This is a genomic window from Pseudomonas sp. PSPC2-3 (assembly GCF_049898265.1).
Taxonomy (GTDB): Bacteria; Pseudomonadota; Gammaproteobacteria; order Pseudomonadales; family Pseudomonadaceae; genus Aquipseudomonas; species Aquipseudomonas veronii.
The window spans coordinates 172,612-230,282 of the sequence record NZ_JAFCXJ010000002.1; the positions used below are offsets into that span (position 1 = coordinate 172,612).

General features: G+C 63.6%; 49 protein-coding genes and 1 pseudogene (2 of these 50 only partly in view). 25 read left to right on the forward strand and 25 right to left on the reverse strand.

All coding sequences use genetic code 11. The annotated features are described in order from the left end of the window. The 4 genes from moaB to ACP7E3_RS04715 all read right to left on the reverse strand — a co-directional run. A protein-coding gene (gene moaB, locus ACP7E3_RS04700) for a molybdenum cofactor biosynthesis protein B (RefSeq protein WP_046383123.1) crosses the window boundary here: on the reverse strand, positions 1-78 show its 5' end (the start). Its footprint begins 477 nt before the window's first position; 78 of the gene's 555 nt are visible here — the first part of the coding sequence; it begins with the start codon at positions 76-78; its stop codon lies beyond the left edge, outside the window. Between the two features lie 84 nt (positions 79-162). Further along, entirely contained in the window at positions 163-810 is a 648-nt protein-coding gene (gene pdxH / locus ACP7E3_RS04705; protein ID WP_017846633.1) for a pyridoxamine 5'-phosphate oxidase, read from the reverse strand. 100 nt (positions 811-910) lie between these two features. Then, a complete protein-coding gene (locus ACP7E3_RS04710; protein WP_057005429.1) occupies positions 911-1,330 on the reverse strand; it encodes a hypothetical protein in 420 nt (139 codons plus the stop codon). Between the two features lie 9 nt (positions 1,331-1,339). Next, positions 1,340-2,530, reverse strand: a complete 1,191-nt coding sequence (locus ACP7E3_RS04715) for an NnrS family protein (protein ID WP_079444090.1) — start codon at positions 2,528-2,530, stop codon at positions 1,340-1,342. Positions 2,531-2,691: 161 nt separating this feature from the next. On the opposite strand from ACP7E3_RS04715, the gene ACP7E3_RS04720 reads away from it, so the two are divergent. The 11 genes from ACP7E3_RS04720 (at position 2,692) to ACP7E3_RS04770 (ending at position 17,015) form a co-directional block, all read left to right on the forward strand. After that, positions 2,692-2,973, forward strand: coding sequence for a peptidylprolyl isomerase (locus ACP7E3_RS04720; protein WP_003208024.1), 282 nt, complete (start codon positions 2,692-2,694; stop codon positions 2,971-2,973). A gap of 130 nt (positions 2,974-3,103) precedes the next feature. Continuing rightward, positions 3,104-4,963 (forward strand): extracellular solute-binding protein, encoded by a 1,860-nt coding sequence (locus ACP7E3_RS04725; protein WP_017846636.1) that lies wholly within the window; start codon positions 3,104-3,106, stop codon positions 4,961-4,963. Further along, on the forward strand, positions 4,963-6,024 hold the full coding sequence (locus tag ACP7E3_RS04730; protein ID WP_057005432.1) for a microcin C ABC transporter permease YejB: 1,062 nt from the start codon (positions 4,963-4,965) through the stop codon (positions 6,022-6,024). The genes ACP7E3_RS04725 and ACP7E3_RS04730 overlap by 1 nt, the downstream gene beginning before the upstream one ends. Then, a complete protein-coding gene (locus tag ACP7E3_RS04735) occupies positions 6,024-7,046 on the forward strand; it encodes an ABC transporter permease (RefSeq protein WP_057005433.1) in 1,023 nt (340 codons plus the stop codon). The genes ACP7E3_RS04730 and ACP7E3_RS04735 overlap by 1 nt, the downstream gene beginning before the upstream one ends. Positions 7,047-7,056: 10 nt before the next feature. Continuing rightward, the gene (locus ACP7E3_RS04740; RefSeq protein WP_046383118.1) at positions 7,057-8,634 is read left to right on the forward strand and encodes an ABC transporter ATP-binding protein; all 1,578 of its coding nucleotides are present in this window, start codon (positions 7,057-7,059) and stop codon (positions 8,632-8,634) included. A gap of 107 nt (positions 8,635-8,741) precedes the next feature. Beyond that, complete coding sequence (locus ACP7E3_RS04745; RefSeq protein ID WP_126588294.1) at positions 8,742-10,157, forward strand: sigma-54 interaction domain-containing protein; 1,416 nt, start codon at positions 8,742-8,744, stop codon at positions 10,155-10,157. A 285-nt stretch (positions 10,158-10,442) separates the two neighbouring features. Beyond that, entirely contained in the window at positions 10,443-11,834 is a 1,392-nt protein-coding gene (locus ACP7E3_RS04750; protein WP_046383116.1) for a GntP family permease, read from the forward strand. Positions 11,835-11,841: 7 nt separating this feature from the next. Next, positions 11,842-12,615, forward strand: coding sequence for a 3-hydroxybutyrate dehydrogenase (locus tag ACP7E3_RS04755; RefSeq protein ID WP_108526408.1), 774 nt, complete (start codon positions 11,842-11,844; stop codon positions 12,613-12,615). Between the two features lie 188 nt (positions 12,616-12,803). Further along, positions 12,804-14,759 carry an acetoacetate--CoA ligase gene (locus ACP7E3_RS04760; protein ID WP_169882109.1) on the forward strand — a complete coding sequence of 652 codons (1,956 nt, stop codon included), beginning with the start codon at positions 12,804-12,806 and terminating at the stop codon, positions 14,757-14,759. A 139-nt stretch (positions 14,760-14,898) separates the two neighbouring features. Beyond that, positions 14,899-16,707 carry an ATP-binding protein gene (locus ACP7E3_RS04765; RefSeq protein ID WP_057005437.1) on the forward strand — a complete coding sequence of 603 codons (1,809 nt, stop codon included), beginning with the start codon at positions 14,899-14,901 and terminating at the stop codon, positions 16,705-16,707. 32 nt (positions 16,708-16,739) lie between these two features. Next, positions 16,740-17,015, forward strand: coding sequence for a peptidylprolyl isomerase (locus tag ACP7E3_RS04770; RefSeq protein ID WP_046383114.1), 276 nt, complete (start codon positions 16,740-16,742; stop codon positions 17,013-17,015). A gap of 105 nt (positions 17,016-17,120) precedes the next feature. Here the strand turns inward: ACP7E3_RS04770 and ACP7E3_RS04775 are convergent, their stop codons facing one another. From ACP7E3_RS04775 to ACP7E3_RS04810, 8 genes are all read right to left on the reverse strand, one after another. Continuing rightward, a complete protein-coding gene (locus tag ACP7E3_RS04775) occupies positions 17,121-18,029 on the reverse strand; it encodes a sugar kinase (RefSeq protein WP_426122422.1) in 909 nt (302 codons plus the stop codon). Positions 18,030-18,146: 117 nt separating this feature from the next. Then, positions 18,147-19,355 (reverse strand): amino acid deaminase, encoded by a 1,209-nt coding sequence (locus tag ACP7E3_RS04780; protein WP_017846647.1) that lies wholly within the window; start codon positions 19,353-19,355, stop codon positions 18,147-18,149. 9 nt (positions 19,356-19,364) lie between these two features. Then, positions 19,365-20,129, reverse strand: coding sequence for an IclR family transcriptional regulator (locus tag ACP7E3_RS04785; RefSeq protein WP_169865655.1), 765 nt, complete (start codon positions 20,127-20,129; stop codon positions 19,365-19,367). Positions 20,130-20,295: 166 nt separating this feature from the next. Then, positions 20,296-20,685 (reverse strand): RidA family protein, encoded by a 390-nt coding sequence (locus ACP7E3_RS04790; protein WP_017846649.1) that lies wholly within the window; start codon positions 20,683-20,685, stop codon positions 20,296-20,298. A gap of 23 nt (positions 20,686-20,708) precedes the next feature. Further along, complete coding sequence (locus ACP7E3_RS04795; RefSeq protein ID WP_017846650.1) at positions 20,709-21,491, reverse strand: amino acid ABC transporter ATP-binding protein; 783 nt, start codon at positions 21,489-21,491, stop codon at positions 20,709-20,711. After that, positions 21,488-22,150 carry an amino acid ABC transporter permease gene (locus tag ACP7E3_RS04800; protein ID WP_426122426.1) on the reverse strand — a complete coding sequence of 221 codons (663 nt, stop codon included), beginning with the start codon at positions 22,148-22,150 and terminating at the stop codon, positions 21,488-21,490. The genes ACP7E3_RS04795 and ACP7E3_RS04800 overlap by 4 nt, the downstream gene beginning before the upstream one ends. Before the next feature lie 11 nt (positions 22,151-22,161). Next, on the reverse strand, positions 22,162-22,824 hold the full coding sequence (locus tag ACP7E3_RS04805) for an amino acid ABC transporter permease (protein ID WP_046383111.1): 663 nt from the start codon (positions 22,822-22,824) through the stop codon (positions 22,162-22,164). 52 nt (positions 22,825-22,876) lie between these two features. Continuing rightward, positions 22,877-23,725 carry a transporter substrate-binding domain-containing protein gene (locus ACP7E3_RS04810; protein ID WP_017846653.1) on the reverse strand — a complete coding sequence of 283 codons (849 nt, stop codon included), beginning with the start codon at positions 23,723-23,725 and terminating at the stop codon, positions 22,877-22,879. A 372-nt stretch (positions 23,726-24,097) separates the two neighbouring features. On the opposite strand from ACP7E3_RS04810, the gene ACP7E3_RS04815 reads away from it, so the two are divergent. Then, positions 24,098-24,460 (forward strand): thioredoxin family protein, encoded by a 363-nt coding sequence (locus ACP7E3_RS04815; protein WP_057005440.1) that lies wholly within the window; start codon positions 24,098-24,100, stop codon positions 24,458-24,460. A 2-nt stretch (positions 24,461-24,462) separates the two neighbouring features. Here the strand turns inward: ACP7E3_RS04815 and ACP7E3_RS04820 are convergent. From ACP7E3_RS04820 to rpiB, 3 genes and pseudogenes are all read right to left on the reverse strand, one after another. Continuing rightward, positions 24,463-25,758: pseudogene (locus ACP7E3_RS04820) on the reverse strand (TerC family protein); the annotation flags it as partial. Positions 25,759-26,141: 383 nt separating this feature from the next. Beyond that, positions 26,142-27,122, reverse strand: coding sequence for a sugar-binding transcriptional regulator (locus tag ACP7E3_RS04825; protein ID WP_017846656.1), 981 nt, complete (start codon positions 27,120-27,122; stop codon positions 26,142-26,144). A 63-nt stretch (positions 27,123-27,185) separates the two neighbouring features. Continuing rightward, complete coding sequence (gene rpiB / locus ACP7E3_RS04830; protein WP_017846657.1) at positions 27,186-27,647, reverse strand: ribose 5-phosphate isomerase B; 462 nt, start codon at positions 27,645-27,647, stop codon at positions 27,186-27,188. Positions 27,648-27,929: 282 nt separating this feature from the next. On the opposite strand from rpiB, the gene ACP7E3_RS04835 reads away from it, so the two are divergent. From ACP7E3_RS04835 to dhaL, 7 genes are all read left to right on the forward strand, one after another. Then, on the forward strand, positions 27,930-29,417 hold the full coding sequence (locus ACP7E3_RS04835) for a sugar ABC transporter ATP-binding protein (protein ID WP_426122430.1): 1,488 nt from the start codon (positions 27,930-27,932) through the stop codon (positions 29,415-29,417). After that, a complete protein-coding gene (locus tag ACP7E3_RS04840; RefSeq protein WP_426122432.1) occupies positions 29,414-30,400 on the forward strand; it encodes an ABC transporter permease in 987 nt (328 codons plus the stop codon). The genes ACP7E3_RS04835 and ACP7E3_RS04840 overlap by 4 nt, the downstream gene beginning before the upstream one ends. Positions 30,401-30,437: 37 nt before the next feature. Then, positions 30,438-31,445, forward strand: a complete 1,008-nt coding sequence (locus ACP7E3_RS04845) for a substrate-binding domain-containing protein (protein ID WP_017846660.1) — start codon at positions 30,438-30,440, stop codon at positions 31,443-31,445. A gap of 160 nt (positions 31,446-31,605) precedes the next feature. Beyond that, complete coding sequence (locus ACP7E3_RS04850) at positions 31,606-32,361, forward strand: SDR family oxidoreductase (RefSeq protein WP_426122434.1); 756 nt, start codon at positions 31,606-31,608, stop codon at positions 32,359-32,361. Positions 32,362-32,388: 27 nt separating this feature from the next. Next, positions 32,389-33,504, forward strand: a complete 1,116-nt coding sequence (locus tag ACP7E3_RS04855; protein ID WP_046383106.1) for an MDR/zinc-dependent alcohol dehydrogenase-like family protein — start codon at positions 32,389-32,391, stop codon at positions 33,502-33,504. A 56-nt stretch (positions 33,505-33,560) separates the two neighbouring features. Continuing rightward, complete coding sequence (locus ACP7E3_RS04860) at positions 33,561-34,562, forward strand: dihydroxyacetone kinase subunit DhaK (protein WP_046383105.1); 1,002 nt, start codon at positions 33,561-33,563, stop codon at positions 34,560-34,562. Positions 34,563-34,565: 3 nt separating this feature from the next. Continuing rightward, positions 34,566-35,210 (forward strand): dihydroxyacetone kinase subunit DhaL, encoded by a 645-nt coding sequence (gene dhaL, locus ACP7E3_RS04865; RefSeq protein ID WP_017846664.1) that lies wholly within the window; start codon positions 34,566-34,568, stop codon positions 35,208-35,210. Between the two features lie 4 nt (positions 35,211-35,214). Here the strand turns inward: dhaL and ACP7E3_RS04870 are convergent, their stop codons facing one another. After that, positions 35,215-36,087, reverse strand: a complete 873-nt coding sequence (locus ACP7E3_RS04870) for a LysR family transcriptional regulator (RefSeq protein WP_046383104.1) — start codon at positions 36,085-36,087, stop codon at positions 35,215-35,217. A 150-nt stretch (positions 36,088-36,237) separates the two neighbouring features. On the opposite strand from ACP7E3_RS04870, the gene ACP7E3_RS04875 reads away from it, so the two are divergent. After that, a complete protein-coding gene (locus tag ACP7E3_RS04875) occupies positions 36,238-37,746 on the forward strand; it encodes an MFS transporter (RefSeq protein ID WP_017846666.1) in 1,509 nt (502 codons plus the stop codon). 53 nt (positions 37,747-37,799) lie between these two features. Here the strand turns inward: ACP7E3_RS04875 and sohB are convergent, their stop codons facing one another. Next, on the reverse strand, positions 37,800-38,825 hold the full coding sequence (gene sohB / locus ACP7E3_RS04880) for a protease SohB (RefSeq protein ID WP_057005447.1): 1,026 nt from the start codon (positions 38,823-38,825) through the stop codon (positions 37,800-37,802). Between the two features lie 195 nt (positions 38,826-39,020). Between sohB and ACP7E3_RS04885 the strand changes: the two genes are divergently transcribed. Continuing rightward, complete coding sequence (locus ACP7E3_RS04885; RefSeq protein WP_046383101.1) at positions 39,021-39,731, forward strand: histidine phosphatase family protein; 711 nt, start codon at positions 39,021-39,023, stop codon at positions 39,729-39,731. Between the two features lie 56 nt (positions 39,732-39,787). Beyond that, positions 39,788-40,102: an SCP2 sterol-binding domain-containing protein gene (locus ACP7E3_RS04890; protein WP_046383100.1), complete on the forward strand. Its 315-nt coding sequence runs from the start codon at positions 39,788-39,790 to the stop codon at positions 40,100-40,102. Between the two features lie 186 nt (positions 40,103-40,288). Here ACP7E3_RS04890 and ACP7E3_RS04895 read toward each other — a convergent pair whose 3' ends face one another. Continuing rightward, the gene (locus tag ACP7E3_RS04895) at positions 40,289-42,919 is read right to left on the reverse strand and encodes an MGH1-like glycoside hydrolase domain-containing protein (protein WP_426122439.1); all 2,631 of its coding nucleotides are present in this window, start codon (positions 42,917-42,919) and stop codon (positions 40,289-40,291) included. A 195-nt stretch (positions 42,920-43,114) separates the two neighbouring features. Between ACP7E3_RS04895 and hglS the strand changes: the two genes are divergently transcribed. Then, the gene (hglS, locus tag ACP7E3_RS04900) at positions 43,115-44,491 is read left to right on the forward strand and encodes a 2-oxoadipate dioxygenase/decarboxylase HglS (protein ID WP_426122441.1); all 1,377 of its coding nucleotides are present in this window, start codon (positions 43,115-43,117) and stop codon (positions 44,489-44,491) included. A 174-nt stretch (positions 44,492-44,665) separates the two neighbouring features. On the opposite strand, the gene ACP7E3_RS04905 is transcribed toward hglS, so the two are convergent. Next, a complete protein-coding gene (locus tag ACP7E3_RS04905) occupies positions 44,666-44,890 on the reverse strand; it encodes a DUF465 domain-containing protein (RefSeq protein WP_046383097.1) in 225 nt (74 codons plus the stop codon). Between the two features lie 174 nt (positions 44,891-45,064). Here ACP7E3_RS04905 and tkt point away from each other — a divergent pair, with 174 nt between their 5' ends. After that, a complete protein-coding gene (gene tkt / locus ACP7E3_RS04910) occupies positions 45,065-47,119 on the forward strand; it encodes a transketolase (protein WP_426122443.1) in 2,055 nt (684 codons plus the stop codon). A 213-nt stretch (positions 47,120-47,332) separates the two neighbouring features. On the opposite strand, the gene uvrA is transcribed toward tkt, so the two are convergent. From uvrA to ACP7E3_RS04940, 6 genes are all read right to left on the reverse strand, one after another. After that, positions 47,333-49,852: an excinuclease ABC subunit UvrA gene (gene uvrA / locus ACP7E3_RS04915; RefSeq protein WP_426122445.1), complete on the reverse strand. Its 2,520-nt coding sequence runs from the start codon at positions 49,850-49,852 to the stop codon at positions 47,333-47,335. A gap of 155 nt (positions 49,853-50,007) precedes the next feature. Beyond that, positions 50,008-53,100 carry an error-prone DNA polymerase gene (locus ACP7E3_RS04920; RefSeq protein ID WP_426122447.1) on the reverse strand — a complete coding sequence of 1,031 codons (3,093 nt, stop codon included), beginning with the start codon at positions 53,098-53,100 and terminating at the stop codon, positions 50,008-50,010. Beyond that, entirely contained in the window at positions 53,076-54,491 is a 1,416-nt protein-coding gene (locus tag ACP7E3_RS04925) for a Y-family DNA polymerase (protein ID WP_057006075.1), read from the reverse strand. Before ACP7E3_RS04925 ends, ACP7E3_RS04920 begins: the two co-directional genes overlap by 25 nt. 7 nt (positions 54,492-54,498) lie before the next feature. Further along, the gene (gene imuA, locus ACP7E3_RS04930) at positions 54,499-55,113 is read right to left on the reverse strand and encodes a translesion DNA synthesis-associated protein ImuA (RefSeq protein WP_057006076.1); all 615 of its coding nucleotides are present in this window, start codon (positions 55,111-55,113) and stop codon (positions 54,499-54,501) included. Beyond that, complete coding sequence (gene lexA / locus ACP7E3_RS04935) at positions 55,113-55,730, reverse strand: transcriptional repressor LexA (RefSeq protein WP_426122450.1); 618 nt, start codon at positions 55,728-55,730, stop codon at positions 55,113-55,115. The genes imuA and lexA overlap by 1 nt, the downstream gene beginning before the upstream one ends. Before the next feature lie 638 nt (positions 55,731-56,368). Continuing rightward, entirely contained in the window at positions 56,369-56,956 is a 588-nt protein-coding gene (locus ACP7E3_RS04940) for an NUDIX domain-containing protein (protein WP_017849304.1), read from the reverse strand. 114 nt (positions 56,957-57,070) lie between these two features. Between ACP7E3_RS04940 and ACP7E3_RS04945 the strand changes: the two genes are divergently transcribed. Beyond that, on the forward strand, positions 57,071-57,671 hold the 5' portion of the coding sequence (locus ACP7E3_RS04945; protein WP_057006078.1) for a GGDEF domain-containing protein. The gene runs 551 nt beyond the window's last position; 601 of the gene's 1,152 nt are visible here — the first part of the coding sequence; its start codon is at positions 57,071-57,073; the stop codon falls past the right edge of the window.

Below are 57,671 nucleotides of genomic sequence, written 5' to 3' on the forward strand. Positions count from 1 at the left end.
GTCAAAGGTGCGGGTGTCGCTGATGGTCAGTACGGCAATGTTCAGGGAGACAAAACTGCGTTGGGTCAAATGGGCCATGATCAAGGCTCCAGGCAGGTAAAAAGATGCGCTCAGCCTGCGCCGCAACGGGCGCAGGGCCTATTCCTCGAAGGAGGTACCTCGTCAGGGCGCCAGCCGTGTGCGCTGCCAAGCGCCGTCTCGCAGGCGGTAGTCGAGGCGGTCATGCAGGCGGTCGGGGCGGCCTTGCCAGAACTCGATGCGGCGCGGTTGCAGGCAGTACCCGCCCCAGTGCTCGGGCCGTGGCGGTTGCTGGCCGGCGAACCGCTCGGTGACCTCACGCAGCAAACCTTCCAGCTCGCTGCGGTGGGTCAGCGGCTGACTCTGCGGTGAGGCCCAGGCACCGAGTTGGCTGGCGGCCGGGCGGTCGAGGAAATAGGCGTCCGACAGCGCCGGATCGAGGCGCTCGACCGCGCCTTCAATACGCACCTGGCGCTCCAGGCCGGGCCAGAAAAACGTCATCGCTGCATGGGGGTTGCTCGCCAGTTCCTCGCCCTTGGCGCTCTGGTAATTGCCAAAAAACACAAAACCTTCGGCGCTGAAGCCCTTGAGCAGCAGGATGCGGCAATGGGCGTATCCTTCGCTGTCGACCGTGGCCAGGGCCATGCTGTTGGCCTCGGCGGGAGGCGCTTCGGTCTTGCGCGCCTGGCTCAGCCACTGGCCGAACAACACCAGCGGATCGTCTTGCTCGCCGTCGTCCCGCAGGCCGTAGAGGGTGTAGTTGCGGCGCAGTTGCGCGAGGGACAGGGGCATGGGACGAACCTCCAGAGAATTCGCCACAGTGTGGGAACTGCGCAGGTTTTAGCCCTTGACCGCGATCAACAATCCGCCGCGTCATGGCGCCGCAGGCGGCTCACCACAATGACTTCGCCAGCACCACAATCACCACCATGTGCGCGAGAATGCTGCGTCGTATCCACAGCGCACGCTTGGGGCTCAGGCGCTCGCGGGTCAGCCAGTAGGCCAGCAGCAGGTAGTGCCCGATGATGCTCAGGGCGAGGAAGATTTTCAGGCTCAGGAACAGTCCGAAATGGCTGTTCCATGGCAGACCGCGGTAATGCCAGGCCAGGCCGATACCCGCGCCATACAGCAGCACCACCACGCCATGCAGCACCCGCCGCGAACGCCGGGCGATCGCATGTTCCGCGGTGAAACGCGCCGACCAGGCCAGCTCCTCGCGGGCGCTGTGCCAGATCACCACTTCAAAGAACAGCGTGCCGATAAAGGCGATCGCCGCCAGCAGATGCACGATCAACAACCACGAATACAGCATGCAATGCTCCTAACCGGGGTGCCCGTCGACCCGCGCCCGCCACAACATCGGGCCATACCGCCACAGGTACAAGCCCAGGCCGACCGACCAGCACAGCCCCGCCAGCCACAAGGCCGCCACGGGCCAGATCAACACCAGTGCCACCCGGCACACAGCCGCCAGGTTCAACAGGGCGAACGCCAGGGTCATCCCGCCCGGCGGCTGCAACGGCCGACCGGTATGGCCCAGGCTGACCCGCGCCACCATCGCCAGGATCAGCCCGGCCATGGCGCCGATCGTCAGCGCATGCACGGCCAGGCTCGGGTTGAGCGGCGCGCCGAAATGCCACAGCGCCATGCCCAGGCAGGCCACGGCCAACCATGCGTAGGCCAGGTGCAGCGACCACAGCAGCGGCACGCGCCACAGGCCACGGTCATGCCAGCGCGCCAGGCGCAGCAAGTGGCCCAGGCCGAGCACAGCGAACAGTACGCCGCTCCACCGGCTGGGGAACACCGCCAGCCCGCTGGCGTAAAGCAACGCCACCAGGATCGAACCGCCCAGCAACACACGGTCCAGCCACGGCCACGGCTTGACCGCATCGACCCGGCCCAGGCCACGTTGGGTGAAGAATGGAATCACCCGACCGCCGATCAGCCCCATCATCGCCGCCACCAGCCACAACCCCGTGAGCACCGCCTGGCGCTCCACGCCCTCGTCATGGCGCAGCAACCCATACAACGCCAACGCGTCTGCCACGGCGAGCAAGCCCAGCACCAGCACAATCGGGTAGTTACGGGTTTGCCTGACCTTCCACAGCGTCCAGCCCATCACCCCGGCCACGGCCAGCGGAAAACTCAGTTCCAGCACCGCCAGCAGCGGCCACGGCAGGTTCAGCAACCAACCCAGGCGCGCCGCCAGCCATAACCCGGCGAGCAACGCCAGGGGCGCGCCGCTGAGGCCGGGGCGGCCGGTCCAGGTCTGCACCGCGGTCAGCAAAAAGCCGGCGATGATCGCCACGCCAAAACCGAACAGCAGCTCATGCCGGTGCCAGGCCAGCCAGCCGCCGGCCGGTTGCCAAGTACCGGTGGCGCCGCCCAGGGCGAACAACCACAGAGGAATGACCAGCACCGCCAACAGGCAGGCACCGAGGAAAAACGGGCGGAATGCCAGGCGAAACAATGGGGGAATAGCCATGGCCTTGCGTCGATCGAGCACTTGCATAGCACGGCTCCTAAACAGATGAATGCGACAATCTTGCGCTGCAGCCTGCGCTTTGCCCTTGTCGTAGATCAAGCACGCCCGCCACGGACAGGGGAACTTTGCCAGGAAATAACCGCCCGAATCCGGTACGCTCAGCGTTTTTACTCAAGGAGTTAATTCCCATGGCCAAAGCCACCGCCCGTCACATCCTCGTTGCCACCGAAGACAAGTGCAACGAACTCAAGGCCCAGATCGAAGGCGGCGCCGATTTCGCAGAAGTCGCCAAAGCCAATTCCAGCTGCCCATCCAGCCGTCAAGGCGGCGACCTGGGCTCGTTCGGTCCAGGCCAGATGGTTAAAGAATTCGACACCGTCGTGTTCAGCGCCCCGGTCAACACCGTGCAAGGCCCGGTGAAAACCCAGTTCGGTTATCACCTGCTGGAAGTCACCAGCCGTCAGGACTGATTCAGTCCACGCTGATGCTTGAAACAACGGCCCGCCTTTTGGTGGGCCGTTGTGCATGGGATGACTGGCGATGCTCAGGCCGTTAGCGTACAAATCCCTATTCTCCTTCACCCGGCGCTCAAGGCAGATAATGCGACTGGCTTTTTCGACTCTATTCAGCTCCACCCTGGCCCTGCTGCTGGCCAGCACCGCTGTGATCGCGGCCCCGCAAACCTACCTGACCGTGTATGGCGAACCGGCCAAATATGGCGCCGGCTTCAGCCATTTCGACTATGCCAACCCCAACGCGCCCAAGGGCGGCAGCCTGCGGCGTTCGGCCATCGAGATCGGGCGCTTCGACCATGTGCTGCCCTATATCGACAAAGGCATCGGCGTGTCCCAGATCGACGGCTGGCTCTACTCGCCCCTGGCCCTGCGCTCCCTGGACGAGCCGTACACGGTCTACGGCCTGGTCGCCGAGAAGATGGAACGCGCGGACGACGGCCTGTCGCTGCGCTTCTACCTCAACCCCAAGGCCCGTTTTGCCGATGGCACACCGATCACCGCCGAAGACGTGCGCTACAGCTTCGATTTGCTGATGACCCAGGGCAGCCTGCGCTTTCGCACGCTGTTCGCCGACGTCAAACACGTCGAAGTCGAAGGCGAACGCCAGGTGCGCTTCGATTTTTCCAGCGATGAAAACCGCACCCTGGCGCTGGATATCGCCACCCTGCCGGTGTTCCCCGAGCACTGGTGGAAAACCCGCGACTTCGCCAACGGCGGCGGCTACGAAGCGCCGCTGGGCAGCGGCCCGTACAAAATCAGCAAGATCGACGCGGGCAGCACCATCACCTTTACCCGCAACCCTGATTGGTGGGGCAAGGACTTGCCGGTCAGCCGCGGTCTGTACAACTTCAATCACCTGAGCCTGGAATATTTCGGCGACACCGAAGTGGCGCGCCAGGTGCTGCGTGGCGGCGCGTATGACTTCAACCGCGAGTTCTCCGCCACCGGTTACTCCATCGGCTACAACGGCCCGGCACTGGACGACGGGCGCCTGCAACGCGCGCACCTGGCCAAAGAGATGCCGCAACCGGCCCAAGGCTATGTGTTCAACGTGCAGAAACCGATGTTCCAGGACCGCCGCGTGCGCCAGGCCCTGGCGATGCTGTGGGATTTCGAATGGGCCAACCGGCAGATGATGCGCAACCTGTACATCCGCCAGCAAAGCTACTTCTCCAATAGCCCGCTGGCCGCGAGCGAATTGCCGACCCCGGAAGAGCTGGCGATCCTCGAACCTCTGCGCGGCCAGGTGCCCGACGAGGTGTTCAGCCAGGTCTTCAAAGCCCCGGTCACCGACGGCAGCGGCATGATCCGCGACAAGCAACTGCAAGCCTTGGCCCTGCTGGAAGAAGCCGGCTGGAACCCCGACGGCGACAAGCTGGTCAACGCCGAGGGCGAGCCGCTGGAATTCACCTTCCTCTATGCCCAACCCGGCCTCGAGCGTCTGTTGCTGCCGTACAAGCGCAACCTGGCGCAGATCGGCATCACCCTGATCATCCGCCGCATCGACTCCTCGCAGTACGTCAACCGGCTGATGACGCGGGACTACGACATGATCGTCACCGGCTTCCCGGTCACCACCTCGCCGGGGATGGAGCTGTACAACTACTTCGGCTCCAGCGCCGCGTTCGACCCGGGCGCCAACAACTACATGGTGCTCAAGGACCCGGCCGTCGACAGCCTGATCAAGGGCCTGGTGAAAGCCAACACCCAGGCGCAGATGCTCACCTACGCCCACGCCCTGGACCGGGTGCTGCAATGGAACTACCTGTGGATCCCCAATTACTACCCGCCCGGCACGTCCGCCGCGTGGTGGAACCGCTTCGGCCGCCCGGCGATCGAGGCGAAGAATGACGAAGCCCTGGAAACCTGGTGGGAAATCAGCCCCACGCCACTGACGAACGCACAAATGAGCGCGGAGCTTAAAAAACGCGGAGGGATGCGCTGATGTTTGCCTATATCGTGCGACGCCTGCTGTTGATCATCCCGACGCTGGTGATCATCCTGCTGGTCAATTTCGTGATCGTGCAGGCCGCGCCCGGCGGGCCGGTGGAACAGGCGATCGCCCACCTGCAAGGGATCGGCGGCGGCGGCATCGGCGGTTCCGCCGGCGAAGGCCTCGGCAGCGGCTCGCGGGCCAGCCGTGGCCTGGACCCGAAACTGATCAAGGACATCGAAAAACAATACGGCTTCGACAAGCCGGCGCCGGAGCGCCTGTGGCTGATGCTCAAGAGCTACGCCCGGCTGGACTTCGGCAACAGCTTCTTTCGCGGCGCGACCGTCACCGACCTGATCCTGGAAAAGATGCCGGTGACCATCTCCCTCGGCCTGTGGGCCACGCTGATCACCTACCTGGTGTCGATTCCCCTGGGGATCCGCAAGGCGGTGCGCCATGGCAGCAACTTCGATGTGTGGAGCAGCACCGCCATCGTGATCGGCTATGCGATGCCGGCGTTCCTGTTTGCGATGTTCCTGATCGTGGTGTTCGCTGGCGGCACCTCGCTGAACTGGTTCCCGGTGCGCGGCCTGGTCTCGGAAAACTTCGACGAACTGAGCACGGTGGGCAAGGTCGCCGACTATTTCTGGCACCTGGTCTTGCCGGTCACGGCGCTGGTGATCGGCGGGTTCGCCACCCTGACCATCCTGACGAAAAACTCGTTCCTCAATGAGATCACGCGCCAATACGTGGTTACCGCCCGCGCCAAAGGCTTGAGCGAACGGCAGGTGCTGTACGGGCATGTGTTCCGCAATGCGATGCTGCTGGTGATCTCGGGGATTCCCCAGGCGTTTATCAGCGTGTTCTTTGCCGGCTCGTTGCTGATCGAGGTGATCTTTTCCCTCGACGGCCTCGGGCGCATGAGCTACGAAGCCGCGGTGTCCCGCGACTACCCGGTGGTGTTCGGTTCGCTGTTTATCTTCACCCTGTTCGGCCTCTTGATAAAACTGATCGGCGACCTCTGCTACACCCTGGTGGACCCGCGTATCGACTTCGCCGCGAGGAACGCCTGATGTTCAATCTATCTCCCGTGGCCCGTCGGCGTTTCGAGCGGTTCAAGAAGAACCGCCGCGGCTGGTGGTCACTGTGGCTGTTTATCGGCCTGTTCATCCTGACCCTGGGTGGCGAGTTGATCGCCAATGACAAGCCCTTGGTGTTGAGCTTCAAGAACGAGCTGTATTTTCCGGTGTTCAAGCGCTACACCGAGCAGCAGTTTGGCGGGCAATTACCGTTCCAGGCCGACTATCGCAGCGACTACGTACAGAAGCTGATCAAGCAGGACGGCGGCTGGATGCTGTTCCCGCCAGTGCCGTTCAACGACGACACGCCCAACTACGAACTGACCCGCCCTGCCCCCAGCCCGCCCTCGGCGGTGAACTGGCTGGGCACCGACGACCAGTCGCGCGACGTGGTGGCGCGGGTGATCTTCGGCGCGCGGGTGTCGATCCTGTTTGCCCTGGCGCTCACCGCGATCAGTGCGAGCATCGGCATCGCCGCGGGCGCGTTGCAGGGTTACTACGGCGGCTGGGTCGACCTGATCGGTCAGCGGGTGCTGGAAGTGTGGTCCGGGTTGCCGGTGCTGTACCTGCTGATCATCCTGTCCGGCTTTGTCGAACCGAACTTCTGGTGGCTGCTGGGGATCATGGCGCTGTTTTCCTGGCTGGCCCTGGTGGACGTGGTGCGCGCCGAGTTCCTGCGCGGGCGCAACCTGGAGTACGTCAAGGCGGCGCGGGCCCTGGGTTTGAGCGACGCCAAGATCATGCGCCGACACATCCTGCCCAATGCCATGACGGCCACCCTGAGCTACCTGCCGTTTATTTTGACCGGGGCGATTTCCACCTTGAGCGCCCTGGATTTCCTCGGCTTCGGCATGCCGGCGGGCAGCGCGTCGCTGGGTGAGTTGATCGCCCAGGGCAAGCAAAACCTGCAAGCGCCATGGCTGGGCCTGACGGCGTTTTTCACCTTGGCGCTGATTCTGTCGCTGCTGGTATTTATCGGCGAGGCGTTGCGCGATGCCTTCGACCCCCGTGCATGAGTGAGTCTGTATGAGCGACAACCTGATCGAGATCCGCGACCTCTGCGTCGCCTTCAGCGGCCAGACCGTGGTGCGCAACCTTAGCCTGGATGTGCGCCCCGGCGAGTGCCTGGCGCTGGTCGGCGAGTCGGGCTCGGGCAAGTCGGTGACGGCCCTTTCGATTCTGCAACTGCTGCCCGAAGCCGGCACGCAAACCAGCGGCTCCGTGCGCTATCGCGGCCAAGAGTTGATCGGCGCATCGGCGGCCACCCTGCAAAAGCTGCGTGGCGACCGCATCGCCATGATCTTCCAGGAGCCGATGACCTCCCTCAACCCGCTGCACAGCATCGAAAAGCAGATCGGCGAAACCCTGCTGTTGCACAAAGGTATGGGCGGCAAAGCAGCACAGGCGCGCATCATTGAACTGCTCGAACTGGTCGGCCTCCAGAACCCCCAGGAACGGCTCAAGGCCTATCCGCACCAACTCTCCGGCGGCCAGCGCCAACGCGTGATGATCGCCATGGCCCTGGCCTGCGAGCCGGAACTGCTGATCGCCGACGAGCCCACCACCGCGTTGGATGTGACCGTGCAGCGCAAGATCCTGTTGCTGCTCAAATCCTTGCAGCAACGCCTGGGCATGTCGCTGCTGCTGATCAGCCACGACCTCAACCTGGTACGCAGCATGGCGCAGCGCGTGTGCGTGATGCATACCGGCGAGATCGTCGAACAGGCCGACTGCGAAACCTTGTTCAACGCGCCACAACACCCCTACAGCCGCTTGCTGCTCGACGCTGAACCGGCGGGCGAGGTGCTGTGCGGCGAAACGCGTGAAACGGTGTTGCAGGTCGACGACCTGAGCGTGCAATTCCCCCTCGGCGGCGGCCTGTTTCAGCGCAAGACCTACCTGCGCGCGGTGGACGGCATCAGCCTCAGCGTGCAACGCGGCAAGACGCTGGGCATCGTCGGCGAGTCGGGCTCGGGTAAATCCACCCTGGGCCAGGCGATCCTGCGCCTGCTGGACTCCACCGGCAGCATCCGCTTCCAGGGCGTCGCCCTCGACGCGCTCAACCACAAACAGATGCGCCCGTGGCGCAAGCAGATGCAGGTGGTGTTCCAGGACCCTTACGGCAGCCTCAGCCCGCGCATGTCGGTGCAGCAGATCATCAGCGAAGGCCTGGAAGTCCACGCACCGTGCAGCCTCGCCGAGTGTGACGCGCAGGTGATCCAGGTGCTCAAGGACGTCGGCCTCGACCCGGCCAGCCGGTATCGTTACCCCCACGAGTTTTCCGGTGGCCAGCGCCAGCGCATCGCCATCGCCCGCGCACTGGTGCTCAAGCCGGCGCTGATGCTGCTCGACGAACCCACCTCGGCCCTCGACCGCACGGTGCAGAAGCAAGTGGTAGCGTTGCTGCGTGAGCTGCAGGACAAATACGGCCTGACCTACCTGTTCATCAGCCATGACCTGGCCGTGGTGCGCGCCATGGCCCACGACATGATCGTGATCAAGGACGGCAAGGTGGTGGAGCGCGGCGCCAGCCATGATGTGTTTGAATCGCCGCAACACCCGTACACCCAGGAACTGCTGGCCGCCGCACACATCCCCTTGTAGGAGCGAGCTTGCTCGCGAAAAGCGCAAGGACACCGCGTTCAACCAGCAGGCCGCGTCATCGTTAACGTTTTTCGCGAGCAAGCTCGCTCCTACAGGATTCTGCACGCATGAGTACCAGCCTCAAGGACTACCAACAGGTTCGCGGCCTGGCCATCCAGTCGCTGTTCGAGATCATCGAGCAGTCCAGCGAAGGCACGGTGATTGTCGACCGCGACGCGAACATCGTGTGGATGAACGAGCGCTACGCCAAGCGCTTCGGCCTCAAGAGCGCCGACGAAGCCATCGGCCAACCCTGCGAACAGGTCATCGCCAACAGCCTGTTGCGCCAGGTGGTGCGCAACGACCAGCCGATCCTGCTGGATATCCAGGACACGCCCAAAGGCCCGCTGGTGGTGATGCGCCTGCCGATCCATAACGACGCCGGCGCGGTGATCGGCGCCATCGGCTTTGCGCTGTTCGATGAGCTGCGCAACCTGTCGCCGCTGATCGAGCGTTACCTGAGCATGCAGCAAGAACTGGCGTCCACCCGCTCGCTGCTGCGTTCACGCCAGAGCAAGTACACCTTTGCGCACTTTATCGGCACCAGCGCCACCAGCCTCGAAGTCAAACGCCGCGCACGGCGCAGTGCGAGTGCCGAGTCGCCGGTGTTGCTGCTCGGCGAGACCGGCACCGGCAAGGAGTTGCTGGCCCAGGCGATCCACGGCGCCTCGACGCGGGCGCACAAGGCATTTGTCAGCATCAACAGCGCGGCCATTCCCCATGACCTGCTCGAAGCCGAGTTCTTCGGCACCGCGCCCGGCGCGTTTACCGGCGCCGACCGCAAAGGCCGCCCCGGCAAGTTGCAGATCGCCCAGGGCGGCACGCTGTTTCTCGATGAAATCGGCGACATGCCCCTGCCGCTGCAAAGCAAGCTGTTGCGGGTGTTGCAGGAGAAGGAATACGAACCGGTCGGCTCCAACGAGATGCGGCACAGCGACGTGCGGGTGATCGCCGCCACGTCCATGGACCTGGAAGCGGCGATCAAACGCGGCGAGTTTCGCGCCGACCTGTATTACCGGCTGAATGTGCTGCCGATCCAGGTGCCACCGTTGCGCGAACGCCTGGAAGATATTCCGGCGCTGAGCGAAGCGATCCTCGAAGACCTGCGCAGCCACCACGAACTGGACCGCGAGGCCCTGGCGTTGTTGGCGCGGCATGCATGGCCGGGGAATATCCGCGAACTGCGCAACGTGCTGGAACGCGCGGCGTTGTTGAGCGATGACCGGGTGTTGGGCGCGGCTGAGATTCGCGCCGCGATCGGCACGTTCAGCCCGGTGGCGCGGGAGGCGATGGAAACGTTCGAAGGCGAGACGTTCGAAGGCGAGACATTCGCGGCGGCGCGGGAGCGCTTCGATCGGCAGCTGATCACCGCGGCGCTCAAGGTCTGCGGCGGGAATGTGGTGGCCGCGGCCCAGCGCTTGGGGCTGGGCCGGTCGACCTTGTACAAGAAAATGGTCGCGCTGGGCCTGGCCACATCTCAATAAAGAGACAAAATTCTCAAAACAAAGACAATCCTTGTGGGAGGGGGCTTGCCCCCGATGGCAGTGCCTCAGTCAGCCTATTCTTTACAGACCCACCGCTATCGGGGGCAAGCCCCCTCCCACCTTTGATGTGTTTTTGTCTCTGAATTGAGACCAGATCTGAAAAGCTTGTTCATGGATACAATAATATCTATGTATTTCAATAGGTTATGAACATGGCACGCATCTCGCTATAGCCCTCCTCCAACGCATCACCCCACAAAAATAACAATCTGATGGAGACACACCATGAGTGTGATCATTGCCTTGGCAGCCCTCGCGCTGCTGATGCTGGCTGCCTACCGTGGCTACAGCGTCATCTTGTTTGCCCCCATCGCCGCCCTCGGCGCTGTCCTGCTCACCGACCCGTCCGCGGTCGCCCCGGCGTTTACCGGGGTGTTCATGGAGAAAATGGTCGGTTTCATCAAACTGTATTTTCCGGTGTTCCTGCTCGGTGCCGTGTTCGGCAAGCTGATCGAGCTGTCGGGTTTCTCGCGCTCGATCGTGGCGGCCGCAATCCGCTTGCTCGGCACGCGCCAGGCGATGCTGGTGATCGTGCTGGTCTGCGCCCTGCTCACCTACGGCGGCGTGTCGCTGTTCGTGGTGGTGTTTGCGGTGTACCCGTTCGCGGCGGAGATGTTCCGCCAGAGCGACATCCCCAAGCGCCTGATCCCGGCGACCATCGCCCTCGGCGCGTTCTCGTTCACCATGGACGCGCTGCCCGGCACGCCGCAGATCCAGAACATCATCCCCAGCACGTTCTTCAACACCACCGCCTGGGCTGCGCCGTGGCTGGGGCTGATCGGCACGATCTTCGTGTTCTGCAGCGGCATGCTCTACCTGGCGCGCCAGCGCAACAAGGCGCAACGGGCCGGTGAAGGCTACGGCACCGAACTGCGCAACGAGCCGGAAACCGCCGAGAACCTGAGCCTGCCCAACCCCTGGATCGCGCTGTCGCCGCTGCTCCTGGTGGGCGTGATGAACCTGCTGTTCACCCACTGGATCCCGCAGTGGTACGGCAAGACCCACAGCCTCAGCCTGCCGGGCATGAGCGCGCCGGTGACCACCGAAATCGCCAAACTCACCGCGATCTGGGCGGTGCAGGCGGCGTTGCTGGTGGGCATCGTCATGGTGCTGGTGTTCGGCTGGTCGGCGATCAAAAGCAAGCTCGCCGAAGGCAGTAAGAGCGCGGTCAGCGGTGCGCTGCTGGCGGCGATGAACACCGCCTCGGAATACGGCTTCGGTGCGGTGATCGCCTCGCTGCCGGGCTTTCTGGTGCTGGCGGACTGGCTCAAGGGCATCCCCAACCCGCTGGTCAACGAAGCGATTACCGTGACGCTGCTGGCCGGTATCACCGGCTCGGCGTCCGGCGGCATGAGCATCGCCCTGGCGGCGATGTCCGAGAGTTTCATTGCGGCGGCCCATGCGGCGAATATTCCCCTTGAAGTGCTGCACCGGGTCGCGGCCATGGCCAGCGGCGGCATGGACACCCTGCCCCACAACGGCGCGGTGATCACCTTGCTGGCGGTCACCGGGCTGACCCACCGCGAAGCCTACAAGGACATCTTCGGCATCACGATCATCAAGACCCTCGCGGTGTTCGTGGTGATCGGTACTTTCTACGCCACCGGCATTGTGTGAGGTTTTCATGACGAATTTGAACGGCAAGACAGCCCTGGTCACCGGCTCCACCAGCGGTATCGGCCTGGGCATAGCGCTGAGCCTGGCCGAGGCCGGCGCCAACCTGATCCTCAACGGCTTCGGCGACGCCAGCGCGGTGATCGCCCAGGTACAGGCGTTCGGCGGCAAGGTCGGGCATCACCCGGCGGACGTCAGCGACCCGGCGCAGATCGCCGACATGTTCGCCTACGCCGAGCGCGAATTCGGCGGCGTGGATATTCTGGTCAACAATGCCGGCATCCAGCATGTGGCAGCGGTGGACGAGTTTCCGGTGGAGCGCTGGGATGCGATCATCGCGATCAACCTGTCGTCGGTGTTCCACAGCACGCGCCTGAGCCTGCCGGGCATGAAGGCCAAAGGCTGGGGGCGCATCGTCAATATCGCCTCGGTGCATGGCCTGGTGGGTTCGGTGGGCAAGGCCGCCTACGTCGCGGCCAAGCATGGCGTGATCGGCCTGACCAAAGTGGTTGGCCTGGAAACCGCCACCAGCAACGTGACCTGCAACGCGATCTGCCCCGGCTGGGTGCTGACGCCGCTGGTGCAGAAGCAGATCGATGATCGCGCGGCCAACGGCGTCGACCCGCAGCAGGCGCAACATGATTTACTGGCAGAGAAGCAGCCGTCGCTGGAGTTCGTCACCCCGCCGCAACTGGGTGAGCTGGTATTGTTTTTGTGCAGCGAGGCCGGTGCCCAAGTGCGCGGCGCGGCATGGAACATCGATGGTGGTTGGCTGGCTCAATAGACCAAACACAGAAAATCCAATGTGGGAGGGGCGGTGCGACGATTCGACTTGCCCCCGATGGCAGTGGGTCAGTACCGCATGTGCTAGCTGATACTCCGCCATCGGGGGCAAGTCGAATCGTCGCACCGCCCCTCCCACATTCGAACTCCACTGTTTGGAAGACCTGTACAAGAATAAGAGACGTGCTTATGTCCGAGATCCTCTGGCAACCCTCCGCCGAACGCATCCGCCACACCCGGATGGACCAGTTCCGGCGCTTTATCAATCAGCGCTACAGCGTGCAGCTCGACGACTACCCGGCGTTGCACCAGTGGAGCATCGACCAGCGCGCCGACTTCTGGCAGGCGATTGTGGCGTTTTTCGACGTGCAGTTTCGCAGCCCGCCCAGCGCGGTATTGATCGAAGGCGCCGCGATGCCCAGCGCCGAGTGGTTCCCCGACGCAACCCTGAACTTTGCCGAGCACCTGCTGCGCCGTCGCGACGCTCACCCCGCCGTGGTCGCCATCAGCGAAGACGGCCAGCGCGAGCAACTGAGCTACGCCGAACTGGCCGCCCACGTCGCCGGCCTGCAACGCAGCCTGCGGGCGGCCGGGGTCGGGCTGGGCGATCGGGTTGCCGCGTGCATGCCCAACACCTGGCAAACCCTGGTCGGCATGCTGGCCACCACCAGCCTGGGCGCGATCTGGTCGTGCTCATCGCCGGACTTCGGCACCCAAGGCGTGATCGACCGTTTCGGCCAGATCGAGCCCAAGGTGCTGATCGCCTGCGCCGGTTACCGCTACGCCGGCAAAACCATCGACCAGAGCGCCAAGCTCAACGAGATCCTCGAACGCCTGCCGTCCCTGCAGCACCTGATCGTCGTGCCGTATGCCCGGCCCCAGGCGCGGGTCGAGGACTATCGGAGCGACGCCAATGTCGCGCTGTGGAGTGACTTCTACCAACCGGGCGGCGCGCCTGAGTTCGTCGCGGTGCCGTTCGACCATCCGCTGTATATCCTCTATTCCAGCGGCACCACCGGCGTGCCCAAATGCATCATCCACGGCACCGGCGGCGTGCTGCTCACCCACCTCAAGGAGCACGGCCTGCATGCGGACCTGTCCCGCGAGGATTGCCTGTTCTACTACACCACCTGCGGCTGGATGATGTGGAACTGGCTGGTTTCGGTACTCGCGCTCGGCGCCACCGCCGTGCTGTACGACGGCTCGCCGTTTCACCCTGGCCCCGAGCGCTTGATCGACCTGATCGACGCGGAACGGATCAGCGTGTTCGGCACCAGCCCCAAGTTCCTCGCCACCCTGGAAAAAGCCGGCCTGCAGCCGCGCCTGAGCCATGACCTGAGCAGCCTCAAGGGCCTGATTTCGACTGGCTCGCCGCTGTCGCCGCAGAGCTACGACTACGTGTACCGCGAGATCAAGGCCGAGGTGTGCCTGTCATCGATGTCTGGCGGCACCGATATCGTCTCCTGCTTCGTCATCGGCAACCCGGTGCTGCCGGTACGCCGCGGCGAAATGCAGTGCAAGAGCCTGGCGATGGCCATCGAGGTGTGGGACGACCAGGGGCGGCCGTTGCTCGGTGAAAAAGGCGAACTGGTGTGTACCCGGCACTTCCCCGCCATGCCCATCGGCCTGTGGAACGACCCGCAGCAGAAAAAACTGCGCGCCTCCTATTTCAGCCAATTCCCCGGCGTGTGGGCCCAGGGCGACTACGCCGAACAGCGGCCCAACGGCAGCCTGCTGATTCACGGGCGCTCCGACGCGGTGCTCAACCCTGGCGGCGTGCGGATCGGCACCGCCGAGATCTATCGGCAGGTGGAAAAAGTCCCGCAAGTGCTGGAAAGCCTGGCCATTGGCCAACGCTGGCAAGACGATGTGCGAGTCGTGCTGTTCGTGCGACTCGACGACGGCGTCGAACTGGATGACGCCCTCGAACAGCAGATCCGCCAGGTGATCCGCGCCAATACCACACCACGCCATGTACCGGCGAAGATCCTCGCTGTCAGCGATATCCCGCGCACCATCAGCGGTAAGATCGTCGAACTGGCGGTGCGCAATGTGGTACACGGCGAACCGGTGAAAAACACCGACGCGCTGGCCAACCCGGAGGCCCTGGCACAGTTTCGCGACCGACCTGAGCTGGCGCTTTAAGATGAAAGGTTTCAGCGAAAACGCACTCATTTGCAGAAAAAAGCCCAATGCATGCTATTTTTCGGGGGTAGTCACCCACCGTTATCCCACCGGATAATCGCTGTTGTCATTTTTCAAAGCGTTACGCTCAGGGCTTTTTATGAAGGAAACATCCACCGGTAGCGAAGCCGCCGCATTGATTGCGCGGCTGGACTGGGCCAAAAACCCCCTCGGTGAGGCCAATGATTGGCCGCAAAGCCTGCGTACCGCCGTGGATATCGTCGTCCACTCGCCGATGCCGATGCAGCTGTTGTGGGGCCGCGAACTCATCCAACTCTACAACGACGCCTTCGCCCTGCTGGCGGGCAACAAGCACCCCGACGCGATGGGCCAGCCGGCGCACCAGACCTGGCCGGAATTGCACAGTTTCACCGCGCCGATCTATGACGCGGTCTTCAGCGGCCAGGTGCGCGCCTTCAGCGAGCAGCGCTTTGTGCTGCAACGCAACCAGCGCGACACCGAGATCTGGCTCGACCTGACCTACAGCCCGATCCGCGATGAACGCGGCAGCGTCGCCGGCATCCTCGTCACCGCCATCGAAACCAACGAGCGCCGCCAGTTCACCCAGGAACTGCAACAGCGCTCCGAAGCCAGCCTCAAAGCCCAGCAAAGCACCGAGCAACGCCTGCGCCACCTCAACGAAAACCTCGAAGAGCGTGTGGCCCAGCGCACCCTGGCACTGGCCGAGGCCAACCAGCGCCTGCAAAACGAGATGGTCGAACGCGAACGCGCCGAAGACGCCCTGCGCCACGCGCAGAAGATGGAAGCGGTGGGCCAACTCACCGGCGGCATCGCCCATGACTTCAACAATATGCTCACCGGCATCATCGGCAGCCTGGACCTGATGCAACGCTACATCGCCGCCGGGCGCAGCGACGACATCGGCCGCTTTGCCGACGCCGCCGTGGCCTCCGCCCATCGCGCCGCCGCCCTCACCCACCGCCTGCTGGCGTTCTCGCGGCGCCAGTCACTGGACCGCCGCCCGCTCGACCCGAACCAGTTGGTGGCCTCGCTGGAAGACTTGTTCCAGCGCACCAAGGGCGCGCACATCACGCTCAAGGTGCAACTGGGCCACGATATCTGGCCGGTGAACAGCGACGCCAGCCAGTTGGAGAACGCCCTGCTCAACCTGGTGATCAACGCGCGGGATGCGATGCCCGATGGCGGCGAACTGCTGATCGAAACCGCCAACAGCTACCTCGACGGCACCGACATCACCACCCCGGAACCGGTCAAGGCCGGTGATTACGTGATGCTCGGCGTGCGCGACAACGGCACCGGCATGGCGCCGAAAATCCTGGCCAAAGCCTTCGATCCGTTTTTCACCACCAAGCCCATCGGCCAGGGCACCGGCCTGGGGCTGTCGATGATCTATGGCTTCGCCCAGCAATCCGGCGGCCATGTGACCCTCCACAGCGAACCGGGCCAGGGCACCTGCGTGCGCTTGTATCTGCCGCGCCTGCACGGCACTTCCCTGGCAAGCAGCTTGCCGGCCAGCCTCAGTGAGGCCGCGCCCGTGGCCCTGGCCGGAGAGGCTGTGGTGGTGGTCGAGGACGACCCGGCGGTACGCATGCTGGTGGTCAATGTCCTCGATGAACTGGGCTACACCGCGCACCAGGCCGCGGATGCACGCACGGCCTTGCCGCTGCTGGAATCGGACTTGCGCGTGGATTTGCTGGTGACCGACGTCGGTCTGCCGGGCATGAACGGCCGGCAACTGGCGGAAATCGCCCGTCAGCACCGCCCGGGCCTGCGCATCCTGTTCATGACCGGTTATGCGGAGAAAGCCGCCGAACGCCAGGGCTTTCTGGAAGACGGCATGGACATGGTGGCCAAGCCGTTTTCCATCGACGTGCTCGCCACCAAAATCCGCAGCATGATCAGCGTCGACGATCCAGTTCAGGCATAATCGCGCGCCGTCGCACACCCCGGTAGAGAACCATGAAAGCCCAAGCCCGCCATATCCTGGTGAAAACCAGTGAAGAAGCCGAACAGCTCAAGCAGCGCATCGCCAAGGGTGAAGCGTTCGATGTGCTGGCCAAGAAGTACTCCACCTGCCCGTCCGGCAAGCGCGGCGGCGATCTGGGCGAGATCCGGCCGGGGCAGATGGTCGGCGCGATTGATGCGGTGATCTTCAAGAAGCCGCTGCGGGTGGTGCATGGGCCGGTCAAGAGCAAGTTTGGGTATCACTTGGTGCAGGTGTTTTATCGGGATTGAGGGGTTGGCTTTAGGGCGCTATCGGGGGCAAGCCCCCTCCCACATTCGACCGCATTGCGCTCACTGTGGGAGGGGGCTTGCCCCCGATCCGCCGCAGGCGGCCATTCACCCCCTAGGAATCAACGCCCCCGGCACCTGGATCACCCGGCTCGCCAACCGATGCCCGGCCAAGGCCGCCTCTTGCGGCGAGCCGCCCTTGAGCCGACTGGCCAGGTACGCCGCGCTGAACGAGTCCCCCGCCGCCGTGGTGTCCACCACCGTCTCGACCGGCAACGCCGGCACCGCAAAACGCTGGCCTGCGCAACGAATCAAACAGTCCTCGGCGCCGCGCTTGAGCACGACTTCCGCGACTGCCGGATACGCTGCGAACACCTGCTCGCTGTCGGCATGACCAAACAACGCGCGCTCGTCATCCTCGGTCAGCAAGGCCATATCCACCTCGGCCAACACTTTGTGATAGGCCGCACGCGCCGCCTCGACACTCGCCCACAAACGCGGCCGGTAGTTGTTGTCGAACACCACCCGGCCGCCGCGCCGACGGGTTTCGATCAAGGCCTGCAACAAGCGCTCGCGCCCGACTTCACCGAGCACCGCCAGGGTGATGCCGCTGAAATACACCACGTCATAGCCCGGCAACGCTGCCAGGATCGGTGCGGCGGCGGGCGTGGTGAAGCAGTCGCGCACGGCCGCTTCGTTGCGCCAGTAGAGGAATTTGCGCTCGCCGTTGGCGTCGGTCTGGATGCAGTACAACCCCGGCAACCGCCCGGGCAGGCGCTGGACCATGCTCAGGCCCAGGCCTTCGTCGGTCCACTGTTGGCACATGGCGTCGCTGAAGCTGTCATCGCCCAGGGCGGTGACGTAGTCGACGTGGCCGAGCGCCCCCAACTCGCGGCGCAGGTACACCGCGGCGTTCAGGGTGTCGCCGCCGAAGCTCTGGTGCAGGCTGCCGTCGGCGCGGTGTTGCAGTTCGATCATGCATTCGCCGATGAGGGCGATGCGGGGTGTGGTGTTCATGCCTGTTGTCTCCGGTGCGGCTGATGGCCCCTTCGCGGGCGAGCCCGCTCCTACCTTTGAATGTGTTCACACATCCAAAGGGCGCAGCGGGTTTGCTCACGATGGAGGCGACGCGGTCTAGAAGCAGGTATGCAGTGACTCGATCACCTGCAGTTGCTCATCCACCAGGCAACCGACCTGCCACTTGTCGAACGTCAGGCACGGGTGGGAAGTGCCGAAGGAAATAATGTCGCCGATGCGCAGCTCAACCCCCGGCGCGACGCTCATGAACGCATGCTGGTCCATCACCGCGGTGACCTTGCACGCGCTCACATCATCGCCTTGCGCCGGCACGATCCCGGCCTTGTAGCGCTTGAGCGGCACCGGCAAACCGGCGTCGTAGGCCACATCGCGCTTGCCCAGGGCGACCACCGCGAAGCCAGGCTCAGGCAACGATTGCACGTGGGCCCAGACTTCCAACGCCGGGCGCAGGCCTTCGCTGAGGTCGCTGCGCCGGTCGAGCACGCAGCATTGCGCATCTTTGTAGATGCCATGGTCATGGGCCACGTAGCTGCCGGGACGCAGCACGCTGAGGAAACGCCCGGCGGCGTTTTGCGCCTCGAAGGACTCGGCGATCAGGTCATACCAGGCCGACCCCGACGCGGTGACGATGGGCTTGGCCAGGTCGAACGAGCCGTTGTTCTGCAGGTCCACCGCCAGGCGCACCAGGCTCGCGGCGAAGTCGCGGATGCCAGTGATGGCGTGTTCGCCGTGGATCACGCCTTCGTAGCCTTCGATACCGGTCAGGGCCAGCGCCGGCTGGGCCTTGATCGCCGTGGCCAGGTCGCGCACCTCTTGCTCGCTGCGGCAACCGCAACGGCCGCCGACCACGCCGTACTCGATCATCACGTTCAAACGCAGGCCACGGGCGGCGAAGAACAGGCCCAGGTCGGCGACGTTGTCCGGGTGGTCGACCAGGCAGTGGAAGTCGAAGTCTGCGTCGGCCAGCAAGTCGGCGATCAACGCCATGTTCGGCGCGCCCACCAGTTGGTTGGCCATCAACACACGGCGCACACCGCCGGCATAGGCGGCGCGGGTCTGTACCGCGCTGGCCAGGGTGATGCCCCAGGCACCAGCGGCGATCTGGCGCTGGAACAGGGCCGGCATCATGCTGGTTTTGCCATGGGGCGCAAGCTCGGCGCCGCTGTTGCTGACAAAGGCCTGCATCCAGCGGATGTTGTGTTCGAGGGCGTCGCGGTGCAGCACCAGGGCCGGCAGGCTGACGTCACGGACCAGATGGGCGCCGACAGCGGCGGCGCCCTTTGCAACGGCGTTGATGGCAGGCATGAACTGCTCCTATTCGTTGATGCGACGGGCCAGGTTGTTGGCGCTTTCGATCAACACCCGGCGGTAGTCGTTGTAGTTTTTACTGGCATCGGCGCGGGGCGCGACGATGCACAGGGTCGCAATGCTGACGCCCTGCGCGTCCCGGACCGGGGCGGCAAAGCAATGGGTAAAGGTGTCGGCCACGCTGTCGAAGGAAAAGAAGCCATCGACGCTGGCCTTACGGATCTGTGCGAGGAAGGTCTCCAGCGGCAAGCGCTGGCCGTCCGGCAGGATGAAATCGTCGGGGTCGATCAGCTCGACGATCTGCTGGTCGCTCAAATGCCCCAGCAACAGACGCCCGGACGCGGTCCACGGGATCGGTGCGTTTTCGCCGATGTCCGAGGAAATCCGGAAATGCCGCTCGCCTTCACGCATCAGCGCCACCGTGTATTTGCGCCCGTTGAGCAGGCACATCTGCGCGGTTTCGTGGGTCTGGCTGACGATTGCCTGCAAGGCGTGGTCGGCCTCGCGGGTCAGGTCGAAATGGCGCAGGTGCGCCTGGCCGAGGAAGTACAGCTGACGGCCGAGGTAGACGTGCCCGTCCTTGCCCACGGTTTCCAGGATGCGGCGTTCCAGTAAGGAGGCGACCAACTCGTAGACCGTGGACTTGGGGCTGCCGATGCCGCTGGCGATATCATTCGGGCGTAGGGGCTGGCCGACTTCCTTGAGGAAATCGAGGATGTCGAATGCACGGTCCAGGCCTTTGGCGCGGCGTTTGATGGTGTCTTCGGTCATGGAAGTTTCGGTCCGCTGAAAGGTATGTGCTGCACAGTGATCCCTTGTGGGAGGGGGCTTGCCCCCGATTGCAGTGTGTCAGTCAACACATCTGTTACTGGAGTACCGCTATCGGGGGCAAGCCCCCTCCCACATTGGATCTACTGTGGTTTCAAGAGTGGGGCATTTAGCCCTTTTTCTTGTAGGCCACGCAATCGATCTCGACCTTGCAATCCACCATCATGTTGGCCTGCACGCAGGCACGTGCCGGGGCGTGTTCGGGGCTGAAGTATTCGCCGAAGACTTTGTTGAAGCTCCAGAAATCCCGTGGGTCTTCCAGCCACACGCCGACGCGCACCACGTCGTTCAAGGCGTAGCCAGCCTCTTCGAGAATCGCCACCACGTTGCGCATCGTCTGGCGGGTTTGCTCGACGATACCGCCGCTGATGATTTCACCGTCCACCGCTGGCACCTGGCCCGAGACGTAGAGCCAGCCGTCCGCTTCCACCGCGCGGGCGAAAGGCCGAGGCTGGCCGCCGCCGGCGGTGCTGCCGGTGCCGTAACGAGTAATGCTCATAAATAGTGCTCCTTGACTGACAGTTAAAAACGAATGTTCTTCAGGAATTCCGCCAGGCGCGGCGACTGCGGGCGTTCGAAGATGTCCTTCGCCGAGCCCTGTTCTTCAATGCGCCCCTGATTCATGAAGACGATTTTGTCCGAGACTTCGTAGGCAAAGCGCATCTCATGGGTCACCAGCAACATGGTCATGCCCTCTTCCGCCAGGCCCTTGATCACACTGAGTACTTCGCCCACCAGTTCCGGGTCGAGGGCCGAGGTGACTTCGTCGAACAGCATCAGGCTGGGGTTCATCGCAATCGCACGGGCGATGGCCACGCGCTGTTGCTGGCCGCCGGACAACTGGCCGGGGAAGTGATTGCGGCGTTCCAGGAGCCCTACACGGTCCAACCATTTTTCCGCCAAGGCCACGGCTTCGTCCTTAGGCATTTTCTTAACTTTCAACAAGCCCAGGGTGACGTTCTGCAGCGCCGTCAGGTGCGGGAACAGGTTGAACTGCTGGAAGGCCATGCCGGTCATGGCGCGGTGCTGGGCGATCACCCGCTCCGGGTGGCGCACGCGCTTGCCGGCGATGTCGCTGTAGCCGATGGACTCGCCATCCAGGCTGATCTGCCCGCCCTGGAACTCTTCGAGCAGGTTGACGCAGCGCAGCAGCGTGGTCTTGCCCGAGCCGCTGGAGCCGATCAACGTCACCACGTTGCCGCGCTGCATGGACAGGTCGACGCCCTTGAGCACTTCCACCGTGCCGTATTGTTTGCGCAGGCCGCGAATGTCCAGCAGCGGTTGGGTCGTTTGAGGTTGGTTCATGGCAAGGCCACCCGCTTTTCAATGTAGCGCCCGAATAACTCGATGGCGTAGTTGATGACAAAAAACAGAACACCCGCGAACAGGTAGAACTCCAGGGTCATGAAGGTGCGCGCGATCACCTGCTGGGTGCTGAGCAGCAACTCGGCGACACCGATCACCGACAGCAGGGTCGAGGCCTTGACGATTTCCGTGGAGGAATTGACCCAGGTCGGCAAAATCTGCCGCAGCGCCTGGGGCAACAGCACGTAGCCCAGGGACTGGTGGAACGTCAGGCCAATCGCCTTGCCCGCTTCCATTTGCCCGCGGGGAATGGCCTGCAGCGCACCGCGCACGATCTCGGCGACATGGGAGCCGCAGAACAGCGTCAGCCCGACCGCACCGGCCTGGAACGCGCTGATCTGCCAACCGAGCGCCGGCAGCATGTAGAAACACGCCAGCACCAGCACAAACACCGGCGTGCCACGGATCAGGTCGACATACAGACGAAACGGCAGGCGCATCCAGAATCTGCCGTAGGTCAGGATCAACCCGGCGACGATGCCGATCAGGGTGCCGAAGATAATCGCCAGCGCCGAGACATAGACGCTGGCCTGGAACCCGGCCCAGAGGGTGTCCCGGGTGATCCACAACTCATGCAGCCAGCTGGGGGATTGGTACATGCGAGCCTCTTCTAACGACGGATTGCCAGACGCTGCTCCAGGTAACGCAGCAGCATGGCGATCAGGTAACAGGCGGCCACGTAGAGCGCGGTCGTGACCAGCCAGGTTTCAATCACCCGGTAGCTTTCGACGTTGATCTTGCGGGCGTAATAGGTCAGCTCCGGCACCGCGATCGCGGCGGCCAGCGAGGTGTCCTTGAACAGCGAAATGAAGTTGTTCGACAGCGCTGGCAGCACGTTGCGCAGCATCACCGGCACGGTGATATAGGCGCGGATCCGCCACTCGCCCAGGCCGATGGCCAACCCGGCTTCGCGCAAGCCCTTGGGAATATTCAGCAGCCCGGCGCGGAACACTTCGGTCAGGTAGGCACCGGCGTACAGCGACAGGGTGATGATGAACGACGGGATCTTGTCCAGGCGGATACCCAGGCTGGGCAAGGCGAAGTAGATCAACAGGATCAGCACCAGGATCGGCGTATTGCGCACCACCGTCACATACACCGAGGCCAACAGGCGCAGCGCGCGGTGCTTGGACAGCATGGCAAACGCCATCAGCAGGCCGATCACGCAACCGATGGCGATCGACAGCAGCGCCAGTTCGAGGCCCAGCCACAGCCCCGCCAGCAAGGTGTCGAAGTCGCGCCACACGGCGGCAAAGTTCAACTGATAGTTCATGGTCGACAGTACCTGATGGGGGCGCCGTTCGCGGCGCCCCGGTTTTCACGAATCACTTGAACTCGACGGGGAAACCAATCGCCGGCTCCGGCAGGTCGACGCCGAACCATTGCTTGAACGAGGCCTTGTAGGTGGGGAATTCCACACCGGTCATGGCTTCGTGCAGTGCGGTGTTGACGAAGTTCAGCCAGTCCTGGTCGCCACGCTTGACCGCGCACGCGTAGGTTTGCGGGCTCCAGGCATACGCCGGGCTGCGGTAGCGCCCAGGGTTCTGCACCATCAGGTACTTGACCGAAGACTGATCGGTGGCGGCGGCATCGGCGCGGCCGGAGTTCACCGCCTGGTACATCAGGTCGACGCTGTCGTACTGGTCGACCTTGGCCTTGGGCAGCGCCTGGTGGACCAGTTCTTCGGCGTAGACGTTTTGCAGCACGGCCACGGTGACGCCGTCGCCAGCAGCCTGCAGGTCCTCGATTTCCTTGTATTTGCTGTTGTTCGGCAGCAGCAGGCCGACGCCTTCGCGGTAGTACGGCAAGGTAAACGCCACCTGCTGCGCACGGCTGGCGGTGACGGTAATGAACTGGCAACTCATGTCGACTTTGTCGGTCAGCAGGTTGGGAATCCGCGCGTCGGAGGACTGCACCACAAACTCGACCTTGCTCGGGTCATTGAACAAGCCCTTGGCCACGATGCGACCGATGTCGATATCAAACCCCTGCAACTTGCCATCCGCTCCCTGGAAGTGCCACGGCGCATTGGTACTGCCTGTACCCACGATCAGATGCCCACGCTTGAGCACATCATCGAGCTTGCTACCCGCCGCCTGCACAGTGCTTGCGAGGGAAGCCGATGCGGCGAAGAGAAAAACACACGCTTTGAACACGGAAGGTCGGTGATGCATGACAAGCACTCCAGGAATTGTGTATTCCGCTATACCGGAACTTAGTATGTAACAACGGAATAGACAGCAGAAAGTGTGCCATACGCACGAGTGGGAAAATAGGTTGGGAATAAACTCGTTTTAAATCAGCGATATAAACATTCATGCGGCACAAGGCGTATCGCCAGCAGGTGCAATCCCTCTGCTACCCAAGGCCCCACACTGTGGTGACAGGCTCACCTGGGTGCACCAGCCTGGCGTTACCGCGCACCGTGGCAGTGCGCGCACTTGAACGGGTTCTGACGGGCGTGCGAGCGACCTGTGAAGTTTGACAGTAGACGCAGGCGTTCTTCCCTCCTAGCGTAAGCGCAGGTGCAACAGGGAGAAGCCCTCGTGAACTATGTCAACGCGGTGGTTGAGGACAAGGCTGCGTTTGAACGGGAACTGAATACCCCGCAGCCTGTGTTTATCGTGTTCATGTCACATGACTGCACCGCGTGCAGTGACGCGATGCCGCGCTTCATGCGAATCAGCGAGCGTTACAAGGACCAGGCCAAAGTCTTGATCCTTGACTGCGTCAACACGCCCAAGCATCCGCGTGTCGACCGCATTCCGATGCTGCTGATCTACCGCGACCAGGTACTGCTCGACGCCCTCCCCGGCCTTGCCGAAGACGCGCTGGAAAGCGCCTTCAAGCGGTACACCCAAGCCTATCCGGCCACGCCTGTGGCACCGCCCCCCGGAAAACCTGCATGAACCGTGGCGTCCGGCAACTCGCCGGCAATGGACTCAAGAATATCGGTCATGCTCAACACGCCGATGAACTCACCGCACTCATTGATCACGAAGGCGATGTGGGTCGAGGCCTGGCGCATCTGTTCCAGGGCGTTGAGGATCGAGCAACTCGCCAGCAAGTTGATCGCCCGGCGCGCCAGTTGCTCAAGGTCCGGTTCGTTGCCGGCCAGGTAATCCTTGAGCAATTCCTTCTTATGCACAAAACCTAATGGCTCATCGACAGCACCGTTGCGGATCAACGGCAGGCGCGAGTAGGACGAACGCATCAGTTTCAGGCGGATAGTATCGCGATCGTCCGCCAAATCGATAAAGTCGACCTTGGCCCGTGGCGTCATCAAGCTGCGGATCGGCCGCGCGGCCAGTTGCAGCACGCCGCTGATCATTACGCGCTCACGTCGGTCGAACAGCGGGCCCTGAGTCACATCCGGCTCACCCAGCAGGTCAGCCACCTCTTCGCCCAGCTCTTCCTGCGCCAGACTGCGACCGCCGAGCAAGCGCATCACCGCATGGGCGGTGCGCTCACGCACGGGCAACACGCCTTGCGCCGACTTCTTGCGCCGGGCCCGGGCAATCTGGTTGAACACCTCGATCAGGATCGAGAAACCAATCGCCGCATACAGGTAGCCCTTCGGAATGTGGAAGCCCAGGCCTTCGGCGGTCAGGGCGAAACCGATCATCATCAAGAAGCCCAGGCACAGCATGATCACCGTCGGGTGCGCGTTGACGAAGCGGGTCAGCGGCTTGCTCGCGACGATCATCAGGCCGATGGAAATAATCACCGCGATCATCATCACCGCCAACTCATCGACCATGCCCACGGCGGTAATCACCGCGTCGAGGGAGAACACCGCGTCGAGCACCACGATCTGCGCGACGATCGGCCAGAACATCGCATAAGCCACATTGCCCGAGCGTTGCGCCACATGGCCTTCAAGGCGTTCATGCAATTCCATGGTGGCCTTGAACAACAGGAACACACCGCCGAACAGCATGATCAGGTCACGCCCGGAGAAGCTCTTGTCGAACACCTCGAACAACGGCTGGGTGAGGGTCACCAACCAGGAAATACTCGCCAGCAAGCCCAGGCGCATCAGCAAGGCCAGGGACAAGCCGATCAACCGCGCACGGTCGCGCTGCTCCGGCGGCAACTTGTCCGCCAGGATCGCGATAAACACCAGGTTGTCGATGCCCAGCACCAGTTCCAACACAATCAACGTCAACAGGCCAAGCCAGGCCGTAGGGTCCGCTAACCATTCCATTTATAGAGTCTCTTTATCGGTGTTCAGAATGCCGGGCACGGCAAAGCGCGGTCAGGGGACCGGGAAAGGGTTAACCATTGGAATACGAGGTGCTTCAGCGGGAACAGCGACAGCGGTTGTCTTGGAGAAAGACGACTGGGGGGCTCCGAAAGGGCGTTCATGCAAGTCCTGAAATAACAAAAGGACCTCAATCCTACATTCGAAATACAAATTCCCTACAACACAAAACCATTACAAAACCTGTCCCCCCCCCTAACACCCCATGTGGGAGGGGGCTTGCCCCCGATGACGGTGTATCAGCCAGCATATGAGTAACTGAAAAACCACTATCGGAAGCAAGTCAAATCGTCGCACCGCCCTCCCACACCTTGACCTGTGGCGTGTCAGGCTTTACGGGTCGCTTCATCCAGCGCCAATATGGTATGAGCATTCGTGACCGTGGTCGCAAGGGTGTTGATCACCCCCGACCGCAACGCCCCCAACGTGGCCGCCGCCTTGGTGTTCTCGCTGGCAATCGCCACCACATCCGGAATCCGGAACAACTCCTGCACCGTCAGCCCGATCACCCGCCCCTGGATGGCGTTGACCGCCGGCTGCCCGTGGATATCGATAAAGTCATACCCCATCATGTCGCCCACCGTGCCGGACAACCGCGCCTGGGCAATCTCCTGGGGCGAGAACCAGCCCATGCGTACCATGTTGCTGTTCTCGCTCATGTCGCCGATGCCGATCAGCGCAATGTCGGCACGCCGCGCCCGATCGAGGGTCGAGCGCACCGTGTCGTTATTGATCAGCACGCCGCGCAGTTCCGGGTTGGCCACCAGGGCCGGCGCGTACAGGCTTTCACTCTCGCCGCCAAAGCGCAGGGCCAGGCGCCGGCAGATATGGTCGGGGTTCATGTATTCGCCAGCCTTGAGCGAACCGCCGATGGCGCAGACAAATGTGCAATTGCGCGTCACCGGCAGGAACACGTTATCGGCCACCGCGCCAACGTTACGGCCCATGCCCACGGCGACGATCATGCCGTCGCTCAAAGTCTTGTTCAGGTAATTGGCCACCAGGCTGGCGACGGCCGAGCGCTGGGTGTCGGGGTCGCTGTGGTCGACGGCGATCAGGGCACGGTCGAGCTTGAAGCGCTCCACCAAGGCGCGTTCCAGCTCATTGTTCATCGCCGGGTGCTGCAACACACGCACTTCGACAATGCCTTCATCGCGCGCACGTTTGAGCAGGCGGCTGACTTTTGCCCGCGACAGGTCAAAGCGCTTGGCAATGGCTTCCTGAGTGACGTTTTCGAGGTAATAGAGCATCGCCACTTCGGTCATCTGATCGATATCGCTGGCAATGCGCTGGCTACTGTCACTCATGGGGACGGGCTTCCGTTTCGGCGTCAAAGGCACATTCTCCCGACTCTTGCCCCGCCACGTCCACTACTGATGCCCATCGCGCTCGATCGCATTGATGCGCGCGACCTTGGCCCCGGAACGCGCCGCCTCGAACTCCGAGGCCAGGAACGCAGTGACGATGCTCTTGGCCAGCTCGGCGCCGATCACCCGTGCGCCGATGGACAGGATCTGCGCATCGTTGCTCTTGCGCGCGCGCTCCGCCGAGTAGGTGTCATGGGCCTGCGCCGCGCGAATCCCCAACACCTTGTTCGCCGAGATGGCCATGCCGATCCCGGTGCCGCACACCAGCACGCCCAGGCGCTGCTGCCCGGCATTGATGGCATTGGCCACGGCCAGCGCGATGTCCGGGTAGAGCACCGGCGCGGTGGAATGGGTGCCGAAGTCGGTCACCGGGTAGCCCAGCGTCTCGATATGGCGCTTTAACAGCTCTTTGAGCTCAAAACCCGCTTCATCGCATCCGATAGCCACCGGGAAAGGTGTGTTCATGGCGTCTGGCTCCGCTGCCGAGGTCGTACTTATGACTGATCAGATGATCACTCAGTGAAATATCATTCAGTCATTTCGCGGGCATCACCCCCTCTCTGTCAAGCATGATTTAACTGACCCGGCAGTCAAAGCGGTCTAGAAAGGCGTTATTGGCGAAAAACATCAGAATCCCAGCTTTTACATGAAAGAGATTGACTGATCAGAATTTCATTTGATACACATATGCTCACAGCGAAACAGACTGTGCGACCTAATAAGAATTCACAGCACGAGGACACGCCGATGGCCACGCCATTACTGCTCCAGGCTGAACACGTCGCCAAGGCTTACGCCGGTATCCCTGCCCTGCGTGACGGGCGCCTCTCTCTGCGTGCCGGCAGCGTCCACGCCCTGTGCGGCGGCAATGGCGCGGGCAAGTCGACGTTCCTGAGCATCCTGATGGGCATCACCCCGCGCGACGCCGGCACCATCCTGCTCAACGGCACAGCGGTGCAGTTCAACCGCCCGAGTGAAGCCCTGGCATCGGGGATCGCAATGATCACCCAAGAGCTGGAACCCATCCCCTACATGACCGTCGCCGAAAATATCTGGCTGGGCCGAGAACCACGCCGCGCCGGCTGCATCGTCGACAACAAGGCCCTGAACCGGCGCACCCGCGAGCTGCTCGAAAGCCTGGAGTTCGACGTCGACGCCAGCAGCCCGATGCACCGCCTCAGCGTGGCGCAGATCCAACTGGTGGAAATCGCCAAGGCGTTCAGCCATGACTGCCAAGTGATGATCATGGACGAGCCCACCTCGGCCATCGGCGAGCACGAAGCGCAGACCCTGTTCAAGGCGATCCGCCGCCTCACCGCCCGTGGCGCCGGCATCGTGTATGTATCGCACCGCTTGAGCGAACTGGCGCAGATCGCCGATGACTACAGCATCTTCCGCGACGGCGCCTTCGTGGAAAGCGGGCGCATGGCAGATATCGACCGCGACCATTTGGTGCGCGGCATCGTCGGCCAGGAACTGACGCGCATCGACCACAAGGTCGGCCGCGAATGCGCCGCCGCCACCTGCCTGCAGGTCGACAATCTGAGCCGTAAAGGCGAGTTCCACGACATCAGCCTGCAACTGCGCCAGGGCGAGATCCTTGGCATCTATGGCCTGATGGGTTCGGGGCGCAGCGAGTTCCTCAATTGCATCTACGGGCTGACGGTGGCCGATTCCGGCTACGTCACCCTGCAAGGCAAGCCCATGCCGATCGGGCAGCCCAAGGCAACCATCGACGCCGGCATGTCGCTGGTCACCGAAGACCGCAAAGACAGCGGCCTGGTGCTGACCGGCAGCATTCTGTCGAACATCGCCCTGTCGGCCTACAAACGCCTGTCGAGTTGGTCGCTGATCAACGCGCGCAAGGAAACCCGCTTGGCCCAGGACATGGTCAAGCGCCTGCAGATCAAGACCGCCTCCCTGGAACTGCCGGTGGCCTCCATGAGCGGCGGCAATCAGCAGAAAGTCGTGCTCGCCAAATGCCTGTCGACCGAACCGGTGTGTCTGCTGTGCGACGAGCCCACTCGCGGCATCGACGAAGGCGCCAAGCAGGAGATCTACCACCTGCTCGACCAGTTCGTGCGTGCCGGCGGCGCCGCCATCGTGGTGTCGTCGGAAGCCCCGGAACTGCTGCACTTGAGCGATCGCATCGCCGTATTCAAAGGCGGCCGGCTGGTGACCATCAGCACCGACACCGCCCTTTCCCAGGAAGCCTTGTTGAGTCTTGCCTCATGAATGCCAAAACCCTGTCCACCCCAGCCACCTCCATCACCGCCGCGCCGCGCAACCGCCTGCGCCTGTCCCTCGACCGCTTCGGCCTGCCGCTGGTGTTTATCCTGCTGTGCGTGTTGATGGCGTTTTCCAGCGAATACTTCATGACCTGGCGCAACTGGATGGACATCCTGCGCCAGACCTCCATCAACGGCATCCTCGCCGTGGGCATGACCTACGTGATCCTGACCAAGGGCATCGACCTGTCCGTGGGTTCGATCCTGGCGTTTGCCGGGCTGTGCAGCGCGATGGTCGCGACCCAGGGCTACGGCCTGCTGGCGGCGGTGAGCGCCGGGATGTTCGCCGGGGCGATGCTCGGCGTGGTGAACGGCTTCATGGTCGCCAACCTGTCGATCCCGCCGTTCGTGGCCACCCTCGGCATGCTCAGCATTGCGCGCGGCATGACCTTCATCCTCAACGACGGCAGCCCGATCACCGACCTGCCGGATGCCTACCTGGCGCTGGGCATTGGCAAGATCGGCCCGATCGGCATCCCCATCATCATCTTTGCCGTGGTCGCGCTGATCTTCTGGATGGTGCTGCGCTACACCACTTACGGCCGCTATGTGTACGCGGTGGGCGGCAATGAAAAGAGCGCGCGCACCTCCGGCATCGGCGTGCGCAAGGTGATGTTTTCGGTGTACGTGGTCTCGGGCCTGCTCGCCGGGCTGGCCGGCGTGGTGTTGTCGGCGCGCACCACTTCCGCCCTGCCCCAGGCTGGGGTGTCCTATGAGCTGGACGCGATTGCCGCCGTGGTGATCGGCGGCACCAGCTTGTCGGGCGGCACCGGCAGCATTGTCGGCACGCTGTTCGGCGCGCTGTTGATCGGCGTGATCAACAACGGGCTGAACCTGCTCGGTGTGTCGTCCTATTACCAGCAGGTCGCCAAGGGCCTGATCATCGTGTTCGCAGTACTGATCGACGTGTGGCGCAAGAAAAAACGCTAGAGAACGACCCAACTACAACAATAACGGAGTTCCCCTCATGAAACTTGGTACCACCTTGGCCGCCGTGGCGGCCCTCTCCCTGCTCGCCAGCAGTATCGCCGTGGCCGCCGACGGCAAGACCTACAAGGTCGGCGCAGCCGTCTACGGCCTCAAGGGCCAGTTCATGCAGAACTGGGTCCGCGAGCTCAAGGAACACCCGGCGGTCAAGGACGGCACCGTGCAATTGACCGTGTTCGACGGCAATTACGACGCCCTGACGCAGAACAACCAGATCGAAAACATGGTGACCCAACACTACGACGCGATCCTGTTCGTGCCCATCGACACCAAGGCCGGCGTCGGCAGCGTGAAGCAGGCCATGAGCAACGACGTGGTGGTGATCGCCTCCAACACCAAAGTGGCCGACGCCGCCGTGCCGTATGTGGGCAACGACGACGTCGAAGGCGGCCGCCTGCAGGCCCAGGCCATGGTCGACAAGCTCAACGGCAAGGGTAATGTGGTGATCATCCAGGGCCCGATTGGCCAGTCGGCGCAGATCGACCGGGAAAAAGGCGAGCTGGAAGTGCTGGGCAAACACCCCGGCATCAAGATCATCGAGAAAAAAACCGCCAACTGGGACCGCGCCCAAGCCCTGGCGCTGACTGAAGACTGGCTCAACGCCCACCCCAAAGGCATCAACGGCGTGATCGCGCAGAACGACGACATGGCCCTGGGCGCCGTGCAGGCCCTGAAGTCCCACGGCCTGACCTCCAAGGACGTGCCCGTCACCTCGATCGACGGCATGCCGGATGCGATCCAGGCGGCGAAGAAAGACGAAGTCACCACCTTCCTCCAGGACGCCCAGGCCCAGTCCCAAGGCGCATTGGACGTGGCATTGCGCGCCCTCGCCGGCAAGGACTACAAACCGCAATCGGTGATCTGGGAACGTTATGCCAAGGACGTGAAATGGGCCGACGGCACCGCCAAGACCTACATCCTGCCGTGGGTGCCGGTGACCAACGCCAATGCCGACGCGCTGTACCAACAAGTCAGCGGCGGCAAGTAACTACTGGCTTAAAACACACTCAAGTGTGGGAGCAAATGTGGGAGGGGGCTTGCCCCCGATAGCGGTGCACCAGTGATAGATCAGGTGACTGACACACCGCCATCGGGGGCAAGCCCCCTCCCACATTGAATCTCCAGTGCTATTTAAAGAGGAGTCATTCATGTCTGGATTCTGGAACCAAGCCTTCGACCTCACCGGCCGTTGCGCGGTGATCACCGGTGGTGCCGCCGGCATCGGCCTGGCCTGCGCCAGCCTGCTGGTCGAACGCGGCGCGCGGGTGGCGCTGCTGGACCGCGACCCGGCGGTGGTGGCCGTGGCCGCCGGCCTCGGCGCCGAGCATCTGGGCATTGCCGTCGACCTCAGCCAGATCGACCAGGTGCAACACAGCGTCGACCGGGTTTTCGCCCACTTCCAACGCCTCGATTACCTGATCAACAGCGCCGGCGTGGCCTTGCTGGACAAGGCCATCGACGTCAGCGAAAGCGCCTGGGACACCACCCTCGACATCAACCTCAAGGCCAGCTTCTTCGTCGCCCAGGCCTGCGCCCGGCACATGCTCGCCCAGGGCGGCGGGCGCATCGTCAACCTGGCCTCCCAGGCCGCGGTGATCGGCCTGGACCGGCATGTCGCGTATTGCGCGAGCAAAGCGGCCATCGTCGGCATGACCAAGGTATTGGCCATGGAATGGGCGCCACAGATCAACATCAACGCCATCTCCCCCACCATCGTCGAGACCGCGCTGGGCAAGCAGGCCTGGGCCGGCGAAGTCGGCGAACGGGCCAAATTGCAGATCCCGGCGGGCCGCTTTGCCCAGCCGGAAGAAATCGCCGGGCTGGCGCTGTACCTGCTCAGCGACGCGGCACAAATGATCACCGGCGCCAACATGGTGATCGACGGCGGCTACAGCATTCAATAATTCATCTATTTGTCGTGAGGTTTTGTCATGTCCACCGTTACCGAACGCACGCCCGAGCAACTCACCCCGATCATCCCGAAAACCATGCAGGCCGTGGTCTGCCATGGCCCGGAAGACTACCGCCTGGAAACCGTCGACGTGCCCACCCCCGGCCCCGATGAAATCCTCACCAAGGTCGAGCTGTGCGGCATTTGCATGGGCGACATCAAGACCTATCGCGGCGCCCCGTCGTTCTGGGGCGACGCCGAGCAACCGCGCTACGTCAAGCCGCCGATGATCCCCGGCCACGAATTCGTCTGCCGCGTGGTAGCCCTCGGCCCCGGCGCGGAAAAGCGCGGGGTGAAGGTCGGCGACCGGGTGATCTCGGAACAGATCGTGCCGTGCTGGGGTTGCCGTTTCTGCAACCACGGCCAGTACTGGATGTGCCAGAAACACGACCTGTATGGCTTCCAGAACAATGTGCAGGGCGCCATGGCGCAGTACATGATCTTCACCAAGGAAGGCATCATCCATAAGGTGCCGGACTCGATTGCGCCGGACGAGGCGATCCTGATCGAACCGCTGGCCTGCTCGCTGCACGCGGCGGAGCGCGCCAATGTGGATTTCGACGACGTGGTGGTGGTCGCCGGCGCCGGTACGCTGGGCCTGGGGATCATCGGCGCGGTACGCATGCGCAATCCGAAAAAGCTGATCGTGCTCGACATGAAACCCGAACGCGCCGCCCTCGCCCTGCGCATGGGCGCCGACGAAGTGTGGAACCCGGCCGAGGTGGACGTGCTGGCGAAGATCCGCGCAATCACCGACGGCTACGGCTGCGACATCTATATCGAAGCCACCGGTCATCACAAGGCCGTCAACCAGGGCCTGGCGATGCTGCGCAAACTCGGGCGTTTCGTTGAGTTCAGCGTGTTCAACGACGAGGCTACGGTGGATTGGTCGATCATCGGCGACCGCAAGGAACTGGACATCCTCGGCTCGCACCTGGGGCCGTACATGTACCCGCGCGCCATCGACTTTATCGGCAACCGCAAGATCGACATGCGTGACGTGGTGACCCACAAGTTCGCCCTGGCGGACTTCAAGGAAGCGTTTGCGGTGATGGAGCGAGGCGACAAATCACTCAAGGTCGTCCTCGAACCCTAAGCACACCACACTGAACAGCTGTGACCCCTTAAAACAAGAACACAGGAACCCGCGTTATGAATCGAGTCATCAACGATCCGGACCACGTGGTCGAGGACATGCTGCGCGGCATCCTGGTCGCGCATCCGCAATTGCGCCAGTACGAAACCAATCCACGGGTCATCGTCAAAGCCAAACCGTCGGGCCAAGGCCGCGTCGGCATCGTCACCGGCGGCGGCTCGGGCCATGAGCCGGCTTTCCTCGGCTACGTCGGCCCCGGCCTGGTCGACGCCGTGGCCGTCGGCGAGATCTTTTCCTCGCCCACCGCCAAGAGCTTCTTCGATGCGTTCCGCGCCGCCGACCACGGCGCTGGCGTGGCCTGCCTGTACGGCAACTATGCCGGCGACAACATGAACGTGAAGCTGGCAATGAAAATGGCCGCCAGCAAAGACATGCGTATCCGCACCGTGGTCGCCAACGACGACGTGGCGTCCGCGCCCAAGGCCGAGATCGCCAAGCGGCGCGGCGTGGCCGGGGAAATCTTCATGTGGAAGATCGGCGGTGCCGCCGCTGCCCAGCACTACGACCTGGACGGTGTGATCCGCGTCGCCCAGAAAGCCGTCGACCACTGCCGCTCGATCGGCATCGGCCTCACCCCCTGCACCATTGCCGCCGTGGGCAAGCCGAACTTCGAGATTGCGGACGGCCAGATGGAACTGGGCATCGGCCATCACGGCGAACCGGGCATCGAAGTCATCCCGATCGAACCCGCCGCCGCCATGGCCGAGCGCATGCTCGCGCCGATCCTCGCCGACCGCGACTTCAGCCAGGACGACAGCGTGGTGGTGCTGGTCTCCGGCCTCGGCGCCACGCCGGTGATGGAGCTGTATATTTTCTACGCCGAGGTGGAACGCCAACTCACCGCCAAGGGTTTGAAGATCCACCGTTGCTACGTGGGCAACTACTTCACGTCCCTGGAAATGATGGGCGTGACCCTGACCCTGCTCGGCCTCGACACCGAGCTGAAAACCCTGATCGACCAACCCTGCCGTTCCATCGGCATGACCCAGGCGGAGTGAACCATGAGCGAGCATTTTTCCACCCGCGACGGCAGCGCCATCGTCGCCGACCTGGTCAGCGTGATCGTGGCCAACCGTGAGTACCTCAGCGAAATCGACGGCGCGATTGGCGACGGCGACCACGGCATCAACATGGCCAAGGGCTTCGCCCATTGCGGGCGCGCGATCGAAGGCCGCCAACTGAGCCTGGCCGAAGCCCTGGACGAACTGACCCTGAGCCTGATGGAAGGCATCGGCGGCTCCATGGGGCCGTTGTACGGCAGCCTGTTTATCGGCATGGCCGATGAAGTGCGCGGCTGCGAAGACATCGACGCGGCCACCTTCGCCCACCTGCTGCGCGGCGGCCTGACCTCGTTGCAAGACATCACCGAGGCCGGCGTGGGTGACAAGTGCCTGATGGACACCTTGATCCCGGCGGTCGAAGCGTTCGAGCGGGCCCATGCGCAGGGGGCGTCCTTCGGCGATGCGCTCGACGCGATGAAAACCGCCGCCTCACAGGGGCGCGACTCGACCAAGGACCTGGTGGCCAAGATCGGCCGCGCCAGCCGCCTGGGCGAACGCTCACTGGGCGTGCTGGATGCCGGCGCGGTGTCGTGCTGCCTGATCCTCACCCGCCTGGCCGATTCCGTGCAGCCGCGGCTGGTGTAACGCCTCAGGCTGGCGCTTGCTTGACCTGCTGGATATACCGCGCCACCGCCGGCGCTTGCTCGAAGCGCCGGTGAATCAACGACAGCCACGACGCCGCCTCACTGCCCTGGATACTGCGATAGACCACGCCCGGCAGACTCACATGCCCGACCACCGACGCCGGCACCACAGCCACGCCCTGCCCCAACGACACCAATGCCACCACCGCGACCAACCCGCCCGGCTGCGGCCCCAGGCGCGGCGCATAACCGCCTTGGGCGGCGACGTGCAACGTGCCGCTGATCTGCTCCGGCAGGATAAACGTCTCGTTTTGCAGATGCTCGCAACCGATGCCCTTCAACCCCAGTAACCAGGAATCCTGGGGCAGCGCCAGCACGAAACCTTCGCGGTGCAGGCGTACCGCCTCCACGCCGTCGGGCAACGTCATCGGCGAACGGATGTAGCCTATGTCGTAGCGCCCATCCGCCACCGCGCCGGGCAAGGTCGCCATCGCACATTCGCGCACGTTCACGCTGACGTCGGGAAACGCCTGGCTGAACCCGTGCATTTGTCGCTGCAACAACCCGGAATACACCGCCGAAGCCACGTAGCCCAATTCGATGTGGCCGGTCTCGCCACGCCCGGCACGCTGGGCACTGCGCTGGGCAAATTCGAATTGACGCACGGTGGCTTCGGCCTCGACCAACAGCGCGGCGCCGGCTTCGGTCAGGCTGACTTCGCGCTGCTGACGGATAAACAAGCGCGTGCCCAGGCTGGTTTCCATGTCCTGGATCTGCCGGCTCAAGGTCGGCGGGGCGATGCCCAACTGCTCGGCGGCGCGAGTGAAGTTGCGCTGTCGGGCCACGGCCAGGAAGTAGCGAAAATGGCGGATGTCCATACGAGGATTAGCTCAAAGGTAATGAAGTGCTTCGCCGTGGCTAACAAAGGCAGCAGCGTGCGGGGATAAGCTCAAGGTACTTCAACAGTAGAGAGCCCTTGCGATGTCCGTCAACTGTCTTTTCCATATTGCCTGTAGGGTAATTACAGCATGAGCCGGGTCAGTCCACGCCTGACACTGCTGACCGCTTCCGGCGTCTGCTCGCTGATTGTGCTCGACACCAATATCGTCGCCGTCACCCTGCCGAGTATCGCCCGCGACCTGGGGGCCAACTTCGCGGATATCGAGTGGGTGGTCAGCGCCTATATGCTCGCCTTCGCCGCGCTGTTGTTGCCCGCCGGCAGCGTCGCCGACCGCTTCGGCCGCAAGAGGAGCCTGATCTGGGGCCTGGGTATTTTCATCCTCGCCTCCCTCGGCTGCGGCGCCGCGCCCAGCGCGCTGTGGCTGGATATCGCGCGCGCCGTCAAAGGCGTCGGCGCCGCGCTGCTGCTCACCTCGGCGCTCGCCTCCATTGGCCACACCTTCCACGACGAAGTGGAACGGGCCAAGGCCTGGGCGTTCTGGGGCGCGTGCATGGGCGTGGCAATGACCGCCGCACCGACCCTCGGCGGCTTGATCACCGAGTACCTGGGCTGGCGCTGGATTTTCTACCTCAACCTGCCGGTGGGCCTGGGGTTGATGGCGCTGGTGCTGCACGCCATCCCCGAGTCCCGAGATACCCTGGCTGCGCGGCTCGACCCGTGGGGCAGCCTGGCGTTCAGCGCCAGCCTGCTGTGTTTGATCTGGGGGTTGATCGAGGCCAACCGCATCGGCTGGGACAACCCGCTGACCTACGCGCGCCTGCTCGGTGGCGGGTTGCTCCTGGGCGTGTTCGTGCTGGTCGAGCGGCTGCAGCAGCGGCCGATGGTCGACCTGCAACTGTTCCGTCACCCGCGCTTTATCGGCGCCCTGCTGGGCATGTTCGCCTACGCCGGCTGCGCCCAGGTGATGATGACGTTGCTGCCGTTTTACCTGCAGAACGGCCTGGGCTTTTCGGCGATTGCCTCGGGCCTGGGCATGCTGCCGTTCGCGCTGACAATGCTGATTGGCCCACGGATCGGCGCACGCCTGGCGCGACGCTTGGCGCCGGCGACCATGATGGCCAGCGGTTTGACCCTCGTCGGCTGCGGCAACCTGTTGAGCGCCTGGGCGCTGAATGTCGGCGGCTACCTGCCCTTCGCCCTGGCGATTGCAGTCACCGGGGCCGGTGCCGGTTTGCTCAACGGTGATACGCAGAAAAACATCATGGCCTGCGTGCCACGGGAGCGTGCGGGGATGGCCTCGGGCATGAGCACCACCATGCGCTTCAGCGCGATCATGTTGGCGATTGGCGTGTATGGGGCACTGCTGAGCAGCCACAGCGAACAGTTGTTGCGCGCAAGTATCGACCCGCAATGGCAGGCGCAGGTGGCGGGAATCGCTTCGCGGGTGGTGGCGGGTGATATGCCGGCGGCGCTGAACCTGGTGCCCGAGGCGGCGCGGGTGAGGCTGCAACCGCTGGCGCGGCAGGCATTTGTGGACGGGTTCAGCGGGGTGTTGTGGGTGGCAGGGTTATTGGGATTGCTCGGAGCGCTGGTGGTGGGGAGGCTGATGCGCAAGCCGATACCCACACCGAACTAAATGTGGGAGGGGCAAGCGCCCTCCCACAGGTATTACCTATACCCCAAAGAGGCTTACCAGAACCGCTGCTGGGTCAACCGGCTCCACCAGGTCAGCAGCACGCGGTCCACCGAACCGCTGGCCGCCAGGCCCACGCGCTCTTGCAGGCTCTTGCGCTCAGAGTAATGCAGGTGGAATACCTCGGCGGTCTTGGCCTTGGTGGCCAGGTATTCGTCGCTGGTTTGCAGCTCGTCGACCAGTTGCTTGTCGAGGGCTGCAACACCCAGCCACACTTCCCCGGTCGCCACTTCGTCGATCGCCAGCTGCGGGCGATAGCGCGACACGAAGTTCTTGAACAACTGGTGAGTGATGTCCAGGTCTTCCTGGAACTTCTCCCGGCCCTTATCGGTGTTTTCGCCAAACACGGTGAGGGTGCGTTTGTATTCGCCGGCGGTCAGCACTTCAAAGTCGATATCGTGCTTTTTCAACAGGCGGTTGACGTTGGGCAACTGCGCCACCACCCCGATGGAACCGAGGATCGCGAACGGTGCGCTGATGATCTTCTCGCCAATGCACGCCATCATGTAGCCGCCGCTGGCCGCGACCTTGTCGATGCACACGGTCAACGGCACGCCCGCCTGGCGAATCCGCGCCAGTTGCGACGACGCCAACCCGTAGCTGTGAACCATGCCGCCGCCGCTTTCCAGGCGCAGCACCACTTCGTCCTTGGGCGTGGCCAGGCTCAGCAAGCCAGTGATTTCATGACGCAGGCTCTCGGTGGCCGAGGCCTTGATGTCGCCGTCGAAGTCGAGCACGAACACCCGTGGCTTGGCCTCGGGTTTCTTTTTGCTGTTCTTCTTTTCGGCTTTGCTTTCAGACTTGCGCAGGGCCTTGAGCTGATCCTTGTCGAGCACGGTCGATTCAAGGCGCTCGCGCAGGCCTTTGTAGAAATCATTCAGCTTGCTGACCTGCAACTGGCCAGCCGATTTGCGACGACCTTTGCTGCGCAGTGCCGCGAAGCTGATCAGTACCACCAGAATCGCGACCACCAGGGTGACGGTCTTCGCCAGAAAGCTCGCGTATTCAGCCAAAAAATCCATGTGTCTCCTTAACAATGCACGGCGCCAGGCGCGGATCGCCCAAGCATACCGACGGGACCGCCGGGGAGCCAGTGCTCAAACCGCCAGCAGGCAGGCGCTCTAACACGCTTTTAAAACAAGCGTATGTTTTTTCATTGACAGCTCGCAGGCATCCTCATAACCTCGCCAGACTTTCAACGTACCGGGAAAACGGACGTGGGCAGCATCTATCTGATTCGACATGGCCAGGCCTCCTTCGGTGCAGACGACTATGACGTCCTGTCGCCCGTCGGCGTGGAACAAGCGCAAATCCTCGGTCGCCACCTGGCAGACATGGGCATGACGTTCGACCGCTGCGTCGCCGGCGACCTGCGCCGCCAGCAGCACACCGCCACGGCCGCATTCGATCAATACAGCGCCCTCGGCCTGGCGGTTCCAGCCCTGGAAGTCGACAGCGCCTTCAACGAATTCGACGCCGACGCGATCATCCGCGCCCTGCTCCCCGACCTGCTCACCCGCGAACCCGACGCCCTGGACATCCTGCGCAACGCCGCGCAGAACCGCAGCGAGTTCCAGCGCATCTTCGCCCTGATCATCGAGCGCTGGGTGGCCGGCACTTACGATACGCCGGGGCTGGAAAGCTGGCTGGGGTTTGTCGAGCGCGTCCAGGGTGGCCTGCAGCGTCTGCTGGAAGCGGCCGACAACACGCACAAGATCGCCGTGTTTACCTCCGGCGGCACTATTACTGCCCTGCTCCACCTGATTACCCGGATGCCGGCCGCCCAGGCCTTCGAACTGAACTGGCAAATTGTTAACACCTCGCTCAACCAGCTGAAATTCCGCGGTCGCGAGGTGGCACTGGCTTCCTTCAACAGTCATACCCACTTGCAACTGTTGAAGGCGCCGCAGCTCATCACTTTCCGATGAAGTGCGGCCAACCGTGACCCCAAGGTCGCTGGACTCTACCCTAAAGGATCGAAACCATGACTGACGTAGCTAAAGCCGTAGAAGCAATGAAAGCCAAATTCAACCCAGCCGCTGCTGCCGGCCTGGACCTGGTATTCGGTTTCTGTATCGATGACAGCGAACACTTCTCGCTGATCGTCAAAGACGGCACCTGTGAACTGCAGAAAGGCGAAAACCCAGACGCCCTGGTGACCCTGGTCATGAACGGCGAAACACTGAAAGGCATCGTCAGCGGCGAAACCGACGGCATGCAGGCCTTCATGAGCGGCAACCTGCGCACCGAAGGCGACATGATGCTGGCGATGAAGCTGAGCGATCTGTTCCCTTCCTGAGAACGCTGGCTGTAACGCACGCATTGAAATGACAAATCCCGCCAATGGCGGGATTTGTCGTTTCTCGGCCGGCGATCAGCGATCAGCGGCGTCGACTTTCTTGAACTGCTCCAAATCTGGTGGGGGATGGCAGCGTTCGCCATGATCTACATCCTTGTAAAACTCGGGGCGGCGAATTTACCCGATTCAAGGCATGGACGGTACATGCAACAGCAACGCCACCAACGCACTCCACCCCGTCTGGTGTGACGCCCCCAACCCGCGCCCAGTCTCCCCATGGAAATACTCATGGAACAACACCAGATCACGGCTGGCCGGGTCCGCCTCCAACTGCGCATACCCGGCCATCGACGGACGCAGGCCATTGTCATCCCTGAGGACCAATCGGCTCAGACGCTGGCTGAGGCTGTCGGCGACTTCCTCCAGGGACGACAGATAACCACTGCCCGTCGGGTACTCCACCGAGAAGTTATCCGCGTAGTACCGATGAAACTCGCGCAACGATTCGATCAGCATGTAATTCACCGGCATCCACAACGGCCCGCGCCAGTTGGAATTGCCGCCGTACAGACGCGAATCGGACTCACCGGGTTGGTAGCGCGCGCACAACGTGTCGCCGTTCATCTTCAGCGCCAGGGGCTGCTCGGCAAAGGCCTTGGACATTGAGCGCACGCCAAACGCCGAAAGAAACTCATCGTCATCCAGCATGCGCCGCAGCAAGTCCTTGGTGCGCTCGCCGCGCAATAACGCCAGCAACAGGCGATTGCCCTGCCCCGGTTCGTTCCAGCGCGAGACCAGCTTGGCCAGGTCCGGCCGGTGGTGCATGAAGCCCAACAACCGCTCACGCAAGCCTTCGAGGCCCTCATGTTCGCGCTGTTCCAGCACCAGCACGGCGAACAGCGGCATCAGGCCGACGATGGAACGCAGGCGCACCGGTTCGTTCTGACCGTCGGGACGGTGCAGTACGTCGTAGAAGAACAGGTCCTGTTCGTCCCACAGGCCCTCGGCGCTGTCGTCGACACGGTTGATCACGCCAGCGATATACAGGAAGTGCTCGAAAAACTTCACCGCGATATCGACGTACACAACATTGCGCTTGGCCAGTTCCAGCGCGATACGCATCAGGTCCAGCGCATACGCCGCCACCCACGCCGTGCCGTCGGCCTGATCCAGTTGGTAGCCCGGCGGCAGCGCGGCCGAGCGGTCGAACAAGGCGATATTGTCCAGGCCGAGGAACCCACCCTGGAACAGGTTGCGCCCTTCGGCATCCTTGCGGTTGACCCACCAGGAGAAATTCAGCAGCAACTTGTGGAAGATCCGCTCCAGGAAATCCATGTCGCCGACGCCGGTCAACGCCTTGTCCTGCTGATACACCCGCCAACAGGCCCAGGCATGCACCGGCGGGTTGGCGTCGTCGAAGCGCCATTCATAGGCCGGCAACTGGCCGTTGGGGTGCATGAAGCGGTCCTTCACCAGCAGCAACAGTTGTTGCTTGGCATACCCCGGATCGATCAGCGCCATGGCCACCGCCTGAAAGCCCTGGTCCCAGGAGGCATACCACGGGTATTCCCAGGTGTCGGGCATGGAGAGGATGTCGAAGTTGGACAGGTGCCGCCAATGGCTATTGCGCCGTTGCAGGCGTTCGGGCGGCGGCGCGGGTTGGGTCGGGTCGCCGTCGAGCCATTGGTTCACGTCGAAGTAATAGAGCTGCTTGGACCACAGCAAACCGGCCAGGGCCTGGCGCTGCACATTGCGCGCGTCGGCGTCGGCGATACCCTGTTGCAACGCGGCGTAGAAGTCATCGGCTTCCTGGCGGCGCTGTTCAAACAGCTTGCGCGCATTGACCTCGGGCGCGTCCTTGGGCGCAAAGCGCAGATACACGACTTTGCGCTCCAGACCCGCCAACTCCAGGATGAAACGCGCGGCCGCCTTGGTGCCGCTGTCGCGGCGAATCGCGGTTTCCTGCCCCGCCACCACGTAATCGTTGATCCCATCCTTGAACGGCCCCGGCGCCGGTTGCCCGTCCAGCTTGGGGGCGTTGCTTTCGTTTTCGCAGAACAACCACTCGACGCCGTCCTGACCCCAGGCGCTGAGGTGGCGGTCCGGCAATTCATGATGCCGCGCCAGCACGCGCTCGCCGTCCAGCCGCAACTGCGGTTTCGGCGCGCCGACGGTCCAACTCCAATCATTGCGCGCCCACACCTGCGGCAGCACTTGCAGGCGTGTCGGCTGGTCGGAGCGGTTGTGGACGCTGACGCGCATGAAGATATCGTCGGGCTGGTGCTTGGCGTATTCGACGCTGACATCGCAATACCGGTTGTCTTCAAACACGCCGGTATCGAGGATTTCGTACTCGGCGTCCGCCAGCCCGCGCTGGGCGTTTTCGGCGATCAGGTCGGCGTAGGGAAACGCCGCGTGGGGATATTTGTAGAGCATACGCATGTAGGCATGACTCGGCACACCGTCGACGAAAAAGTACAGTTCCTTGACGTCCTCACCGTGGTTGCCCTCGGCGTTGTTCAGGCCGAACAGGCGCTCCTTGATGATCGCGTCACGCTCGTTCCACAGCGCCAGGCCCAGGCACCAGCGTTGCGCCTTGTCACTGAACCCGGCCAGGCCATCCTCGCCCCAGCGGTAAGCGCGGCTGCGCGCATGTTCGTGCGGGAAGTAACGCCAGGCATCGCCGTCGGCGCTGTAGTCCTCGCGCACCGTGCCCCATTGGCGTTCGCTCAGGTACGGGCCCCACTCGCGCCAGCACTCGGCGGAATCGGCGGCCAGGCGCTGGCCTTCAGTGGTTTGCACAATAGTGGCGCTCATCCAATCCTCCCTCAGCCATCGCGTAAGGCCAGTGTAGAACCCATTCCCGGCGGGATGCACATGAAGACGGTTTTACCCCACTCATTCGTTTGCAGAATGAAGTCCAGAGGAATCTTCGTTTGCGCGGGCCTGCGGCGCCCAACAGAATCGGGGGTAACGGCATTCATTACTCTTACCGCAGCCAGGAATTTTTCTATGCCCAGCACCGCGTTTATCAGCCCCGACGACATCCGCAAAGGTTTTTCCAAGGCCATGTCCGACATGTACCGCGATGAAGTGCCCCTGTACGGCGCGCTGATGGAGCTGGTGGCCGACATCAACCGCCGCGTGCTCGACGCCGACCCGAGCCTGGCGCAACAACTGCAACGGACCGGCGAAATCCAGCGCCTGGACATGGAACGCCACGGCGCCATTCGCCTGGGTACCGCCGCCGAACTGGCGACCATCCGCCGCCTGTTCGCGGTGATGGGCATGCAACCGGTGGGCTACTACGACCTGACCCCGGCCGGCGTGCCGGTGCATTCCACCGCATTTCGCGCCGTGCATGAATGCGCGCTGCAAACCAGCCCGTTTCGCGTATTCACCTCGTTGCTGCGCCTGGAACTGATCGAGAACCCCGAACTGCGCGCCTTCGCCGAAGCCGCCCTGGCCAAGCGTTCGATCTTCACCCCCGGCGCCCTCGCCCTGATCGAACAAGCGGAACGCGATGGCGGCCTCAACGCTGACGACGCCGAGGTATTCATCCGCCAGGCCCTGGAAACCTTCCGCTGGCACCACACCGCCACCGTCACCGCCGCGCAGTACCGGCAACTGAGCGACCAGCATCGCCTGATCGCCGACGTGGTGGCCTTCAAGGGCCCGCACATCAACCACCTGACCCCGCGCACCCTGGATATCGACCAGGTCCAGGCCGCCATGCCCGGCAAAGGCATCACCCCCAAAGCCGTGATCGAAGGCCCGCCGCGCCGCCACTGCCCGATCCTGCTGCGCCAGACCAGCTTCAAGGCCCTCGACGAAACCATCGCCTTCACCGACGCCCAAGGCAGCCACAGCGCGCGTTTCGGCGAAATCGAACAACGCGGCGTCGCCCTCACACCCAAAGGCCGCACGCTGTACGACCAACTGCTGAATGCCGCCCGCGACGCACTCGGCGCCTTCCCCAACGAAGCCAACGCCGCGCATTACATGCACTTGATGGAACAGCACTTCCAGGCCTTCCCGGACGACCACACACAAATGCGCGAACAAGGCCTGGCCTACTTCCGCTACTTCGCCACCGACAAAGGCCTCGCGGCACGCGGCCAAGCCGACCAACCGCGCACGCTGGACGCGCTGATCGCCGCCGGTCACGTCGATGTAGAACCGCTGGTGTATGAGGATTTTCTGCCGGTGAGTGCCGCGGGGATTTTCCAGTCGAACCTGGGGGATGCAGCGCAAAGTCACTACACAGCCAACTCGAACCAGGCCGAATTCGAACAGGCACTGGGGCGCAAGACCCTTGATGAGTTGGCGCTGTATGCCGAGACGCAACAACGCTCGATGGATGAATGCACTCACACGCTACTGGCCTGAAACAAACTGCCCGCCCGGCTCAGCAGCGCAATCCTCGCGCCCTATAACCCCCCAGAGCCGGGTGGACGGCGGGCATCATAAGTATCGGAGGGAAGGATGTCGTTCAGCCAAATCTGAAAAAATGTGCAAGGGAGCGACTGACGCGCTCCCTGCGGGGTGAATGGATCGCGCGCTTTACTCCAGCAAACCCTTGATCTCATCTTTAACCAACAAGCGTTTTTCCTTTAACTTCTTCAGCTCCTCATCGCTGCCGGCCGCCTTTTCAGCGCTCACCACCAGTTCGTCGACGGCGTTGTATTTATCAAACAGCGCGTTCAGACGCGGATTTTTCGCCCGGTGTCCATCGACTTCGTCCTTGCTCAAACCCAAGTCCTGATACAGGTCGTGTTTCACTGGCATGGCCTACCTCCGCAAGTTGATCAATGATTACGCCCTTGAAGCTAGCCCATTCCAGGGGGTCTTGTCATGTTTGCGGGCAAACCAGTTCCGTTCGTCGCTACACCGGCGATGGAATCAAACCTTTGCCGCGCCCTGCCCTCCACTGTAGATCGCCACCCGAGGGAGACCGGTTTCATGAATCACGCCGCCACCGCTGTCGACACCCAATGCATCAACACCCTGCGCACCCTGGCCATGGATGCCGTGCAGAAGGCCAATTCCGGCCACCCCGGCACGCCCATGGGCCTGGCGCCGGTGGGGTATACGCTGTGGAGTCGCTTCCTGCGTTATCACCCGGAGCATCCCGACTGGCCCAACCGCGACCGTTTTGTGTTGTCGGTGGGGCATGCATCGATGCTGCTGTATTCGTTGCTGCACCTGGCCGGCGTGGTCGAGATCGACGCCCAGGGCCAGCGCTCGGGGCTGCCGGCGATCAGCCTGGACGATATCCAGCAGTTCCGGCAGATGGGTTCCAAGACCCCAGGCCACCCCGAGTACCGCATGACCACCGGCGTAGAAACCACCACCGGCCCCCTCGGCCAGGGGTGCGCCAACAGCGTCGGCATGGCCATGGCCGGGCGCTGGTTGGGCGAGCGCTTCAACCGCGACGGCCAAGTGCTGTTCGACTACAACGTCTACACCCTGTGCGGCGACGGCGACATGATGGAAGGCATCAGCAGCGAAGCCGCCTCCCTGGCCGGGCATTTGCGGTTGGACAACCTGTGCTGGATCTATGACAACAACACCATCAGCATCGAAGGCCACACCGAACTGGCCTTCAGCGAGGACGTGATCCAGCGTTTCCAGGCCTATGGCTGGCACACCTTGCACGTGACCGATGCCAACGACCTGCACGCCCTGAGCACGGCGCTGCAGACCTTCCAGCGCAATACCGGTGCGCCGACCCTGATCGTGGTCGACAGCGTGATCGGCTACGGCTCGCCGCACAAACACAACACCGCCGCCGCCCATGGCGAGCCCCTGGGCGAGGCGGAGATCCGCCTGACCAAGGCCGCGTATGGCTGGCCGGAAGACGCCAGCTTCCTGGTGCCCGAGGAGGCGCGCACGGTGTTGCGTGATGCATTGCACGCGCGGGCCGAGCCGTTGTACCGACAGTGGCAGCAAACCCTGGCGTCCCTCGACCCGCAACTGGCCGACGAACTGCAACGCATGCGCGCCGGGAACATGCCCGAGCAATGGCAGGCTGAACTGCCCAGCTTCGACCCCGACGCCAAGGGCATGGCCAGCCGTGCCGCCGGCGGCGCGGTGCTGAATGCCTTCGCCCGGCAGATTCCCTGGCTGCTGGGCGGCTCGGCGGATTTGTCGCCGTCGACCAAAACCAACCTGACCTTCGACGGCGCCGGACGTTTCAGTGCCGACGACTACAGCGGACGCAACCTGCACTTCGGCATCCGTGAACATGCCATGGGGGCGATCGCCAATGGCATGGCGCTGTCCTACCTGCGCCCGTACACCTCGACGTTCCTGGTGTTCAGCGACTACATGAAGCCGCCGATCCGCCTCGCGGCAATCATGGAATTGCCGGTGGTGTTCGTGTTTACCCATGACTCGATCGGCGTCGGCGAAGACGGCCCGACACACCAGCCGATCGAGCACCTGAGCCAACTGCGCGCCACGCCGGGGTTGCTGACCCTGCGTCCCGGCGACGCGAATGAAACCCTGGAACTGTGGAAGGTTGCCCTGGCCCAGACTCACCGGCCGAGCTGCATGGTGTTGTCGCGCCAACCGCTGCCGACTCTGGACCGCACGCAGTACGCAGCCGCGTCCGGTGCCGCCCAGGGAGCCTATGTGCTGGCCGGCGCCGCACACCCCGAGGTCATCCTGCTGGCAACCGGCAGCGAAGTCAGCCTGGCGGTGGCGGCGTATGAACAGCTCAAAGGCGAAGGCATTGCCGCGCAGGTGGTCTCGATGCCCAGCTGGGAGCTGTTCGAAGAGCAGCCCACCGCCTACCGCGACAGCGTACTGCCGCCAGCGGTGACCGCGCGGGTGGTGGTGGAACAGGCCGGTCCGTTGGGCTGGGACCGCTATGTCGGACAGACCGGCGCCAAAGTGGTGATGAACAGCTTTGGCGCATCGGCGCCCCTGGCCAAGTTGCAGGAGAAGTTCGGGTTTACCGTGGAGAATGTGGTGAAGCTGGCCAAGCAACAGATCCAACGGCAGGAACATTGATCACAACGGTGACTGACACTCCGCTATCGGGGGCAAGCCCCCTCCCACATTGACCGCATTCCCTTGGTTGATCGGCGGGGTTAGTGGCATTTGCTCATGCTCGGGTGCCGGCGGTGAGCCCCACTCTCCCATGTGGGAGGGGGCTTGCCCCCGATAGCGGTGCATCAGTCACTGCATGAGTACCTGAACCACTGAAGTGCGCCCCATTGATGGTCAGACCAGCTCTCGGGCGAGGAACGGCGCGGTGCGGCTTTTCTTGCTCTTCGCCACCTGTCGCGGCGTGCCGCTGGCAACCACCTTGCCGCCCAGGTCCCCAGCGCCCGGCCCGATATCGATCACCCAGTCACTCTGGGCCACCACGCGCATTTCATGCTCCACCACAACCACCGTATGCCCGGCGTCGACCAGATGGTTCAGTTGGCGGAGCAAGCGGTCCACATCCCGTGGGTGCAGGCCGGTCGTCGGTTCGTCCAGCACATACAAGGTGGCGCCCCGGGCATTGCGTTGCAGTTCGGTGGCCAGCTTGATGCGCTGCGCTTCGCCCCCGGACAGTTCCGTCGCCGGTTGGCCGAGGCGCAGATAGCCCAGGCCGATGTCGCGCAGCACCAGCAACGACCGCAGCACCCCCGGCTGCTCGGCAAACACCTCCACCGCCTGCTCGACGGTCAAGCCGAGCACTTGGGCAATGTTCAAACCTTGCCATTGGATCGCCAGGGTCTCGGGGTTGTAGCGCGCCCCGTGGCAAGTCGGGCACGGCGCATACACGCTGGGCATGAACAGCAACTCAACGCTGACGAACCCTTCGCCCTCGCAATTCGCGCAGCGGCCCTTGGCGACATTGAAAGAAAACTGCCCCGCATCGTAATCGCGCTGCTTTGCGGCCGGTGTGGCAGCGAACAGTTTGCGCACGTTGTCGAACAGCCCGGTGTAGGTCGCCAGGTTGGAGCGCGGGGTGCGGCCGATGGGTTTCTGGTCCACCTGCACCAGCCGGTGAATCCGTTCCAGCCCGGCGCTGATGCACCCGCCGCTGGTGGGCGGGGCATCGTCTTCCAGGCTCGGTTCGTCGTCGCTTTCCGGCACGCGGCCGAGGCCGCTGCCCACCAACTCCAGCAGCGCCTGGCTGACCAGGCTGGATTTGCCCGAGCCGGAAATACCGGTCACCGCAGTGAAGCAACCCAGCGGGAAATCGACACTCAAATCCTTGAGATTATTACGTGTCACGCCCTCCAGGCTCAGCCAGCCGGCCGGTTCGCGGCGCCGGGGATTGGCCGGGCGCCGTTCGGCAAACAGGTACTCACGGGTCTGCGACGCTTCAACCTGCGCCAAACCCGCCGGCGGTCCGCTGTACAGCACTTGCCCGCCGTGTTCACCGGCCGCCGGGCCGACGTCGATCAGCCAGTCGGCGCGGCGCATGGTTTCCAGGTCGTGCTCCACCACAAACAACGAATTGCCGGCGGCTTTCAAACGCGCCAGCGCAGTGAACAGCGCTTCGCCATCTGCCGGGTGCAGCCCCGCCGACGGCTCATCCAGCACATAGATCACGCCGAACAACTGCGAGCCCAGTTGCGTAGCCAGGCGCAAGCGCTGCAACTCGCCGGACGACAAGGTCGGCGTGCTGCGCTCCAGGGACAGATAGCCCAGCCCCAGCTCGGTCAGGGTGCTGACCCGTTCGAGCAGATCCTCGGCGATGCGCTGGGCGGCCAGGCGCTTTTCCAGCGACAGTTTCATCGTGTCCTGCCCCGCCGCCACCGGCCGCAGCAGCTCGGCCAATTGAGTCAGCGACAGTTGCGAGAGTTCGCCGATGTCCACCCCGGCAAACTTCACCGACAACGCCGCCTGGGTCAGCCGCTTGCCGTCGCACAACGGGCAGGCGCTGCCCTGCATGAACTGCGCGACACGCTTTTTCATCAGCGCACTTTGGGTGTGGCTGAAGGTGTGCAGGATATAGCGCCGCGCGCCGCTGAACGTGCCCTGGTAGCTCGGCTCCAGCTTGCGTTTCAGCGCCTCGCGGGTCTGCTCCGGGGTGAAACCGGCGTACACCGGCACGGTCGGGGTTTCTTCGGTAAACAGGATCCAGTCGCGCTGCTTTTTCGGCAAATCACGCCACGGGATGTCGACGTCATAGCCCAGGGTCACCAGGATGTCGCGCAGGTTCTGGCCTTGCCACGCCAAGGGCCAGGACGCGACCGCACGCTGGCGGATGGTCAGCGAGGGATCGGGCACCATCAGCGCCTCGGTCACCTCATACACGCGGCCCAGGCCGTGGCATTGCGGGCAGGCGCCCTGGGGCAGGTTCGGCGAAAAGTCCTCGGCATACAGCATCGCCTGCCCCGGCGGATAACTGCCGGCGCGCGAATAGAGCATGCGGATCAGGCTGGACAACGTCGTGACACTGCCCACCGACGAACGCGCACTCGGCGTGCCGCGCTGTTGTTGCAGGGCCACGGCAGGCGGCAGGCCTTCGATGGAGTCCACATCGGGCACGCCGACCTGATCGATCAGGCGTCGCGCATAGGGCGCCACCGATTCGAAATAGCGCCGCTGGGCCTCGGCATACACCGTGGAAAATGCCAGGGACGACTTGCCGGAACCCGACACGCCGGTAAACACCACCAGGGCATCCCGCGGGATATCCACATCGACGTTACGCAGGTTATGTTCGCGAGCGCCGCGAACCCGGACGAACCCAAGCTGTTGGGTGGTGATCTGAGGGATGTTGCGCGATGAAGTCATGGTCAACCTTGTGGCGCGGCAAGCACGCGGCGCACCCGATGCGTCTGGGTTTCGGGGTTATAGGGCTTGCTCAGCAGATGAATGTCGGGGCTCAGCAGGTGCGGGATTTCGTTTCATTGCATATAGCTTATCCACGCAGGCCGGAGCAACTGCGCTCAGTGAAAATCCCGGCTGCGCACAGCGATGCCTTGCAGCAACGGCGACAGGTCGGTGAGGCGCCCAGCGATCAGGTGCCGCACCTCGCCCACCGCCTCCCAGCGCCCGTCCACCTTGAGCAGGCGCGAGCCGACCAGGGCCTGGCGCTGACGTTCTGCCAGGTCACGCCAGACCACCACATTCAGGTTGCCGAATTCATCCTCCAAGGTGACAAAGGTCACACCGCTGGCGGTGCCGGGGCGCTGGCGACCGGTCACCAGGCCGGCGACGCTGACAGTGCGGCCATGCTCCACCGCCATCAGCTCACGGGAACTGCGGCAGCGCCGTTTGCGCAATTCATCGCGCAACAACGCCAATGGATGCGGGCCCAGGGTGGTGCCGAGCGTGGCGTAATCGGCCTGCAGGTCTTCGCCCACCGTGGGTGTCGGCAACTCCACCCGCGCTTCGTCGGGGCTGGGCAGGCCGGCGAACAGCCCGAGTTGTTTGTGTACCCCCGCCACTTCCCAGCGCGCCGTGTGCCGGTTGCCGGCCAACGCCCGCAAGGCTCCGGCATCCGCCAGCAAGGCTTGGGCGCGGGGATCCAGCCCGGCGCGTCGGTCGAGGTCGGCAATGTCGCTGAATGCACGGTGCTCGCGCGCCGCTTCGATCCGTCGCCCATCCTCTTCGCGAAACCCCGCGATCATGCGCAACCCCAGGCGAATCGCCGGTTGCGCGCCAGCGATGGGTTCCAGACTGCAATCCCAGTCACTGGCCTGCACGTCCACCGGGCGGATCTGCAAACGATGGCGCCGCGCGTCCTGCAGGATCTGGTCCGGGCTGTAGAACCCCATGGGCCAACTGTTGATCAACGCACAGGCGAAGGCCGCCGGTTCATGGCATTTGAGCCAGCAACTGGCGTAGGTCAACAAGGCAAAACTGGCGGCGTGGGATTCCGGGAAGCCATAGCTGCCAAAACCCTTGATCTGCTCGAAGATCTGCGCGGCGAAGGCTTCGCTGTAGCCGTTTTTGAGCATGCCGGTGCGCAAGCGTTGCTGGTGCGGTTCAAGGCCGCCGTGACGCTTCCAGGCCGCCATGGAACGGCGCAACTGATCAGCTTCGCCAGGGCTGTAATCGGCAGCAACCATGGCGATCTGCATCACCTGTTCCTGGAACAACGGCACGCCGAGGGTGCGTTCGAGCACCGCTTCAAGCTGCGGCGACGGATAGGTGGTGGGCTCCTCTTTGTTCCGCCGCCGCAGGTACGGATGCACCATGCCGCCCTGGATCGGCCCCGGGCGCACGATGGCGACTTCAATCACCAGGTCGTAAAAGGTCTGCGGCTTGAGCCTGGGCAACATCGACATCTGCGCCCGCGACTCGATCTGGAACACGCCGAGGGTGTCGGCCTTGCTGATCATTGCGTAGGTGGCCGGGTCTTCCTTGGGGATCGTCGCCAGGCACAGGTCGTGGCCACGGTGGCGACGCAGCAGGTCGAAACAGCGGCGGATCGCGCTGAGCATGCCCAGGGCGAGGATATCCACCTTGAGCAGGCCGACGGCGTCGAGGTCGTCCTTGTCCCACTGGATGATGGTGCGCTCGGCCATCGCCGCATTTTCCACCGGCACCAGGGTGTCCAGCGGGTGTTCGGAAATCACGAAGCCGCCGGGGTGCTGAGAGAGGTGCCGGGGGAAACCGATCAGTTGCTGGGTCAGCGCGAGTATGCGGCGCAGCACCGGGCTGTCGGGGTCGAAACCGCCTTCACGCAGGCGTTCCAGGGGTGGCGCTTGGTCACTCCAGCGCCCGCAGCACTCGGCCAGGGCATTGACCTGGTCCGGCGGCAACCCCAGGGCCTTGGCCACATCGCGCACCGCGCCGGCACCGTGGTAGCTGCTGACCACCGCCGTCAGTGCTGCGCGGGTGCGGCCGTAGCGCTGGAACACGTATTGCAGCACCTCTTCGCGGCGTTCGTGTTCGAAGTCGACGTCAATGTCCGGCGGCTCGTTACGCTCCCGGGACAGGAAGCGCTCGAACAGCATGTTCATCAGGCTCGGGTTGATCTCGGTGATGCCCAAGGCAAAACACACCGCCGAGTTGGCCGCCGAACCCCGGCCCTGGCACAGGATCGAACGGCTGCGGGCAAAGCGCACGATGTCATGCACCGTGAGGAAATAGCTTTCATAGCCCAGCTCGCTGATCAGTTCCAACTCGCGGTCGATCTGCTGCCGGGTCTTGGCGTCGACCCCTTGCGGCCAGCGCCGGGCGATGCCTTCTTCGGTGACGGCGCGCAGCCAGGATCGGGCGTCATGGCCGGCGGGCACCAGCTCACGCGGATAGTGGTAGCGCAGTTGGCTGAGGTCGAAGGTACAACGGCGCGCGATGGCCAGGGTTTCGTCGAGCAACGACGGCGGATACAACGCCTGTAACGCCGGCAGGCTGCGCAGATGCCGCTCGCCGTTGGGATGCAGGCGCGTGCCGGCTTCGGCCACCAGTACGTGATGGCGGATGGCGGTCATGGTGTCTTGCAGGGCGCGGCGGCCGCGGGCATGCATATGCACATCGCCGCAGGCCACCGCCGGGAGCTGCAGGCTGGCGGCCAGGGCCAGGCGTTGCTCCAGGTGACGCGCATCGTCCTGCCCGCAATGCAGGTGCACCGCCAGCCACAGGCGCTCGGCGAAGGTACGGCGCAGCCATTGGATCGAGGCCTGGGTGTCGCTGTCTTCGGCAATCCAGAGCGCCAACAGGCCGGGCAGCGGTTGGTCGAAGTCTTCTGGCAGCAGGCGATAACGGCCCTTCTCCGCCCGTCGTCGGGCCAGGGTGATCAAGCGGCACAGGTGCTGGTAGCCGCTGAGGTCTTCCACCAGCAGTAGCAGTTTCGGGCCGTTTTCGACGCGCATCTCACTGCCGATGATCAGCGGCAAACCCACCGCTTTCGCCGCCTGCCAGGCGCGCACGATGCCAGCCAGGGTGCATTCGTCAGTGATCGCCAGGGCGCTGTAGCCCTCGCGCTTGGCCCGCTCGAACAACTCCAGCGCCGTGGAGGCGCCGCGCTGGAAGCTGAAGTTGGACAGGCAATGCAGCTCGGCGTAACTCATGCGAACCAGCCTTGCAGCCACAACCCGTCGCATTGCCCCACGGTGCGGTAGGCCCAGCCTTGCTGGCCGGCGCGGGTCTGGATCAGGTAATAGTCGCGGCGGATATCGGCGCCATCCCACCAGCCCGATTCGATGCGCTCCGGGCCCTTCAGGATCTGCACGCCCGCCTCGGCCAGCAAGGTCGGCTCGGCGAGCAGCCAGCCGGGGCGTTGCACGTTGTTCAAAGTGGGGCACGGGTTTTTATCGGTCGCCGCTTGCCAGGCACATTCGGGGCGGTGGTCGGCGTGAAAGCGCAGGCCGTGTACCGCCTCATCGCCAAGCCGGGCGCGCAGGCGTTCGCGCAGTTGCGCCCAGGGCAGGGTCTGTTGCGGGCGGTCGTCGAACAGGTCCTGGCGTTGCGGCACGAACACCGGCAGGTCCTGGGCCACCAGGCGAACACCGCGCACGGGGGACGTCACTTGCACCTGCTCCAGACGCCCGCGGGCCAGTTCGAACAGCATCGGCGCTTCACGCTCGGCGCTGAGCAGGCCGACCGGGATCACGCTGTCGGGGGCCTGGGCGTGTTCCAGGTGCAGGGCGAAACGCTGGACGCCACTGTCGCGGCCACAGAGGAAGGCGGACAGGTCGCCGGTCAGGCGGCGCAGCGGGAATAACAGGGCCTGGTGGGATTGCACGTCGTAGTTCAGCTCGATGCGTACATCGAAGCGGTCCGGCGGCTGATAGAAGCCCAGCGCCAACGGCCGCTGCCCGCTCAGGGCATCCAGATGCTTGAGCAACGCCGCATCGAAGCGCCGCGCCAGTGTGTGCCGGGGCAACGCCTGCACCTGGGCCAGGCTGCGCAAGCCCATCCGCGACAAGGCGATAGCGGCCTGCGGGTCCAGGCCGGCGCGGTCGATGGGCAGTGGCGCCAAGGCCTGCATCAACGCGTGATCATCGGCCACGGCCAGGCCATCGTAGCGGTTCGCCAGAACCCGCGCCGCCGCCGGGTTGGGCGCGGCGACGATGCGATGACGAAAGCCCAGCTCGCTCAGCTCTTTGCGCAGGCGGGCCTCGAAGCGCGGCCAGGGCCCGAACAGGCCCAGGCTCGACTCGATCTCAAACAGCAATGCGCGCGGGTAAAACACGCTGACCTGGGAACTGAACTGGTAGGCCCAGGCCGCCAGAAACTGCTGCCAGCGTTCGATCTCCACGGGGTCGTATTCGGCGCAGGCAAAGGTTTTGACCAGCGCATGCGCCGCCGTCAGCGATTGACCGGAGCGCAGGCCCAAGGCGTGCGCGGCCGCGTTGACGGTTTGCAGGACGCGCCGCTGCGGCGTGCCGGCCAGCAGCGCCAGCGGCTCGTGCGGCGTCGGATGCATACGCTGCACCGCGTCCAGCGCCAATTGCGGGAAGACAATACACACCCAGCGCATGCCAACCTCAGTACCCGGCCAGCGCAATCGGCGCCGGGTGGGCCAGCCCGCCCCGGCACTTGAGCACCCGCACTTGCGCGGGCCGGGCGTCGACCGCCAGGCGCAGAGCGGCCGGCGAGGCGTTGAGCGCATCACTCAGGGCGCGCCAGGCAAACGCCAGGGTCTGCCCGGTTTCCGCCGCCACCTGCAAGCGCCGCAAGGCACGATCATCGGCCTTGCGCGGCCAGCACAACACCGCACCGCAACTGCCCGAACGCAGGCACTGCTCGACCGCCCACAACGCATCCCGCTCCTCGGCCCGGACCACCGTGAGCTGACGCAAATCCACCCCGGCGTTCTGCCAGGCGTGGGGGTACGGCGTGTAGGGCGGCGCCACCAGCACAATGCGCTCCCCCGCCGCCGACAAACGCGCCAGGGTCGGCAACACCAGTTGCAGTTCGCCCACGCCGTCCTTGGCCATGAGGATTTCGCTGAGGGCCGACTCCGGCCAGCCGCCCGTGGGCAGCACCGCATCCAGCGCCGCCAGCCCCGTGGGGTGAACACTGGCCGGTGGCGCGGCGGGCCGGCCCTTCCACACGCGCCCGCCATTGAACAGCGCGTCCAGGGCAACGACGGCGCCCATCAGCCTTGCCTCACCAGGCCGCAGAACACGCCTTCGATGGCCAGGTCCTGATCGGGCCCGACCACGATGGGTTGATACGCGGGGTTGCGCGGCAGCAGCCGCACGTTGTCGCCATTGCGTTCGAAACGTTTGATGGTGACTTCACCGTCCAGGCGCGCCACCACAATCTGCCCGTTCACGGCTTCGGCACTGCGGCGCACGCCCACCAAATCGCCGTCGAGGATGCCGTCTTCGATCATTGAGTCGCCCTGCACCCGCAACAGATAGTCCGGGGTTTTCGCGAAAGTGGCCGGGTCGAGTTGCAGGCGGCTGTGGACTTCGGCATCGGCGCCGATGGGCAAACCGGCGGCGACACGGCCCAGGACCGGGACGTCCAGCCATTCGGGCCGCGCTGGCGGGTTGAGCAGGCGAATGCCACGGGCCTGGTTGGGGTTGACTTCGATGAAGCCGGCTTCGGTCAGGGCCACAACGTGTTTACGGGCGACGCTGCGGGAGGCGAAGCCGAATGCCTCGGCGATCTCGGCGAGGCTGGGGGATTGGCCTTGTTGCGCGATGCGGTCGCGGATGAAGGTCAGGATGGCGGTGCGGCGGGGGGTTAGGGTTGTCATGGAGTACATTTGTACTCTTGTGGGAAATTTCTGACAAGAGCCGGTAGTCGGGGGTTGGCCTGGGTTGGGGGGGTGACCGTGTACATATCCGTTATTTAGGTCACGGCGGCTTAGGGTTCCGCCCTTACAGCGGGTCACTTTGGAAAAAAAGCCCCAAAGTAACCAAAGGGCTCTTGCCCCACCACTCGGCACCTCGCTAGTGCTCGGTGTGCCCTCACTCCGGCCAGCGTGGTTTAACGGGGCGCCTAAGATCAAAAGCAAAAGCCAGAGCCAGAGCAGAACGAGTTCTATCTGATCCATGGAGATCAAAATGTAGGAGGGGGCTTGCCCCCGATGGCGGTCTGTCAGCCAATACATGCATGGCTGATCCACTGCCATCGGGGGCAAGCCCCCTCCCACATTTCTGACCGAGTTCGGCTTGCAGGATCAGGTTGGCTATAAGGCCGCGCCCAAGAGCCAGAGCAGAACGAGTTCTATCTGATCCATGGAGATCAAAATGTGGGAGGGGGCTTGCCCCCTCCCACATTTTTGACCGAGTTCGGCTCGCCGAGTCAGGTCGGCTACAAGGCCGCTTTGCTTTTGATCTGAGGCACACCGGGCCTAGCTTTGGCTACTTTTGAGAAAACGGATATCGACACGCCCCACTCTCACCATCCCTCTTTCAACATCCGCAATTCCAGATGCTGCAACAGCATGATGGTCTTCCCATCCACGATCTCACCGCTCGCCACCATCGCCAACGCCCGCTCGAACCCCAGTTCCAGTACCTCGATGTCCTCGCCTTCCTCTTCGATCCCGCCGCCCATTCCAACCCGATCCTCCGGTTGGTATTCGCCGAGGAAAAAATGAATCCGCTCCGTCACCGATCCCGGGCTCATGAATGCCGCATAGATCTTCTCCACATGCCCCACGCGATAGCCCGTCTCTTCTTCGGCTTCCAGGCGAATGCGTTCCTCGGGGCTGGCGTTGTCCAGCAACCCGGCCGCGGCTTCGATCAGGTAACCGGGGTAGTCGTTGACGAAGGTGGGCATGCGGAACTGTCGGATCAGCAGCACAGTGCGCTGGGCGCGGTTGTACAGCAGGATGGTCGCGCCGTTACCCCGGTCGTACACTTCGCGGGTCTGGGCCTGCCAGCTGCCGTCGCGGCGGCGCAGGTCGAAGCTGTATTTTTTCAGCAGGTACCAATTCTCCGAGAGTGTCTCTTCGGCGGTGATGCGAACGGGGCTGTTGTCCATGGTCGGGCCTTTGCTCAAAGGAGCAGGAGCATGTCGCGCCAGCAACGCCAACGTCAAGCCAGTCGCATACCGCTACAATCGGGCCCCATAAAAAGTCTCTGCAAGGGCAAGGCAATGTCGCTGCATATCCCGACGCTACTGATAGTCGCCGTGTTCGTGTTCTGCCTGATGGGCCTGCTCACCGTGCATGCCTGGAGCCGTGGCCGTGAACCGACTCTGGGCTATCTCGGCATCATGCTGCTGCTCGCCACCCTGGGCACCGGGCTGATCGCGGTGCGCGGCGTGGGCCTGGACTTTGTCGCGTTGATCCTCGGCAATGTTGTGCTGTTGCTCAGCGCCGCGATGAACTGGACCGCCATGCGCGCTTTCGTGCAGCGCAAGCCGAGCCTGCCGGGGATCTTTGCCGGGTGTGGCGTGTGGCTGTTGATGTGCCTGTTGCCGCAGTTCTATGGTTCGCTGTCGGCGCGGGTCACCCTGTATTCGCTGCTGGCGGCCGGTTATGGCGTGCTGTCGGCCCTGGAGCTGTGGCGCAACCGCGCGACCCTGGAAGTCGCCTACGCTCCCGCGCTGGCGCTGATCCTTTGGCACACCGCGTTCTATGGCATACGCGCAATCACCGACGCCGGCCTGCCGCTGAAAAACGCCCAGGCCTCGGGGGGTGAAGGCGTGCCGTTTTTCTCGTTCATGCTGTTTGAATCGATGCTGTATGCCATCG

What these genes read in the sequence shown, in the direction of transcription:
- ACP7E3_RS04785 (WP_169865655.1), bottom strand. Translation starts at nt 20,129, where the DNA reads ATGACCGAAGACACCATCAAACGCCGCGCCAAAGGCCTGGACCGTGCA.
- ACP7E3_RS04780 (WP_017846647.1), bottom strand. Translation starts at nt 19,355, where the DNA reads ATGCCTGCCATCAACGCCGTTGCAAAGGGCGCCGCCGCTGTCGGCGCC.
- ACP7E3_RS04905 (WP_046383097.1), bottom strand. Translation starts at nt 44,890, where the DNA reads ATGCCAGTGAAACACGACCTGTATCAGGACTTGGGTTTGAGCAAGGAC.
- sohB (WP_057005447.1), bottom strand. Translation starts at nt 38,825, where the DNA reads ATGGATTTTTTGGCTGAATACGCGAGCTTTCTGGCGAAGACCGTCACC.
- ACP7E3_RS04870 (WP_046383104.1), bottom strand. Translation starts at nt 36,087, where the DNA reads ATGGACATCCGCCATTTTCGCTACTTCCTGGCCGTGGCCCGACAGCGC.
- ACP7E3_RS04740 (WP_046383118.1), top strand. Translation starts at nt 7,057, where the DNA reads ATGAGCGACAACCTGATCGAGATCCGCGACCTCTGCGTCGCCTTCAGC.
- ACP7E3_RS04860 (WP_046383105.1), top strand. Translation starts at nt 33,561, where the DNA reads ATGAATCGAGTCATCAACGATCCGGACCACGTGGTCGAGGACATGCTG.
- uvrA (WP_426122445.1), bottom strand. Translation starts at nt 49,852, where the DNA reads ATGACTTCATCGCGCAACATCCCTCAGATCACCACCCAACAGCTTGGG.
- ACP7E3_RS04790 (WP_017846649.1), bottom strand. Translation starts at nt 20,685, where the DNA reads ATGAGCATTACTCGTTACGGCACCGGCAGCACCGCCGGCGGCGGCCAG.
- ACP7E3_RS04940 (WP_017849304.1), bottom strand. Translation starts at nt 56,956, where the DNA reads ATGGACAACAGCCCCGTTCGCATCACCGCCGAAGAGACACTCTCGGAG.
- ACP7E3_RS04735 (WP_057005433.1), top strand. Translation starts at nt 6,024, where the DNA reads ATGTTCAATCTATCTCCCGTGGCCCGTCGGCGTTTCGAGCGGTTCAAG.
- ACP7E3_RS04710 (WP_057005429.1), bottom strand. Translation starts at nt 1,330, where the DNA reads ATGCTGTATTCGTGGTTGTTGATCGTGCATCTGCTGGCGGCGATCGCC.
- tkt (WP_426122443.1), top strand. Translation starts at nt 45,065, where the DNA reads ATGAATCACGCCGCCACCGCTGTCGACACCCAATGCATCAACACCCTG.
- ACP7E3_RS04895 (WP_426122439.1), bottom strand. Translation starts at nt 42,919, where the DNA reads ATGAGCGCCACTATTGTGCAAACCACTGAAGGCCAGCGCCTGGCCGCC.
- ACP7E3_RS04760 (WP_169882109.1), top strand. Translation starts at nt 12,804, where the DNA reads ATGTCCGAGATCCTCTGGCAACCCTCCGCCGAACGCATCCGCCACACC.
- ACP7E3_RS04805 (WP_046383111.1), bottom strand. Translation starts at nt 22,824, where the DNA reads ATGAACTATCAGTTGAACTTTGCCGCCGTGTGGCGCGACTTCGACACC.
- ACP7E3_RS04775 (WP_426122422.1), bottom strand. Translation starts at nt 18,029, where the DNA reads ATGAACACCACACCCCGCATCGCCCTCATCGGCGAATGCATGATCGAA.
- ACP7E3_RS04765 (WP_057005437.1), top strand. Translation starts at nt 14,899, where the DNA reads ATGAAGGAAACATCCACCGGTAGCGAAGCCGCCGCATTGATTGCGCGG.
- ACP7E3_RS04800 (WP_426122426.1), bottom strand. Translation starts at nt 22,150, where the DNA reads ATGTACCAATCCCCCAGCTGGCTGCATGAGTTGTGGATCACCCGGGAC.
- ACP7E3_RS04725 (WP_017846636.1), top strand. Translation starts at nt 3,104, where the DNA reads ATGCGACTGGCTTTTTCGACTCTATTCAGCTCCACCCTGGCCCTGCTG.
- ACP7E3_RS04720 (WP_003208024.1), top strand. Translation starts at nt 2,692, where the DNA reads ATGGCCAAAGCCACCGCCCGTCACATCCTCGTTGCCACCGAAGACAAG.
- ACP7E3_RS04795 (WP_017846650.1), bottom strand. Translation starts at nt 21,491, where the DNA reads ATGAACCAACCTCAAACGACCCAACCGCTGCTGGACATTCGCGGCCTG.
- ACP7E3_RS04755 (WP_108526408.1), top strand. Translation starts at nt 11,842, where the DNA reads ATGACGAATTTGAACGGCAAGACAGCCCTGGTCACCGGCTCCACCAGC.
- ACP7E3_RS04855 (WP_046383106.1), top strand. Translation starts at nt 32,389, where the DNA reads ATGTCCACCGTTACCGAACGCACGCCCGAGCAACTCACCCCGATCATC.
- ACP7E3_RS04825 (WP_017846656.1), bottom strand. Translation starts at nt 27,122, where the DNA reads ATGAGTGACAGTAGCCAGCGCATTGCCAGCGATATCGATCAGATGACC.
- imuA (WP_057006076.1), bottom strand. Translation starts at nt 55,113, where the DNA reads ATGGGCGCCGTCGTTGCCCTGGACGCGCTGTTCAATGGCGGGCGCGTG.
- rpiB (WP_017846657.1), bottom strand. Translation starts at nt 27,647, where the DNA reads ATGAACACACCTTTCCCGGTGGCTATCGGATGCGATGAAGCGGGTTTT.
- ACP7E3_RS04835 (WP_426122430.1), top strand. Translation starts at nt 27,930, where the DNA reads ATGGCCACGCCATTACTGCTCCAGGCTGAACACGTCGCCAAGGCTTAC.
- ACP7E3_RS04840 (WP_426122432.1), top strand. Translation starts at nt 29,414, where the DNA reads ATGAATGCCAAAACCCTGTCCACCCCAGCCACCTCCATCACCGCCGCG.
- pdxH (WP_017846633.1), bottom strand. Translation starts at nt 810, where the DNA reads ATGCCCCTGTCCCTCGCGCAACTGCGCCGCAACTACACCCTCTACGGC.
- ACP7E3_RS04850 (WP_426122434.1), top strand. Translation starts at nt 31,606, where the DNA reads ATGTCTGGATTCTGGAACCAAGCCTTCGACCTCACCGGCCGTTGCGCG.
- ACP7E3_RS04770 (WP_046383114.1), top strand. Translation starts at nt 16,740, where the DNA reads ATGAAAGCCCAAGCCCGCCATATCCTGGTGAAAACCAGTGAAGAAGCC.
- ACP7E3_RS04730 (WP_057005432.1), top strand. Translation starts at nt 4,963, where the DNA reads ATGTTTGCCTATATCGTGCGACGCCTGCTGTTGATCATCCCGACGCTG.
- ACP7E3_RS04925 (WP_057006075.1), bottom strand. Translation starts at nt 54,491, where the DNA reads ATGCGCTGGGTGTGTATTGTCTTCCCGCAATTGGCGCTGGACGCGGTG.
- ACP7E3_RS04745 (WP_126588294.1), top strand. Translation starts at nt 8,742, where the DNA reads ATGAGTACCAGCCTCAAGGACTACCAACAGGTTCGCGGCCTGGCCATC.
- ACP7E3_RS04875 (WP_017846666.1), top strand. Translation starts at nt 36,238, where the DNA reads ATGAGCCGGGTCAGTCCACGCCTGACACTGCTGACCGCTTCCGGCGTC.
- ACP7E3_RS04750 (WP_046383116.1), top strand. Translation starts at nt 10,443, where the DNA reads ATGAGTGTGATCATTGCCTTGGCAGCCCTCGCGCTGCTGATGCTGGCT.
- lexA (WP_426122450.1), bottom strand. Translation starts at nt 55,730, where the DNA reads ATGTACTCCATGACAACCCTAACCCCCCGCCGCACCGCCATCCTGACC.
- ACP7E3_RS04715 (WP_079444090.1), bottom strand. Translation starts at nt 2,530, where the DNA reads ATGCAAGTGCTCGATCGACGCAAGGCCATGGCTATTCCCCCATTGTTT.
- dhaL (WP_017846664.1), top strand. Translation starts at nt 34,566, where the DNA reads ATGAGCGAGCATTTTTCCACCCGCGACGGCAGCGCCATCGTCGCCGAC.
- hglS (WP_426122441.1), top strand. Translation starts at nt 43,115, where the DNA reads ATGCCCAGCACCGCGTTTATCAGCCCCGACGACATCCGCAAAGGTTTT.
- ACP7E3_RS04890 (WP_046383100.1), top strand. Translation starts at nt 39,788, where the DNA reads ATGACTGACGTAGCTAAAGCCGTAGAAGCAATGAAAGCCAAATTCAAC.
- ACP7E3_RS04810 (WP_017846653.1), bottom strand. Translation starts at nt 23,725, where the DNA reads ATGCATCACCGACCTTCCGTGTTCAAAGCGTGTGTTTTTCTCTTCGCC.
- ACP7E3_RS04845 (WP_017846660.1), top strand. Translation starts at nt 30,438, where the DNA reads ATGAAACTTGGTACCACCTTGGCCGCCGTGGCGGCCCTCTCCCTGCTC.